This window comes from Sediminicola sp. 1XM1-17 (genome assembly GCF_037203765.1).
Lineage (GTDB): Bacteria > Bacteroidota > Bacteroidia > Flavobacteriales > Flavobacteriaceae > Sediminicola.
In genome coordinates, this window is the sequence record NZ_JBBCAS010000002.1 from 230,687 (window position 1) to 288,357 (window position 57,671).

A 57,671-nucleotide genomic window follows, 5' to 3' on the forward strand; every position below is an offset into this window, starting at 1 on the left:
AGATCGTTCTAAATTTTTTGGTAAATTTTTCCTGTGTCATGTCTAATATAATTTTATCGGTTAATTTTTTTTGATGTTCCAGTTGATCACTCATTTCGGACCATACTGACTGTATTTCTTCTAAGTCCATATTTTTATTTTTTTAAAATTTGTGATTTCAGTTTTTGTTTGATACGTGAAATTCTGGTAGCGACATTGGTCGGTGTCAAACCGGTGATCACTGAAATTTCATCGTATTGCTTGCCTTCCAATAGCAAGAGCATTATTCCTTTTTCCAAAACATTCAAATTTTGGATCTGTGTATATAACAATTTTAAGCGCTCCTCAAATACAGGATCATAGTGTTCCGTTTGTTGAAGGATCACTTGGTCTATACCCACTTCATATGGCTTTCTTTTTCTTTTATTTAATCTGGTGATAGCCGTATTCAGTGCAATACGATACATCCAGGTACTTATTTTAGCCTCGTTCCTAAACGAATCGAAGGATTTCCATAACTGGTATACAATGTCTTGGTACAGATCCTTTTGGTCATCACGGTGTTCCGTATAGAAGGTTGTTATCTTAAAAATGACCCCTTCATTTTCTTTGATCAACGTGGTAAATAGTTGTTCCTTGTCCATTTTTGACGGTGTACTTTATTTATTAGTAGCTGTAGTAGATGAATTATCACATAATTCTCAAAAAAAAAATCAAAAGCACTGCTATTTTCATCCTTCGTGAAAATTAACCAATATTTATAAGCAAATGTAATTGGTGGTCAAAGGGATACGGGGGCGGGTGTCCTCCTGTAAGTTTTTAGCGATCCAAATGGGAATAAAATGGAATATAAAAAAGGTGAACTGAAAAGCTGCCTGTTTTATAGGGTAAAGTTCTTAACAAAGGTTGTTTGTATAATGGGTGTGGACAAATAATTATTGGGTTCCAATACATCCAACTGGTGCATGTATCCCAATTGAATATTGGTCTTTGCGTTGAACTTATAACCTACCCCGGCATAGAACCAGTTTCTGGAAACGCTTTTGGGCATTAGGCTCTTGGTCTGTGGCACCCAGAGCTCATCAAAAACCTGCATAAAAATGCAATGGCTGTTCTCAAATGTTTTTATCGGAAAAACAGCAGTGATCCTATATCTGAATCTGTTGGAAAAATCGGTTCCATCCTTTATATACATAGCTGATGGGTCAAGAATAACCTTGTCTGTCCACCGATGTTCTTGTCTAAACCTATGGACCAGTTCTACCTTGCCTATGTGATCTTTTATCAATACCTGTTCCCATAAGTTATTTTCCGTTACCCCGATGGCCGGATCAGGATTGGGCCGGTTGGGCCTGTTGTCAATATAGGAATAGCCCATTACCAATTCAACATGTTTGTTTAGGTGGTAGTCCAAAGAAGGGCGTATCAGAAAGGTTGCCTGTTCGTTTAAAAACGCTCCAAATCTTTCATGGATCTCATTGGAGAGACTCCAATTTTCATTAAGATCTATTCTGTTCAGGACAGTAAACCAAGTGCTTCCTTGATCCTTGAGCACAATTTCCTGGGCATTGGTTGGCGTGACAAGAGATAGGAATAAAAAGCTAAGGGCTATGGATGCTTTTATCATGGTACTGATTGGATATTATTTTTATCTGATTTTCAAAAAACCAAGTGTCAAAATTCGCCAAAATTATGATCTTTTGTATCGATATTAAAAATTAGTCCATAGGAAATAAACTGGCATCGAGACCAGGAATAAGTCGCAACGCATTTTTGAAATATACTTTTTTGAGCACTTCATCAGGAAGACCTATCCCGTACATGGCCCAAAAGGCATGGTATTTTTTATAATAAGGGAAGTATTCATCATTGGTTTCCAACACCCTAAAATAGGTAGGGAATTCTTCAGGTTTCCAACTGTCCTTTCCAAAAAGGATCCTATCCTGATAGGTTACAAAAAACGTATGCGCATTTTGGGGCTGTCTGCCAAGTTCAGCGATAACAGCGGATATGCCCACATGCATATTGGGCATTTGATCCATTAGTTCACTTAACTTCTGTAGATCATTGGCATACCAGCCCATATGAGCTGCTATAAAGTTGGTGCTCGGGTGTTTTTTAAAGATGTGGTGCTGTTCATCAATTATTTGCTGCCAAGGCGCCGGGTCAGTATCAGACCGCTTCCTTCGGGGGTGTGTCTTTAACTCCAACCAACGTTCATTGTCACCATCAAAATCGTCCCAAAAAGGTTTGGGATCAGCGGCATGGATCAGCACGGGAATACCTAATTCCCCACATTTGGCCCAAATGGGATCTAAGCGCACATCGTCTATAGCCAAACGGTTCCCTTGGGCATCTTTATTTCTCAACCCCAGACTTTTATAAACCTTTAAACCCCTGGCCCCATTTTTTACATCCTTTTCCAATTGGGCCACCGCTCTTTTGGTCCATGCCGCATCACTGGCACCTTCAAAATCAATATTGGCAAAGACGACAAACCTGTTGGGATAGTTTTTCTCAATATTGGCAATAGCACCGATGAGTTTCTCCCCAGATCCCCCACTCAGATTTACCATAATACCTTCATTGAGGGTATCCATGGCCCTAATCAACTCTGATAAATCTTGTTCGGGCATCCGATATTGGTGGCTATGAACATCTATAAAAGGAAATTTGGCCCTTTTAACTTCATTTCCAGGGGTCACCAGCGTAGATTTAGGGTTATAGGCCTCAAAATCCATCTGTTGTGCCTGCAGGGGCAATAAAAGTAAACTTGCCAAACCAAGTGTGGCCATTATTGTTATTTTATTCATCTTCAATGATTATCGTTTGTTATTCTCCTTCGAATCTCGTTGTAACAAGGCTAGGTAATCTTCCTGGGTATCTATATCCAATGCCTTGCCATCGGGATGGATCCCAAGGTTAGAATGCATGTGTTTTTTAATTAGCTCTTTGGCCCCAAAGTCTTTGTTGAGCGCTAATAAATCGGTAAAAAATCGTTGATCAAATATGGCAGGCACCCCTTCCCTATTACCATATTTTGTGGTTATCATCCCATGGGAACCTTGTAAAAAGGCATCTATCAATTTGTTGATGTATGCCGTATCTACCAAAGGTTGGTCCGCCAGGAGGATCATGACCCCCTTGGCCCTAATTTGATTTCTTAGGATATGGTCTATCCCACAACTGATGGAAGTACCCAATCCGGACTCCCAGTCTTTATTTTCAATAAAAAGAACGTCCCTTTCATTGATTTTGGACCTTATCTCACTGGCATGGGCCCCCAAAACCACCATAATATCTGTTGCATTGGACATATTCGCCTGCTTGATGGCGTTTTCCAAAAGGGTTGCGCCTTTCCACGGCAATAGCTGCTTAATACCACCCATTCGTGAACTTTTGCCGCCAGCGAGTATCAAAATAACAATCTTTGGTGCTGTTTCCTCCATTAAGTATGAATTCCTCCTCTTTTGTCTTTAAGCATTATAGGTTCCTTGTTTCGGGTCACTGCAAGGATTTCCGCCATAATGGCTATGGCTATTTCCTGAGGGGTTTCCGCTCCAATATGTAGTCCGGCTGGCCCGTGTATCTTATCAAAAAAACTGTGGGCCACTTCAGGACAGTGTTCCAAGAGATCATTTAACAATCTCTCCCTCCGTTTGGAAGGACCCAAAAGACCTAGGTAAATGGGGTTGGTGTCCTTCAATTTTAGAAGGTAGCTTAGATCTTTGGCATAACTATGTGTCATGACCACCACAGCGGTTTGTACGTCAATGCTATCCGGGTCCAAATCCTCCGGTGAAGCATTTATAAATGCATAAGCACTGGGGAAATCAAAAATGTTCTTTTCTTCCAAAGGTGTGGCAATGACGGTAACTTCCCAACCAGCTAAGGATGCCATGGAACATAATTGAACGGCATCGTGTTCGGTCCCTATGATCATGAGTTGAAAGCAAGGCTTCATTTCTTGTTTCAAAACCTGTAACTCCCCTTTTTGCATCGGGGTAGCATCAAAGTTGTGTTGTACAGGAAATTGCTTTCCGTTACCAAAATCGATAATGGTTCCCAATCCTGTAAACTCCCCTTCACGTTTCTTATAATATGAATAAAGTGAAAAAGGGTTCCTTTTCGTGAGACAATTTGCAAAGGTTTCCAAAAATGGATCATTGGGATAAAAAGGTTCCAGAAGAATATAAAGTATCCCCTCGCATCCTAAGCGATAACGCCCGTCATAGGTGATCATTTTGGGGACATTGGTTTTAAAAACACTTTTTGCCTGTAAGACTACCTCCTTTTCCACGCAGCCACCACTTACGGCCCCTACCCTTTTATCATTTTCCAAGAGCAGCATGCTTACCCCTGGTCTTCGATAGGAAGATCCATCCAAATCAACTACTGTGGCCAAAACAGCCTTGATGCCCCCTTCTTTTGCATGTTGATATTCGTGAATGATTTTTTTAAACTCGTGTGTCATATTTAGAGCAATCTTCTTGTGGGTGTAAAGGGTACTATTTCTCCCAATTTATAGGGAACATCCTTGGGATCCAATCTAATAAATCCATCGCATTGGGCCAAACTGGTCAAATCCCCAGATCCATTTTCTGTGATCAGTCGTGCAATCAGCTGTCCATGTTCCATGATGACCTTCACCCTTAAAAACAAAGACAAATTACCCCCAACGGTTATCGGTTCATCTAAAAGTACATCAAATTTTGAATTCGGAAGGGATAAGGATCTATTTAACCAATCTTTAAAATAGACATGGTAATTCGCAAAGGTGGAGGCAGGGTTCCCGGGGAAGGAAAAAATGATGGTACCGGTCTTTTTTTGGAATCCGAACCAGAAAGGTTTGCCTGGACGCTGCAAGACCCTATGGAATATTTTTTCTACTCCCAATTCTTCCAATACCTCAGGGATATAATCAAATTTGCCTTTAGAGACCCCACCACTCAAAAGCAGTACATCGTGCTCCAGTAATGCAGCTTCAACTTCCTTTTTTATGACCTCCCTTTCATCATCCAAGTGCAATTGGGTAGGTGTTATGTGTGCTTCAATGAGGGACGCAAATAAAGAGTGAATATTTGATTTTCTTATTTGGTGCGGTAAGGGACTTACATGGACGTCCACCAGTTCATTACCGGTACTGATAATTGCTATCGTCGGGAGTTTTTTTACCAGGACAGTGACCTTCCCAACGGCAGCCAATACACCTATTTCCCCTGCTTCGATCAACCTATCCTGCTGTAGTACCACGGAGCCCTTTTTTTCATCACTTCCCTGTAGATGGATATCCTGACCTTTGACTGGTCTCTTGTGTAAAATGGCATATCCATTTTCAATGGTCAGGTGTTCATACATAACCACCGTATCCGCATTCTCTGGCATGACGGCTCCCGTCATGATTTCAACACAATGATGCTCATGGCCAAGAACCGATTTGTTAGATCCTGCAGCGACTATGGCCTCTATCTTCAATTTATGGATACCATGTTCAATGGCTTGGTAGTTTAAGGCAATACCATCTTTGGTCACCCTATCAAAAGGAGGAAAATCCCGATCTGCCTTTATATTTTCTGCCAATACCCTGCCTATTGCCCGCTGCAAGGGTACTTCTTCCGTACCATAATCCTGTTTATGGGCCAATACTTTATTGTAAGCTTCCTGAAATGTGATCATTATTACATAGTAATTTGTAGTCCATTGACGATCAAAACCCGCACCCCAACCATAAAGACCAAAGTGGCGGTGGTTAATTTAATGCCCTTTCCCGTTAGTTTGTTCAAGCTTATACGAATCCCCAATTGTCCTCCAATAAGAACGGATGCCAAAAGGGCGATACCTTCCCATAGCGGAATTTGGAACGTACCATTGGAAATAAGCCCTGCAATTCCAGAAATGGAATTCACTAAAATAAAAAAACTGGCCAAAGCCGCAATTTTTATAGATTTTTCCCAGCGCATATGGTTCAGTATGGGGGCCAAAAAAATGCCACCCCCAATGCCCACCAAGCCAGATAGCAATCCTATGGCCCCTCCCAAGATATAGGTGAGATAAGGAGGGTATTTATGCTTGATCTCTTCTTGGGTAGGAAGTTTTATGGTCTGTATGACCAGGGCCAAGGCCGATATGATCAAGGCGGCCCCTAAAATGATAAAGAATATATTTTCTTGCAATCGGAAAGAGGCTCCCAAAAATGCCAATGGAATACTGGTGACCACAAAAGGGACAAATTTTTTAAAATCCAGATACCCTCTTTGGTAATATAGCCAGCAACTACCACTGACTACAATGAGATTGCAAAGTAGTGCCGTGGTCCTGATATCAAAGAAGCTGGTAAAAACCAGGGTCAGAATGGCCAAATAACTTGAGCCGCCTCCAAAGCCAACGGAAGAATATAAAAGGGCAATCGTAAAAAAACCTAAGCAGAGCACTATGAGCTCATTGGGGTTTAAGAGCATACGGCAACATACGTGTTTATGCCCCCATGTACTGAGTATAGGGCTATTTCAGAAAATTCATTCTTTAATTGTTCCAGGGCAAGAGCACTTCGTTTACCGGATTGACAAATCAAATATATCGGTTTCTTTAGATCGATATCATCATAGCGGTCCTTTAATTCATGTAAAGGAATATGTATTGAATTCGGAATTTTATAGGCTTCAAACTCTTCTTGGGTCCTTACATCTATAATTTGAACCGTGCCCTGTGAGTTAATGAGATCTTTTAATTGGTCTACCGTAATTTCTGAAAATGGAGATGCGGACACGATACCGTAGGTATTCTTTAGTCCTATGATGTTTAAACTTTCCTCCTGAAGGGAAAAACTCATTTTCTTGATGGTTTGGTCCAAGGCATTATAAAGTAACAATTTTCCTTTCAACACCTCTCCTATTCCCGTTATCATCTTAATCGTTTCCAAGGCCTGAAAATTGCCAATGATACCCGGAAGAATTCCTAGGACTCCGTTGATATTGCAATTGGGTATTTCATCTATCGTTGGCATATTTGGAAAGAGGCATCTATAGGTAGGCCCCCCTTGGTAGTTGAATACGCTCACCTGCCCTTCAAAACCTTGTAACCCGCCATAAACAAACGGCTTGTTCAGCATTACACAGGCGTCGTTTATCAGATATCGGGTTGGAAAATTATCAGAGGCATCAATAACAATGTCGTAATCCTTTATTATATCCAACGCATTGGAAGCCATTAAAAAGGTATCATAGCCCCTTAATCTTGTGTTGGTGTTTTGGGCCTTTAATTTTTTAAAGGCCATCTCCAGTTTAGGTTTTCCTATGTCCCTTTCGGTATATAACACCTGACGGTGCAGATTGGATATAGATACAACATCTTGTTCTACCACCCCTAAGGTACCTACTCCCATAGCGTTCAAATATTGAAGCACCGGCACGCCCAAACCACCGGCACCAACAATCAGTACGCGCGCTTTCATAAGTTTCTTTTGGGCCTTGGGCCCAAACTCCTTTAGAGCGGTTTGCCTTATGTATCTATTGGGATCCAAAATTATGTCAGTTTTAATATAGCCTCTTCATATTCCTCTTTGGAATTCGCGTTCAATAAAATCTGTTCCTCTGCTGGAAATACCAAATGCACGTCCGAATTGATGAGGAATTTCCTTGGACATGTACTTGTACCGTTTATCAGATGTGTTATGGATTGTTTTAATCCTTCAATTTCCCAAATAGCGCATAAGGGCTCGGGCAATCTATTTTCTTTTCCTGCAAAGGCCGTAGCAACCTTTTTGGGGTTTCTTTCGGCAATCAATTGTTTGACTCCCTTTAAATCCATCAACGGCAGGTCACACGCCAATACCAACCAAGCAACATTGGGATACTTCTTATGGGCACTTAAAATTCCATTATAAGGGCCTCTGTGTTCGTTGTTGTCCAAGATATAATGGATACCCTTTGGCATCTCGTTCACCTGTTCGGACCGGATGCTGAGAAAGGTTTTATCACAAACTTCCTCCAACATATGGTACAGATGTTCCCTTTGGGGAAGCTCGTGATAAACGATGGCACCTTTGTCGGTACCCATTCTCATGCTTTTCCCTCCGGAGAGAACCAATCCATATATTATTTCCTTGGACATACAAGTTTTGTCTTTTGTTTATTTCTTAAAGGAAAAAATCCCTTTTGTTCAATGTTGTGCAATTATCCTCCTATTGAAGTCATGGAACTATCAAAGACAGAGGAATTATTTTTTTGGGCCTCAAATCCTGTTTTGGCCCTACTGCCTATCGCTTTTAAAATGTGCAGTTTAATGTTTTCTTCTGCATTTTCTTTTCGCAGCACCTCCCGTAGGTTCATACTGGGCTTCCCATAGAGGCAGGTGATCACGTCTCCGGTGGCGGAAATGCGCAGTCTATTGCAGGTGCCACAAAAGGTTCTGCTAAAGGACGGGATGAGACCAAAAGTCCCCTTATGTCCCCTAATCTTATAGTTGATCGAGGTTGATGTCCTGGGCGATTCCAACGCTTCAATATGGGGATAGGCCGTGGCTATATGCTTGTAAATGTTCTTATAGTCCCACTTGATGGTATTGAAAGATTTGGTACCACCATTAAAGGGCATTTCCTCTAGAAATCGGACCGCGACATCATAATGTTTCATTACATCCAGGATGGGTAGAATATCTTGGGTGTTCTGGCCATCAAGAACAATAAAATTGATCCTTACATTAAAGCCTTCGGAAATGAGTCGAATCAAATTTCCGTAAACTGTATCATATTCATTCCGCCGGGTTATGGTATCAAAGGTTTCTTTATGGATGGCATCCATACTGACATTGATATTGGTAATGCCCAACTCCTTGAGCTCATTGATATATGGGCCTATCAAGGTAGCGTTTGTGGTAATGGAAATATCTTTCAATCCTTCCAATGCGGCCATTTGTCGTAAAAGTACCATCAGATCCTTGCGAACAAAAGGCTCTCCACCTGTGATCCTTATTTTATCGATACCTTGTTTCACCATGATCTTACTAAGGGTAAATAGTTCCTCAATGGTGAAAAGTTTATCGTTCTTTGCAAAATTGATGCCTTCTGCCGGCATGCAGTAATTGCAGCGAAGATTACACCGGTCCGTGACCGCCAATCGCAGGTAGTTTATTTTTCTATTATGGTTGTCAATCAACATCTAACTACATTTATACATTCTAAACATCAGGGTTACTACAAAGATAGGCTATCCACCACTAACCGGAGGGATCAAAGCTATCTCATCGTTGGCGGTAACAGCAGTTTCGTTTTCCGCAAAGGAGCTGTTCACTGCTATGGCCAAAGAGGATAGGGAATTTAGCTTTGGATATTTCCCTCCCAAATAATCCTTCAACTCTCCTACCGTTTGGATGTTCAATGCCTTTTCCTCAGTGGAATCCAATTTGATGGAAGAACTGCCAATGATATCTTTGGTGATCCCAAATAACAATATGGTCATACTTATCCTATTATTTCTTTTTCCGGTACTCTCAGCATGTCCGGATTTTTTACAAATGGCTGCTGTGTCAATCTATTGCCGGTCGCTGCTTTAAATGCGTTGGCAATGGCTGCCCCTGCAGGCGGTAGAGCTGGTTCACCCAATCCCGTAGGCGACAAATCATTTTGAATGAAATGGGTTTCAATGGCCGGTACTTCCCTCATTCTGATAAGCCGGTATCTATCAAAGTTATTGGCAATGGGCTTCCCTTCTTCAAACCCGAAATCGCCATACATGGCATGTCCAATACCATCTATAATTCCCCCTTCGATTTGGTTCAATGCCCCCAAAGGATTTACCACAATTCCACAGTCGACCACACAGCTCACTTTTTTAACCACAGGAACCCCATCCTCTACTTGCACATCTGCAACTTCGGCCACATGGGTATTATGGCAATAATAGGCCGCAAATCCTTGGTATATTCCGGTTTCTTTTTTGCCCCAGCCCGATTTCTCAACTGCAACTTTTATGACTTCCTCCATGCGCTCCGGGGAGTACTGGATACGGTCGTCCGTAGTACCTTTTACTTTTTGCAGTAGATCAAGTCTCATTTGTACGCGATCCACCTCCATGGTTTCTGCAAGCTCATCAAAGAAACTTTGCTCTGCAAAGGCCAGGAAATTGGTGTAAGGGGCCCTCCAGGCACCTGTTGTAATATTACTTTGGTAATTGGCAACATCAACTTGATAGTTTTCAATGGCACCAGCAGGGAAAAAGTTGGGGATCAGGCCATACATGTTGGTATTGATGGCGGCTTCTTTAAGGTGGTAGGCTGTAATTTGACCGTCTTTGATAGCGGCCTTGATTCTATATTTAATGGCCGGCCTATAAATCCCGTCCATCATATCATCCTCTCTGGAAAATACCAGTTTCACAGGTTTCTTGGCCAAGTGTGAGATCTCAGCGGCTTCCAAGACAAAATCCCCGTACAATCTGCGTCCAAATCCGCCACCCATGCGGGTCATTTCCAAGTGAATCTGATCTACATCCCTATCCAATAATTCGGCAACATTCTGTGCGGTACGCTCCGGAGTCTGTATAGGACCCACCAAATGTATCTTTTCTTCGGTAACATCGGCGAAGAAATTCATAGGTTCCATGCAGTTGTGGGGAAGAAATGGGGAGTGATAGGTACGCTCCACAATTTTATCCGCTGCGGCAAAGGCCATTTTGATATCACCGTCCTTTCTTAGGGTCTCCACCTTGTTGCCATTCAATAGATCCGTCAATATTTTGTCGTGATCGGCCGTACTCTCCAATTTGGTGTCTTCGGTCCAGACCGCCTTTAGGGCATTCTTTCCTTTCATGGCTGACCAGGTGTCGGTTGCCAACACAGCTATTTTATTGCCAAATTTGATGACATCCAAAACCCCTGCCATATTTCTGGTCTCCGCATCATCGAAAGATTCCAATTTTTGTCCGAAAGCAGGGGGCCTTAAAGAAGCGGCATAAACCATCCCTTCTTTTTTGTAATCCATCCCAAAAAGTGATTGGCCCGATATTATTTTATCGATATCAACATTCTTGACATCCGTATTGATTATTTTAAAATCTTCTGGATTCTTTAAAACCACATTTTCCGGCACCTCCATCTGGGCGGCTTCTTTGACAACGTCTCCATACCCAAGCTTCTTTCCTGCTGCATTGGTTATAACCCCTTCATGGGTAGTACATTCGGACGGATCAACACCCCATTTTTTTGCTGCCGCATTTACCAACATCTGCCGGGCTGTTGCCCCAGTTTGGCGCAATGGTTCCCATCCAAATCGGATAGACTGACTTCCTCCGGCCACTTGTCTAGTATAATTTTTGGTGTCCAAAATACCTTGCTGTACATATACATTGTTCCAGGCAACATCCAATTCCTCGGCAATCAACATGGGCATTGAGGTCTTCACCCCTTGTCCAATTTCAGGATTGGGCGAGAAAATGGTTACGGCACCATTGTCCGCGATTTTTATAAAGGCATTGAAGTCGTTGAAATCCAGTTGGGATATATCTACAGGTGGCTTCGCTTTGGGAGAACAGGCAGTAAACAGGTTAAAACCTATCAGGAGTCCGCCGCTCGCCAAGGATGACGTTCTTATAAATCCTCTTCTACTAAAGGTTAATTTTGATGATGTCGACATTTTTTTGAATTTTAACTCTGGTTGGCTGTAACCGGAATAAGAGTTTTGTAAATAAAACAGGTCAAGGACCTTGATGATCTTCTATCCCATATTGTTGGCAGCGGTCTCCACTGCTTTATGGATACGGGTGTAGGCGGCACATCTGCATATGTTTCCGTGCATGGCGCTTTTAATTTCTTCTGAGGTTGGATTGGCGTTTTTTTCCAGAAAAGCCGAGGCTGTCATAATTTGTCCGGCTTGGCAGTACCCACATTGTGGAACATCTACCTCTTTCCATGCTTTTTGTACGGGATGGGAAGCATCGGCCGACAATCCTTCTATGGTGGTTATGGATTTTCCCTCTACTTGGGCAACAGTTAGGGAACAGCTCCTAACGGCATTGCCGTCCAAATGAATGGTACAAGCTCCGCATTGCCCAATACCACATCCAAATTTGGTACCTACCAAATCCATATGGTCCCTTAATATCCAAAGGATGGGGGTATCCTCGCCAACTTCTACGGTTTGGGTTTCCCCGTTCACTTTTAATTGATAGGAAGGCATAATATAGGTTTTAAATTAAATTGGTTTCCTTTTAATTATCAAGTTAAAAAAAATATAAAGGAGACACTTGTTTTTAACACTTTGTTAAAGGTAATTTAATATTTTTCTGGCCTAAAAATTCCAATCCTGTTTATTAACATAATTTTTTCACAACGCATATACTTAAAATTATATTTGTGCGTTCTGCTTGGTGAACCTATATAAATTAGAAAATGAAAATATCAATAAAGATAATCGCCTTTTTTTGTGTCCTAGCCCTAGCTGTTTCCTGCGGAAATGCAGAGGATGACGTAAATTTTAACGTAAACCAAAATGGTGAGTTGGGAGAAGGGAAGCCGGTGGATGACTGTTTAAATCTAGGGGAGAACGAGCTTATCCTATCCATTCAGGACCAATACACCACCCTACCAGGAAAAATCTCCATATTTTTTAAGGTCTCTGACAAGGATGGTGCCCCGGTCTCTGGATTAACTGCGGATAAGTTTACCATCTATGAGCAAGGAAGGAACGATGCTTGTTTCAATACGATTTCTACCTCTGAATCCTTTGCCCGAATTTCACCGAATACCCAAATATTCAAGAACAATACTTTGTTGGTATTGGATTTGAGTAACAGTGTTTTGAGCAGCAGTTTAACCGAATTGAAATCGGCCTCCGCCAGTTTTGTGAACAATGTTATGCCAGATCCGTCCATAGAATCTGTAAAAATGGCTATTTATTGGTTTGATGGGGAGAACAAATTGCACCTATTGAATCCTTTGACGGCTTCCAAATCAGAATTATTGAATTCCATAGACGGTATTACCGACGATATCAGTAATGACCCTTCCACGGATTTATATGGAGCTGTCATCAAAGCTACGGATATAGCCACCGATCTATTGAACAAGAGCACACAGAACAATAATATTGGCGCAGCATCCGTAGTTGTATTTACGGATGGAACAGACCAAGCTTCCAGATATACCGAGGCTGCAGCATTGAAGAAGGTTAGGGAAGCCAATGCCAACATTACCTTCTATTCCATAGGATTGGGTGCTGAAATTGATACAGAGGTCCTTAAAAAGATCGGTAAGACCTTTAGTGTATTTGCAGGAAACAAAGCAGAGTTGGAAAATACCTTTAATGCCATTTCAGAAAGGGTATCCGAAAGGGCCAACAGTTTCTATTTGTTTGAATATTGTACGCCTAAAAGAGACGGCAGTGGTGAAAATAATCTAGCCATACAAGTAAGATCAGGTAACAAACAAGGCGCTGTACAAACAAAATTCAACGCCAAAGGTTTTACCGGAGGTTGTAAATAGAAACACCAACTTCATCATATACAAAAAGGGAACATCTTAATTTGATGTTCCCTTTTTTTATTCTCCCAATTCGGCAGTATGGGTAGGGTTTTTGGATTTATAGTTGTTCTACTTATACAACAACTATAAAGAACTACCGACATCCTAAACTTAATTATAAGAACCAAAAACAATTTCATTATGGATGTGATCAACGAAATTATTCAGGAAAGCCCAATTGGGACATGGTCCTTAGGTTATAAAAGTGCCATACTGCTATTGTTTTCCAGTATTGTAATTACCTTGTTTTGTATGTTGGTCCTACTACTGAAATACGGTCCCCAAATGACCATAGTATACGGCTATTAAACTACTTCCTTAGAATCAGGGCATTTTTAAAATTGCTCTTGTCCCCGTTCAATCGGATAAGGAATCCATTGATGATGGCATAGTCAATCTTATTGTCCTTCTCCAAGACAAATGTAGGGTTCATTCCTGCTCTCAGGTTCAGGGAGGGAGCTTTAAAGTCCTTGCCTACTATTTGAATGGGCAGATGGGTATCCTTCTTACCTGTTGGCAAACTTTCCAATCGCACATAGGTGTAGCCTTGTTTCAAAAACTTGAGTACTTCAGCTTCCTTTAGTGATTCCAGCGACTTAAATATTTCGGGGTGCACTTTCCCTCCCTTGACGGTGTAGCCGCTGGCATCCAAGGTTTCATAACCATAAAATGTAGAAAGGTCCCCTTGATCGGCCACTGTACTGCTGTAATAAAATGATGAGTGACTGGCATTGTCCACTTCGGAGCGATGTATTCCCACATCCAGAGTATAATTGTGGCCCAATAAATTATAGGTAAGTCCTTTTATTTTTAGGTCGAACAACATCCGGTCGTTTTCTGGGATTTTCTCGTAATCCTCCAATGGGATATTCTTATAGTTCTCTTTGGCGATCGTATAAATAGCCGATAGTATGGAAACGTAGTTCAGTTTTCGGATTTCCTGTTTTTCTGGATCACCGGGATAACCACCAGACTCAATAAGGATAGCACTGGTACCCCATTTTTGAATATTGTCTCCAAAAGCCCTCGGTTCAAAATCGTCATTGTAACGGCCAACTTGGCCAGGGGCGTATTTCTGGATGATACGGTTCATAAAAACAATCACTTTCATGGCATTTCCCCTAACATCATTGATATCCTTTTCATAGTTATAGGCTGGTGCCAGATAAGAAATGGTGGCCGGTTTTTCTGTACGTTCCGCATTATAGTATGTACTCTGGTCATGGAGGTTGAATCCAAAATCAGCATCCAAGGAGTCCCGGACTTTTTTGAGGGTCCTTCCCTCAGGGGATTGTAACATGAGCGCATCCCTATTGATATCTATCCCCAATCTATTTCTTCTCGTGTAGGCTTCAGCTCCATCAGGATTCAACATGGGCAGGAAGTGCAAGGTAATATTGCTCAGGATCGCATTCTTCTCTTCCGAAAAGGTATCCCCATTTAAAAAATTGATAATATCAAAAATAGCCTGGGTGGCCGTTGGTTCATCACCATGCATTTGGGACCATAAAAAAACACTGGTCGGACCCGTACCTATGCTGATCAAAGATAAATTTCTTCCCTCAATGGATTTTCCGACCACTTTTACGGTGTATTTTGGATCCGCTTTTAATCGATTTATCAGGGGCTGTAGTTCCTTGTGTTTTATTCTTCTTTTGGTCAGGGATGGCTCCTTAAACTGTTCGTAAGTATCATATAATGCCGTTGTAATATCATTTTCTTGGGCCGAAGAATCGGCGGCGATAAAAAATAGGCAGCACATTATTATCAATTTCATTTTCATGCTAGTTTGTTTTTTGAGGTGTGGGTTTAAAATTTAAATCTATGGTAGCCTTTTTTACTCTTCTTAAAAAGCGGCGGCCTGGATCCGTTTTTTCAGTTCTATAGGCATCGTCCTTTTCCAACCAATAGGGATGATCCACAAAGTTGGTATATTCATAATGTCCAATGAGATACTCAATATCGTATTTGCTTTTTAAATACTCCACCAACCAAATATTGGAACGCCGTTGGGCCCTGGTAAGCCTTTTTCCTTTAAGTCCGCCCACATTTTCAATCCCTAGGGCAACATGGTTCAGACCAATGACGTGTCTGGCCATTAAGGTTTCAGGCATCAATCTATAAATGGTCCCGTCCCGATCCACCAAGAAATGGGAGGAAACATTTAGGTTACTGGCAGTTTGTATTTGATCTCTCCAACTTGGAAGCTTTACGTTGTAAAACACGTCATAGGATCCTTGAAAAGTAGGAATCGCGGTCCAATGTAAAACGATCATTTTAGGAGTGATCCGAGCAGAATCTGGTTCCATGCCATAACGGTCAGCCATATAATCATTCGTGAGGGAAATGCGCTCTTCATTGAAAATAACAGGTTTGTCCACAATAACACGGGATACTGAGCAGGAAACGAAGGTTAGCAAGATTATGATAAGAATTGCTTGTTTCAAATTTAAAAGATGTTTTAATCTGCCCTAAAAGTACAACTTAGGGAGTTTTGTCGACAACAAGAATGCTATCTTTTTTAACCACATAGTAGATCATTACCTTTCTTCTGCCCCAATCCAGGGCCTTGGGTCTATCTACCCCCATATAGATATCTATTCTATTGCGCCAACGTGTAGGCATCTTATCCTTTACCAAATAAATTTGGGAAGAGGTATCTATACGAACCATGGTGTTGTGTTTGAGTCCCTTGTTAATCAAATCCCGAGATACTGCAATACACTTCATACCTGGTTTCAAGGTATCACCCCAGGCTGTAATATTGGAGTGTTTGGCTGTGGTTTGGGAGGGCAAGGAATTGTATGCGGTTGCGGTAACCCTAACAGAATCCCATACCAAGACCTCTGTGTACACCATTTTTTTTGGGGTACACGAAATCACATGCATTGTGGCTATAAGGAGGACTGCGACTATGACAGCCAAAGAGATTTTGGAAGTGGTTTTCTTCATACAATTAAATCATCCGTTCATTATTTAAAGTTACTAAATATCACTTTCCATTCATGACCTGACTTTTACCATTCCAAGCTTTGTTGCCGCTCATAAAACTAATATAAACGTCTTCTACGGTTAAAAAACCAAGAAAATCCCTGTGAAATGATCCAGTCCATTATTGTACACTGACAAATGTATTTGACTTAAATTATTTAAAGTTACAACAAATCCCATGTAGAGTATTATTTTTAAAAATCATTAATCCTTTTTGTTATGAAAATTTTTAAAAGAATCGTCCTAGTGGTTATTGTCCTTTTGGTCGTTGCAATATCTTTCAATTATCCCAAACTCAATATAATTTCCGGATATGCTGCCAAAAATATGGCCTCAAGTGTTTTTATTGCCCACAGGAGTCCAAACTCCGTCAATGAAAACGACAACAATGTCCCTTTGATCAAGTTGGCGAAAACGGAAGTGGATAGTGGACATAAAACGGCATCTTCCGCTGTTTTTGGTTTTATGGAAAGGAAAGCAGTTTACAGAGAAGGATTGGGAAGTGTGCTGATCAATGATACCTATGACCACAATAATATACCATTGCGTCCAAATCGTGAAATGGTAAAAAACCAGCTTCCATTCCCCTATGGTAACCACGGTAAAAAGGATACTATCTTTTCCAATGTGGATTATCAACAATTGGCCAAAGCGGTAAATAATGCTTTTTTGGAACCTGACATCAAAAAAACCAGATCTGTTTTGGTATCCTATAAAAATGAGATCATAGCGGAGCAATACGCAGAAGGCTTTGGCCCAAACACCCCTATTCTGGGCTGGTCCATGACCAAAAGTGTTTTGGCAACCCTATATGGGATTTTAGAGTACCAAGGAAAATTAGCCGTTGATGATCGTGTGCCAATAGCTGCTTGGAAAAAGGATGGGAGAAAGAATATTGCCATAAACCATTTGTTGAGGATGCAGAGTGGATTGGAATGGGAAGAGGATTATACCAGAATTTCTGATGTGACCAAGATGTTCTTCATGGAATCTGATATGACGCAGTCACAAGTATCAAAAAAGGCTATAGGGAAACCTGAGGAAATCTGGAACTATTCTTCTGGCACTTCAAATCTACTATCCGGACTTCTACAAAACTATTTGGAGGATAAACAGGCCTATTTGAACTTCCCTTATCAGTCATTGATAGATAAAATAGGAATGCACTCCATGATTATAGAAACCGATATGGCCAATAATTTTGTGGGATCTTCCTATGCCTGGGCCAATACAAGGGATTGGGCAAAATTTGGGATATTGTATCTCAATAAAGGTCATTGGAACGGACAACAACTATTCTCGGAAGATTGGGTCCAATATATTACTACCCCCACCTCCGGTTCAGAGGGTATCTATGGCGCCCATTTTTGGTTGAATGCCGGGGGTATCTATCCGGACGTGCCACGGGATTTATTCTCGGCGAACGGTTATGAGGGGCAATACGTTTTTGTAATCCCTTCCAAGAATCTGGTGGTGGTCCGTACAGGGTTGGCGGAGGATCCAATTTTTAATGTCAATGAATTTTTGTCGGAGATCATCGGGGCGATTAGATGAATCACGGTACATCAAGGGAGCTAATGATGATAACAAGGGGAGTTTGGTATTATACCATCCAACCCATAATTTGTTTTCGGACATTGATCCAAAAAAGATAAGAGGCTGGGGAGGTTTTATCCACAGTTTCGGATAACTGGAACAAATTCTGCTCAAAAGCAAGCACATCTTCCTCCTTTATGGCCCCTTCGCCCAAATCATGATAGGCCATGGACCAATCAGTGAAGTTTCTATGTGGAATATGCCCTTCCCATAACAATTTTACATGATGATGCCTTTCATCTCTTTCTATATTCGCGTAGAGATTGTCAATATCTTTGGAATCACCTTCTATTATTTGAACGAAAATATCATTGTGGAAGACCAAGCAGCCCGTTATTCCAAATTTCTGGTTGTTGGTGCGAGATGTTTTCAAAATTTCAAATATTTTGATGCTATCCGTATCCTGGTTTGCTTTTGAGCAATAGACTAGTTCGAACATCGCTATTCATTTGGAGATAAGACTTTTTTCAATAGGCAACAATTATCTGATAATTAGTGGCTTACTATATAAATATACGAAATTTGTCCGTATTTGAGAATTCGATCTCATTTAAAATGAAGAAGTATTTGGTTGTTCTAAGCCATCCAGCCCATAACCTGTTTTCTTACATTTAACCAAAACAGGTAGGATGCAGAGGTAGTTCTATCCACCACTTGGGACAGCATAAAAAGGTTTTGTTCAAAAAGGTGGGTGTCTCCGGGGGTCGATTCTTGCTCATTCAGATTATGGAAGGCCATGGACCAAGAATCAAAACTTCTCTTGTTGATCTCACCTTCATATAATGTAACCACGTCCCAATGCCGACTATCTTTTGAAATCTTGGAGTAAAGCTCTAAAACGTCCTTTTTTTTACCTTCCAAAATCTGAACAAAGGTAGATTTATGGTAAACCAAACACCCTGTAACATTAAGGGAATTGTTGGTCCTTTCAGCAGTTTCCAAAATATCCAAGATGGCATTTTGGTCCGTACTTTTTTTTGCTTTGGAAGAATATACTAATTCGTACATAAATGATGGAAGTAAAAGTCAAAATTACGATTAAATATTCGACTTAATGGTACTCCTTAAGATTAAACAAAAAATATTTAAGGAGAAAGGCTAAAACCACTATGGATACGGCTTTAGGCATATATATAATCCATCTTTCAATGCTAACGGCTTTATTTTAAAATACTTATTAGGAAATTTGTAGTTTTCATAAAATCATAGATATCCTCTTGTAGTATTCCCAATTTTTTGCAATTCTATTAAGTAGGGACTTTCCTTTAGATTTTGTTTAATCGTATTCTTGATTTTCAACCAGCGGACAAGACCTCAAAAAACCACATTTTCTTTCCCTTTTCAACCTCAGGAAAAGGAGCTGATCACCTTTTTTATCCTTTTGAAAAATACGTTTTCATGGGCTGAAAATAATGTTCATCCCAACCTTTGATGTAATGTTCCCCGCTTTCGGGAACTTTGGAATGAACCAATGTCAGTTCCGTGGTTCCGTTATCTCCAGCCAGTAATACTTCAATTTGGGAATCTTCCTCATGAGGCTCAAACTGTGAGGTCCTCCACGACTGGACAATTCTTTTGTTCTCCTCTAGAATTAGGTTTTTTCCTGTAATGTATCCGTCCCATGCGGTAAAAGATTCACCAACTTTATTGGAAGCGGTGGCCTTTCCCCCTGTCATTGCGGTATGTCCAGTACTACTTAGCCAGGTGTCATAAATGGCTTGGGGAGTAGTGTTTAAGGTAGTTTTTAAGGTGAATTCCATCCAGAAAAAAAATTATTCCAGTTCTTCCTTTAGGTTTTTCAGTCCTTCATCAAAATCATCACCGATCATTTTTTCCATATCCATGAATACCATCATTAAATTCATGGGATAGTCCATGCTACCACTGAAGCCCCAGGATACCTTGGTGTTATTCGCATCAATTTCTTCTGTGGTCATGTATGCCAAGGCAGTGGATTCAAAGGGTTCAAAAAACCTAAGCTCATAATCTACCCGATTGCCCTCTGCTATTTTCAATATTTCCTGCGCTCCTTTGCCAACATCATCATTATCACTTTCCCAGGCTGCAACAAACCCTACCGTTCCATCCGTACCTTCATAGGTTTTTTTCATATCCGGGTCCATTAAGGCCCATTTGCTAAAATTGTCTTGGTTTTTTAAATGCTTGATATAATCAAAAACTACTTCCTTGGGCTTGTTAATTAATATCTCACGCTCAACGGAATAGTCTTTCTTGACAAAAATGGCAGCTATCAAAGGGATTGCAATTACAACGGCCAGGCCGATCAGGATTTTCTTTAACATGTGGTCTATTTTAGTTGGTTATTATGGTTCTTTCCAAAATGAATCCAAACAATTACGGATTACAATTGTTTGGAGGCATTTGGATCGGATATGGTAAAGATAACCAAATATTGCCTTGGTGTTGGACAGGAATTATTAAAACCAAAATTGGATTACAACCAAAAAAATAGTCCCTACCACAAGTAGGGACCACTTCACAACATTATTTTTCCAAACCTTTGGAAGTAATTTACTTTAGCCGTGTAGAGTAAAAAAAAACTTCATTTTCAATAGTGTTCTCGTAAAAAGGGCTTCGTCTTCATTGGCGGAGCCTTTTTTCATGATCTTGGGGCCGCTTTAAAAAAGAAAATGATCAACCCTCCAAAAAGCTTTCAATGATAGGGTTGGCCCTAATCTTATCCGACTCTAAAATATATAACCTTACACCTGAGTAAGATCCTCCACCGAAGCCAGACACTCGTGCGGATTCCTGTTCGTTCTTGACCAATGCGCCTATGCCCTGATCCTCCAATAACCCCTTCAGAAGTATAACGTCTACTTCACTTCCAGTAAAGACACTTACGTATTTGTTCTTTGATTCCATATCACCTGTTTTATTCCGCGGAAATGGTCTCCGCATTATACATAAAGGAGTCCTGCATTTTCTCCATTCGATTGTCAAACTTGGTGCCAAACATAATGTATTGGCATTTTTCTATACTTTCTGGAATACGGATCACACTGGAATAATCACCAGCATTAACCAAAAATTCGGTATCCTCTACCATGAACAATTTTAATTGCCCCAGATGTATCCCGTTGAGATAAAAGATACGACTTAATCTCTTAGGTGTTGCAATAACAATATCTGTTCCCAGATATATTTCCTCCCGCTGCAATTCTATGTTGTGTTCCTCATAGGCACAATACACCCTTAAATCCGTACCATAGATAAATTCCTTGAACTTTTCTGCCAAGTCCAAGGCCGATTGCTTGTCCTTTACATAGATCAATGCCCGTGGTGAATCTTCAAATGCCGCTGCCCCCAGTTTCTGAACGGTGGCGATGATCATGGCCGTAGTTTTTCCAGCTCCTTTTGGGGCTATTGCAAAAAGGCTACTCCCCCCTTTTATTTTGGAAATCACTTCTTTTTGAAATGGTGTTGGGACATCAATCCCAATACGAGCTATATTTTCTTTTAGGACAGGATGTATTTTTTTAAATGACATAGGTAAAATCAGCTATTTAATTATAATTCTTACAGGATTTGGCATGGAACAATACTGTAAATGACAAAAAATGGTTTTTCCACCACACATTTTCCATGGTACACAACATTAATTTCATGACCCTCTACATTGTAGCTACTTTAGTGGTGTACAAAATAGACATAAGAATTTTTCATTTTCATATAGTGTTCTCTTAAAAGGACTTTATCTTCTCGGATAAGGTCCTTTTTTAATTTTATAAGTGTTGACAGATAGATGCTGTTATGGAATCCATTTGTTTTTGCCGAAATCTGGTTTTCTCTTTTCAAGAAAAGCATTTCTGCCTTCTTTCGCCTCTTCGGTCATGTAGGCCAATCGGGTAGCCTCCCCAGCGAATACTTGTTGTCCCACCATACCATCATCTGTAAGGTTCATGGCAAATTTCAGCATTTTTATAGATGTTGGAGACTTCGCCAAAATTTCTTGTGCCCATTCAAAAGCGGTGTCCTCCAATTCCTCGTGCGGGATAACGGCGTTCACCATGCCCATTTCATAGGCTGCTTGTGCAGTATAATTCCTACCAAGAAAAAATATTTCCCTAGCCTTTTTCTGTCCTACCATTTTTGCCAGATATGCAGACCCATATCCCCCGTCAAAGCTGGTGACATCGGCGTCTGTCTGCTTAAAAATGGCATGCTCCTTACTGGCAAGGGTAAGGTCACAGACCACATGAAGGCTGTGTCCCCCTCCCACGGCCCAACCTGGGACCACTGCAATAACGGCTTTGGGCATAAAACGGATCAACCGTTGGACCTCTAGAATATTTAAACGGTGCATACCGTCTTCCCCTACATATCCCTGGTGTCCCCTTGCCTTTTGATCACCACCGCTACAAAAGGAATACACCCCATCTTTGGTAGAGGGGCCTTCTGCAGAGAGCAATACTACGCCAATGGAGGTATCCTCCTGTGCGTCGTAAAAGGCTTCGTACAATTCTTTAGTGGTCTTTGGCCTAAAGGCGTTGCGCACATCGGGGCGGTTAAATGCGATACGGGCTACCCCATCACATTTTTTATAGGTTATATCTTCAAATTCCTTGACTACTTTCCAGTTGATCTTACTCATGATTTGTGATTATAAACATTTTCAAAATACAAAAATAACGCTTCTAGACGCGATAGAAGCCAATAGGGCTACTGATTTTTGGCTTCAATCCATTTGGCCAAATATTTGGTGCTGGCCATGGAATGGTGCAGCAACATGGAACCAATGAAATTGCCGGTTCTATGCGCTGGAAGCCTATCGAACACTGAATTGATCCGCTCCAACAGACGCTCCTCCAACAGACTCTTGTTATATACTTGATCGATGATAGCCACTCCGTTTTCTTGACATTTTTTCCATCTATGCTTATAGGTATAAAGTGCTACGGCATGATCTGCAATGCCTTTTGCATCATTGGAGATCATACCACTCCACGGAAGGTTGTCATTCATACCTTCTGCACCTATATCCGTTGAAACACTGGGCGTACCACAGAGCATGGCGTCTACCAATTTCCCCTTAATCCCTGCCCCAAATCGGAGGGGGGCCAAACTTACCCTGGCCTTCCCTACTACCTCCTTGGCATCCTCTGCCCTACCCATGACCAAAAATCCCTCTTTCGGTTGGTTTAACTGCAGCACTCGCTCCGGTAGGTAGGCTCCATAGATCCTTAGGTTTACAGTGGGTAATTGTTGTCTTATTTGTGGCCAAATTTCATCCTTCAGCCATCGGATGGCATCTATGTTGGGAGCATGTTTTCCGTTACCGATGCAAATAAAATCTTTTCTGTCCCCAAAGGGCAGCCATTTTGATTGAACCTCTTTATGTATGGTGTCCAACATAAAAGGCAAATGCATTAGCAGGTCCTGGGCTACGTTTATTTCATTGACCAACAGTTCCATCTCGTAGCTGGAAATAATAAGGCTCAGATCACTTCTGTAGATACTGGCCATTTCCCTTTTGGTAATTTCTGCTTGCTTCCAAGTATCGATGGAAGGTAAAACTTTGTTCTTTTTGGCCTCTAAACGAACAGATCTCAAGGAGTGTAAATCCTCTGTGTCCAATACCCTCAGGGCATTGGGGCATTGTTTGGCCACTCGCCACCCAAACTGTTCCTCCGTTAGAAACCTATCGAATAGAACCAGGTCCGGGTCTATTTTACGGATGAATTGGTCAAAACCGGAATCGTTCAAAAGAATTTGCTCGGGCATTATCCCCATGGATTTCAAGTCCAAGGAAAAGTCCGATTCCTGTGCGGTACTGGCAAAGGTGATCTTGCAGTTGTTGCGTTTGAAAAAAAGCAACAATTGGTGCATTCTGGATCCGGCAGCGGTTGAATTGGGTTCTGGCCAGACAAAGCCTATGATCAGTATTTTTTTTGGTTTCAAAATAGCTGTCATGACCTACATTTTCGAAGCAAATTTTTTAGAAATCCTAGATCGGAGTTTCCTTTCGTAATCTTCCTCCAACCATTCTTTATAATTTTTGGTGTTGTTCATGATGCAATAGGAATACAGCCGTACCCTATAGGCAATCTCTTCTTTTAACTGTTTTGCAAGGATACGGGCATCAAAAATATCCTCGCTATTTTCCACACAAATTTGAGCGTGTTGCTCTATGCTCCGTTCCAATACGGTCTTGGATTTTAAACCTTCTGCGAATACTTTCTTATATTCCTCGTTGATATCAAATTCCAAAGTACTGGATTTGGAAAACTTATCCTTGAGCTCTTGTGGCATTTCGTAAACAAAATCGCGCTCAATTTCTTCGTCATTTCTAATGTTTTCCAAGAAAAAATCAGGGAAGTGAAATATTTCCTTCCAATCCATAGGGGCATCCCACATACCAAATCGCGCTACATTGTTGCCAAGATCAATAACGGTAAACTCTTCTTTATCTGGCAGTACTCTGGAACCCCTTCCTATCATCTGAAAATAAAGGGTAAGGGATTTGGTGGCCCTGTTCAAGATAATGGTCTCCACCGATGGCTCGTCAAATCCCGTGGTCAAAATACTGACCGAAGTCAAAATGGCATCGGGAGTATTGGAAAACCATTTCAATATTTCCTTCCGCTCTGAAGCCGTATTCTTATTGTCCAGGTGTTTAATCTTGTAACCGGCCTTTTTGAAGGTCTCGCACACATATTTTGATGTGTTGATACCATTGTTGAATATGAGGGTTTTGGTACCCTTTGCAATCTCCTCATAAGACTCCAGAAGTTTGCTCTGCATGCTTAGGTTACCGTAGAGCTCATCGGAAGATTTAACGGTATAATCTCCATGGATCCCCAATTTTAGGGTTTTGAGACTTACATCCCTGTTGTACATGTTGGCACGGGCCAAAAACCTTTTTTCGATCAGATTACTGATAGATTCCCCCATGATCAATTTTTGGTAATTGTCCTTCATGGGAAGTTTTATATTGGAACTCAGGGGGGTTGCGGTAACTCCCAGAATGGTTGAGTTCTTAAAATATTTAAATAGTTTTCTGAAAGAATTGTAATGTGCCTCATCAATAATAACAAGGCCAATGTTCTTAATCTCCACCTTGTCCTCCTGTAACCGGTTGTTCAGGGTCTCTACCATGGCCACAAAGCACATAAACTCATCTTGGTCCACCAATTCCTTGACATCGCTGTTGATGATTTTGTTCTTTACCCCAAATCCCTTTAGCATTTTGGACGTTTGCGAACTAAGCTCAATACGGTGGGTCAAAACCACTACTTTTTTTTGAGTTTCCCTTATGTATCTTTTGGCTATTTCAGAAAAAACCACTGTTTTTCCTCCTCCCGTGGGTAATTGGTACAACAAATTGGAACCTTCGGGAGATTCTTCCAAATGTTTGAAAATGGTATTCAGATCCTCTAATTGATAATCGTAAAGGGTCTTTTCTACTTGTTCTTTTTTAATCTCCAATAGGTTGAAGGTTTTTTAGGGTTCTAACATTTTGGTGTTGAGGGAACCTTTCAAAATTAGCAGTTTTTTCCCTCTAATGAAATTTTAATCCCTGAAATATGAAAATTTTAATATCCTTTGGAGGCCGATACCACATTGATTAATGCCGTGTTGTTCATCAATCTGTGATAATTTTCCAAGAGCTGTGGCACAATGGAGCTAGGGGAAGATACACTTGCAATGTGGGGTGTAATATGGATATTGGGATGGTTCCAAAAGGGGTGTTCTTCCGGTAGGGGTTCTTGGGAAAATACGTCAAGGCTTGCACCGGACAAATGTCCATTGTTGATCAGCTCGAGAAGATCCGATTCCACCAAATGGCCTCCCCTGGCTACATTGATTACATAGGCCTCCTTGGGCAATTGAGACAACAGAGCCTTGTTCAGTATTCCTTTGGTGTCCTCGGTCAATGGTAGTAAACATACCAAAATGGAGGTGGTAGTTAAGAATGCTGTGAGTTCCTGCTCCCCCTTAAAGGTAGGTATCCCCTCCTTTTTGGAGTTGGCCCATCCCTGTACTTTGAATCCCATTTGTTGAAGATCCCTGGCAAGGGTACTGCCCAACTCCCCCAATCCCATGATTCCGACGGTAACGTCCTGCTTCCGCAAATACGCTCTCCTTGTCCAACTTTTTTTCGATTCTTGTTGACCATAGAAATGTAAATTCTTTAAATGGGCAAAGACACAGGCAATTACGAACTCGGACATGTCACTGGCCAGCATAGGGTCTACAACCCTAGTAACCGTCATATTGCCGGAAACATCCGGATCTGCCATAATAAAATCTACTCCAGCGCCCATGGACGCCACACATTTTAGGTCAGGATAGTTTTTTAGTGAACCCTTGGGATGTTGCCACACCAAAGCCATATTGATCCCCTCCATGGGATGTTCTTCTCCAAATTCGTAAATAGGGATCTCATTGGCTTCTTTTTGAAGCATTTCTTTCCACTGGGAAGCCTTTCCGTCCTGTCTGATGATTACTATGGCCATAAATTAGTCTATTATATCCAAGGCCCTCGAAAATTCATCTTCATTGGGCCACTTTTGATTTTGGGTAGCTTGAAATACCTTGACTATACGTTCTTTAAAATCGGGCAAAAGGGCATTTATGGCCACATACTGGACGGCCTCTGTGAATGAATTGAGCATACTCTTGTAAAAAGCTTCCGGGACATTTTTATCAGCTGAGAATGCTTGTGCGATCTCTACGTTGTACAACATGACATCTGCAATCAGTTGCGGCTCCACCCCTAATTTCAAAAAATGTTTGATGAATTTTTGGGCTACGGATCTTCTGGCCTTGGGCCTTTTTCGTTTCACAGGAAAATATTCGTTCGCTATTTTCACTTTTGCTTCCTGTACCATTTTATCCTCTTTGGGATTGAAAACAAAATCATAGTATTCCTTAACTACCGGGAAACGTTCATATAGGTCCAAAAGCTGGTCTGACAACTCCTCTTGCTTCAGATCTGCAAGATATTTTTTTAAGGCCCTTTTGCTCATATACGGTTATCAGGATATTGTTTGTCCAAAAATAGTATATGATTGAATATTTCAATCATTTTTTAGTGTATTTCCACTTAAAACTTAAATTTTTCTTAAAAAAACAGTCAAAATCATAGACTTTTTTGGATTATCCATAAAAATAATGTATCATATAGACTTGTAAACTATCTAAATCAAAAATTCATATATGAGGCAACTAAAGATCATCAAGCAAGTAACAAACAGGGAATCAAAATCATTGGACAAGTACTTGCAAGATATCAGTAAAATAGACATGATAACCGCAAATGAAGAGGTGGAGCTGGCGCAGAGGATAAGAGCGGGGGATCAAGTGGCCTTGAACAAATTAACTACAGCTAATTTAAGATTTGTTGTATCCGTAGCCAAACAGTACCAGAATCAGGGACTAAAATTACCTGACTTGATCAATGAGGGGAATGTTGGTCTGGTAAAAGCCGCAAAACGCTTTGATGAAACCAGAGGTTTTAAATTCATATCCTATGCAGTGTGGTGGATCAGGCAATCCATCCTACAAGCATTGGCAGAACAATCGCGGATTGTTAGGTTGCCCTTGAACAAGATCGGATCCATCAACAAGATCAAAAAGGCCTTTTCCTATTTGGAACAATCCCATGAGCGCCCGCCATCCGCGGAAGAAATAGCCAAAGAGCTTGAACTTTCCGTGAGTGAGGTAAAGCAGTCCATGAAAAACTCAGGTAGGCATGTAAGTATGGATGCTCCCTTGATAGAAGGAGAAAACTCCAATCTTTATGACGTGCTACGTTCCGGAGAGTCACCAAATCCAGATAAGAAATTATTACTGCAGTCCCTGAATACAGAAATAAACAGGGCTTTGGATACCCTATCGCAAAGGGAAGCCGATGTGGTTAAATTATATTACGGAATTGGGGACCAACACTCCATGACGCTAGCGGAAATAGGTCAGACTTTTGACCTTACAAGGGAAAGGGTACGACAAATAAGGGAAAAAGCCATTAGAAAGCTAAGACATAATTCCAGGAGCAAAATACTGAAGACGTATCTGGGATAAGAGTTGGTCAACATATATGGAATAAAAAAAGGAGCACCTGTTTGGATGCTCCTTTTTTAGTGGTCCTTTTGGTCACTATGAATAATTCAACTTGTTGATGTTGAAGTTGACCAAGATTTCGTTTAAATCTTGCATAAAGCTTAAATAAGCTGCGTTGTCTTGATTTTGGTTTGCCATAATTTGGGGTTTTAGTAATGATGTTATTAGGCTATAAATAGTCTAGCTCCACCAATTCGTTTAAACTCAAAATTTCATTTAAATCTTTAAGGAAAATTAAGTATTCCTCTCCGTAGGTGTCGTATAACATAATTAAGTTCGGGTTTTAGTTAATTTAAACTTGGGACTTTAAACTATGCAGTAAACTTATCCAAATGCCGCAAATGAAAAAATTTTTTGTGGTGAAGATGCTTTTTTTTGTTGTCAAAAGTAGTTCCCTATTGGGCAACCAAAGTTGATCAGAACATAAATCTATAGTTAATGCCCGCCGAAACCGACCAAACAAAACGTTCGGGATCAAAGATTAGTTCCTGTCTCAATACTCCAGCCTGCAGTTTCCAAAGGTTCTGCAAATTTTTGGACGGGAATTGATAGATCAAATTCAAGCGCTGTGATTCCAAGTATAGGACCGTTTCTGAAATCAATTGGTTGTTGATGTTCAATTGGGTCAGCTCTGGAAGAAACCCATAACTGACAACTGCTCCTATGTAGTTCTTTGCGGTCTTACCGTATTTCCTGACATCCAGAGCTCCAGAAAAACTGGGCGATGCATTGGGAACAGGAGTCACGTAAGGGCGAAATGAAAAATAGTAATTTCCACGGTACATCCCCAAGGAGCCGGTTAAAACGGTAGCGGTAGAATTCTCAAAATCGTAATATCTACCTCCCAAAGAAGCTTCCAACGCATTGGGCAAGGTAAGGTAGATCTCACCTCCTATCAAGTTCTGTGGAAAAATCTCAGCCTGGGAATAGGAATAGGTTAAATGGGCATTTACATTATTCGTGATTTTAGGGTATAGTTCAAGACCATATTGGATCCCTTCCATTCCAAATCGGTAACCATAGTTGATATGGGCCGCAATGCTCCCAAAGGGGGTCATCCTTTTATAGTCAATTTTAAGTGCTGCCATGGGATCATAAACGATATCAAAAACTTCCGCGGATGCAGACACTCCCAAGCTGTTCACATTAACCTGTTCTTTAAGTTCCCTGTACAATGCTTTGGCAACAGTATCCTGCCCAAACGTTTTGAGATGACCGGACAATAGGTCAATGGCCAAGGGAACCTCGCCTATGGAGCTGGTAGCCTTTGCCTTTAATAATGATAGGTCCCGGTCTTGTTTGATATAGAGTAGTGATTTATTGGATAGCCCAAGCGCCAAATAAAAATTATTGGCATATAGCTCATTGTTGATAGCCCCAATCCATGCATCTTTTGCCATTTTGTCCTGAGAAAGAACCTTGTTGAATTCATTTCTAGCGTTTATATAGTCGGCATCCCAACTATATGTTTTAGCCAGTAATATCCGGGCATCGTGATAGTTTGGGCTTTTATGTAATATATCCATCAGTAAGTCCCGGGCATCGTCCCGTTTGTCATTGAATGCCAGCTGTTGTGCCTCTGAAAAGCTTTCCTCAGGAGTTTTTCCGGTCATGCTTTCTTGGGAATGCACCCAAACGGATATCACCATGAACAGGAATAGGATATGGAACTTTATAGGATTCATTGTAGGGAGGCCTGATCTAAATATGCGTTAATTTTTGTGTGGTCAAAATACACCGAATTTGGATTTTCAAGTGCATACAATTCCATTTTTTCCTTGGCCCTGGACATTTTTTTTATGATCTCAGGGGATTTAATGTTATGTTTTTTCAATGGGTCTATCAATAATAAGGCCTCTTCGTTTTTATCTGACCAGAAATATACATCCAGTAAAGCAGCGTACCCATCAATGTAGTTGGGGTATTTTCGGATAACCTCTTTGAGAATGGATATACTCTCTCCATACTCGCCGTTCCAGGCATTTACCCTGCCCAAAAGAATTTCTGTGTCTGCATGCCCTGGAATTTTTGTTAGGATGTACCTACTCAGTAGTATGGCCCTTTCCCGTTCATTGTTCAACGCAAGCTCTCTTGCAGTGGTATAGGCGTTATCAAAATCGGCACCACTAAAAACACTGTTCACCCATATCTGTTCCTGTTTGGTAAACTCATTATTGGGTTTTTTGAATAGTGCTAGGGATGTGGGAATAATCTTGTTATTACTGTTCAAATAGGAATTTACGGCCTTGGAGAGGCTAAATCCATCTTTGACCTTCTCTATAATTGCGCCATTCTCTTCCGCGGCAAGTTCCAAATTGTGACCGAGCTTATACACTGATCTTCTGGAAATAAAATGACCACCCTTAATATACTCCCTTATGTTATTTTTTTCCCTGAGGAAAAGGATTTCTTTTCCTTCATCAAAAATTTCCTTGTTTATAAGGCTGGTGCCGAGCCAAGCCGTTTCTGTGGGAAGCTGTATTTGATACTTTTGGGCGAGTAGAGACATGATGCTAGGGGCCAAATCTGCATGGGAGGATAAAGAATTGAATTGTTTTGGGTTTTTAAGGAGGGGACTGTAGATTAGTAAAGGAACCCTATACCTGTCCAGTTTGTTTTCTTGTGGTAGATCGGATAGGTTATGTGTACCCGTAATGATAAAGATGGTGTTCTTAAAAGCTCTTTTTTTATTGTAATTGTTCATAAAGAACTTGATGCTTTGGTCCGTATAGTAAAGCCCGGCAAAAACTTCCTTATTTTTCTCCACAATTTTCATTGGTTTTGAGCCGAGGTCCAATTTATGTACGATCCTTTCTACTTTGTCCTCGTAATAGGCGAGGTTTGGTATGAGGGTAGGGTTTTTGGTGCTCAAGGTTTGGATTACATCAAATCTGGCATAGGGATATTCTATAAAATCCAGGGCGTATTTTTTGTATAGTTCTTTATCGGGGTAACCCAACGAAAAACCTGCGGCATCTTCCTTTTGTAGTTCATAGGAATTGTCAAAATTCTTTCTGTCCAATATATAATCTACCCTTTCTTCGTAAAGAAACTTGTCAAGAAAATTTATACTGCTATTGCCCCCATAATTAAAAGAGGTATAATATCCATTGGTTTTTAGGAGTCCATATAGGGTATTGCGTTCCACTGGCGTCTCCGAGTTGGTAAAACCGGTCTTACCAAAAGGCAGGGAACCAATGATGCTGGGAAGTGCTTCAGAGCTTTGCCCCACATTGCTTACATAATTGTTCCAAAATAGCGATCTGTCCTTTAAAGATTCGAGATATGGGGTAAACCCTTTGTAAATGGGATCTTTTCCAAGGAAGTCGGACCCCAGACCTTCAACGATCAGGATTACAATATTTGGTTTTTCCTTGCCGAGATTGAAATAGGCCCCTAAATCGTCCTTGATAATCGATGGTTTAAGGAGTGGGTACTCTACTTTACCATCATATTTGTTTAGATCTAGCCAAGCCTCTGCCAAACTCACGGTAAGGTGTTGAGTTTTATTCTCATTGATAGGCTTTTTTTCCGAGGCAAGTGCCGCCAGGAAGATACTAAAGAAGACAATGGTCAAGGGGTACATTCTATTCATAAGACGATGCACCTTTGAAGTTATCCTATAAAAAAGATAAAGGAGAATGCATATTCCTATAATGGCGATCAAAAATATGGTGCTGATCTTCCAGATATTTACACCGTTCCAAGAAAGGCCAAGAATGTTCACTTCTAGGATCTCATAATTGGCGAGATAGTATTCCGTAAGCAATACCTCGGTCAATAAGCCAGCAACCAAGAGAATGATGGTACTTACAAATCCTAGATTAGGCTTCCGTGCTTCTAGAAAATTGAAACTAAAAACCAGCAATAGTCCAATTAGGGAGGCATATCCGAGATGGTGAAATAGTAACAGCAAAAGGCTCTTGCCCACAAAACTGTCCAATACCCCGCTCAGGTATAGCCGAATAAATTGATAGAAAGAGATAATGACCAAACAGCCAAAAAAGGCAATGACCAAACGGGTATATTCCCGTAAGGTTTTCCTTGTCCCCTGTTTTTTAATCTTTTCCTCTACCTGCATGTATCTTAGGCTTTACTAAATCCTTTACGTGTTATTACTCCCCAACCAGATTTGATGTTGAACAACTTCTTATAGTTACCTCTTACTGCCGAATATACCACGATAGGGTGAAAAATTACAGGTTCCAAAATGGCAAATAGCATTAGTGTCAATATATCCTTGGTTTTGGTGTATTGGTTGTAAGAATACACATCCCACAAAATGGCATAAAATGAATACATTATCGTATATGCATAAATGGACAAGGTAATTGCCACAAAAAAGTTCCAGTTTAGGATCCCTAGGTAATAGAAAAGTATAATGGAGAAAAAACCAAAGAATTCCAATATGGGAGCCAGCCATTCATAAAAAAACCAATAGGGATAACTTATCATTCCCAGCTTGCCATATTTGGGATTGAAGAACATATCCTTGTGTTTTTGCAAGGTCTCCAAATTACCTCTGGACCAACGATCCCTTTGGTTTACCAAAATTTTCAAACTTTCGGGCACCTCGGTCCAGCATAAGGGATCAGGGATATACTCAATGGTATAAGGCTCCTCGCGATCATGCATATACCTGCGCATTTTGAAGACAATTTCCATATCCTCCCCTACTGTTTTGGTATCATAGCCCCCAACGGCCAAAGCAATTTCCCGATCAAAGAAGCCAAAGGCCCCTGAAATGATCAAGAGACTGTCAATTCTCCCCCAGGCCATTCTTCCCAATAAAAAGGAACGGGTATACTCCAAAAGCTGAAATTTGGCCAACCAATTTTTTGGCAAACGGATTTCCTCCAACATGCCACCGGCAATTTTACAGGAATTTGCTACCCTAATGACACCACCTACCGCTATCACCCTTTTTTGGGAGCGCTGGTAGAACGATTTGACCACATGTAACAGGGATTCTGGTAGCAATAGGCAATCCACGTCAATACATCCAACATATTTATTTTCAGATAAATGCATTCCCGTATTCAGGGCGTCGGATTTACCCCCGTTTTCTTTATCTATTACGGTTAGCTTGGAAAAGGACCTTTGTTTTGACTTGTAAATGCCACGGATGGGCTTGGATTGCCAGTTGGGATCTATTTTTTTGTCTATTTTGACAAGGTCATAGGCCGCAATCATCTTCTCCAAGGTATCGTCCTTGCTGCCATCATTCACAACCATGACCTCATAATTCACGTACTGCAGTGAAAGTAGCGAACGTATGTTTTCCACAATGGTAAGTCCCTCATTATAGGCAGGGGCAATAATGGTGATACTGGGGGCCATGGGTGAAGCCATTATTTTGGACAGATCCCCAAAACTGTTTTTGTTTTTGTAATGAAGGGAGTTTCTGGTAGAAAGATACCCCATAAAGGTGAACATGATGAACAACACCACGGTAAACACCAGAAAAACGATGTTTATGTAATCCAGGATGATATTGAATAGTCCACTATCCATTAAAAATGTCCTTTATTTTAGCAGGTAAGGAAAGAATTTGATCCAAGATGGACAGGGAGGACGATGGCTCATTTTTCGGCTGTTCTCCTTGCTTCATATTCGTATGCTGGTCCTTTACAGGATCAAGTTCAAAATCAACTTCCAAAAGATCTGAAGGTGATGGCCTAATGCTAAGGTCGTCCAATAAAAAGCAAAAATCCAAAGGCATTTTACCTTTGGTGTTTTGAAAATTTTCTACAGAATAGGGCTTGTCGGTTTTTTCGATGGGGATTTCCTCATCCAACATGAGAATTCCTGACGCTGGTAAGGGATCATCGGACTCCTTGGCCTTTGGGCATATTCCTCCTCCATATTGCTGCCGGGATGATTCATTCCCTTCCTCTGAATCAGCCTCGACAGGAACCAGCTGCAAGCGTTCTTCCAATAGTATTAAGGTCTGTTCAATTTTTTTCTTAAGGATCTGGTTCTCAGTTTCCAAGAGGGCATTTAGGAACTTTATCTCCTTGGTGTCCCCTATGGCTCCTATTTGATCCAATAACATTAATTTGGTCTCCAGATCTGCCGTTTCAAAAAGAGGTTTAAAAATACAGCGATCCCTTATTTTTTCAATTTCCAGGACTGCTCCCTCTTCTTCCGAATACCAATGGTTTTGTTCAGAAATACCATTTAGTATTTTCAAAGCCTTATCTCTTATACCAACATTTTCCTCATTGACTATGATTTGTTTTAAAATAGGTATCTCCCGTTCGTCACCAACGTCATAAATGGTATCCAGAAGTATATTTTTGTCACAATCATCTTTCTTTGAAAAAATATCCTCATAGAAATTGTCATTGGATGCGGTCCGGTCCTTATCCAGACGAAGCCCGTTAAAATCTGGCTTGAACTTGATCAGGGGTTCTTCGGTGTCCTTGGCAATGAAATCATCCAAATCTGGAATTTCGTTTAAAAACTTGTCAAAGGATTCGTAATCCATGGCATAAAGAATTTCATCAGATATCACTTCTAAATTCTTTAAATCCTCCATACTCAAAATGAAGGTTTCTTTTGCTGATTTTTCTTTTTTCTCTTCCTTCATGGGTTGCTCATTGATATGGTTCTTTCTTTGTTCTTCCAAGGCATGGATTTCAGGATCTTCATAGGCCTCTGTAGGACTCTCTATAATATCCTTTGGAAAATCCTCGGCCAAAATCTCCTCTTCTAGCGTGATTTCCTCAGGAGGTGTTATTTCAGAAATATCTTTTTCTTCTTCCTTGGTTACTGTTTCTGTGGCCGGAATTTCTGTGGCTATTGCTATATCTTCCTCTACCTCTTCTTGGGTAGACTGAATTTCGGGAGCCATAAAATTTTGGTCTCCATCAATGTCCTCCAGGTCTTCGGCAGACATAGCTGTATCGGGAGACAATAGATGGATAGTACTTAAAGCTTTACTTTTTACAATAAAGTTAAAAGACTTATTTTCAACATTTTGCAGAAACTCTATATCGTTGATACTTCCCAATTCAGATATGGTATCCAAAATCAAGACTTTACCGTTAACGTTGCTGTTCCAAAAGACTGCTTTAAGAGTGTCCAAAGCTTCCACGACACCAAATTTTTGGATACAACTGATAGCTTCCTCCTTGATCTGCTTGTTTTTGTGGCGAACCAATTGTATTAGCATGTTATTGGCGTCATTTTGGTCATAAAACTTTAACAAACGAAGGGCAAAAAGGACTACGCCTTTATTATTGGAGGTCAACCATCGCTTGAATCGTGGGGGGGTAAAGTCTTCCCTGTTCCTTAGGATATCCATTAACTTAAGCTGTTGCCATTCCGATATTTGGTACCGAGTGGTATCTAAAAAGTGGGATATACCTCTTTCTTCCAAGGAAACTGTGGCCAATTCGGCTTGTTTCCGGACTGTTCCCCTCTTGTCGTTGATGAATTTTGTAATAAAACCATAAGATTCTGTGACACTCATATGGGTAAGCTCCATAATCCCTTGGGAAACCACCTGCCATCGGTAACTTCTTAGTTTATCAAATGCGTTGTTGTGAAGCCCCAAGTCCTTAAAAAGCTTGTAGAGGCGCTCCAAGGTTTCTCCAGATACATCTTTCTGAAGATCAATCAGGATGTCCGATAAGATCTGATGATTGAACTCGTCCTTGATCAGATCCCTGATCTCAATCTTAAGATGGATATAATTTTTGTACTCTTCCTCACTTGAATTATTGGCATCGAAAAACAAAAACTCACTGATCATAGGAGAAAGTTGTTTTTTTCTCTCGGAGATCATCTTGGTCTTTGACGTGAATTTATTTCTAAAGAAAAAGATCACTCCAAAATACACCAAGGCCAATACAGAAAACAATAGCGTTAGATCCCATAAAAGATCCGTGTGGATCTTGGGAATATCTAACAGCGCATAGCTATATATTGTTAGTTGGTTCATGAAAGTATTATACTTTTCTTAGTTCACGGGCAACCCTTACCAATAGTTCGGTTGGACTTACAGGTTTAGAGATAAAATCATTGGCACCTAGCTCAAAAGCACTCAGAACATTTTCCTCGTTGCCTGCAGACGAAATGATAATGATAGGGATGGATAGGGCCATTTTGTTTCTCACAAAGTCAATGAGTTCCAATCCGGACAAATAAGGCATCATGATATCACTGACAATGATATCGGGGATATTTTCGGTGAGTTTTTCTTTAACCTGCTTGCCGTCATTGGCTCGTATGACGTCGTAGCCGGCCTTTTGTAGCCGAAAGGTCAACAGGGAAGCCAGTAATTCGTCATCTTCGGCCAGTAAAAGTTTTTTCTTGTCCATTTGGGGGGAATGGTTAGGTTATTATTTCATTTTTTCCATCTCTAATTCTATGGCATGTACCACTACGGGGTACTCGTCCAGAAAACAGTCGTACAGGAATTCCAAGTACTTCATGTCGCGGTCGGTCATACAGGTTTTGTGCATTTGCACAACGATGGAATGCAAGCTGAACGTTTGCATCATGGCCAGCCCAGATTTCATTTTATGAGCTGCAAATTGTATACTTTCGAAGTCTTCAAGTTTAAGATGGTGTTTTACATTGCCGATGAATTCAAGGGCATTTTGTTTGTATAGGGATACCAACTCTTCCAAAAGATCCATTTCGCCCATACACTCTTCCAAAATGCTTTTTAAATCTATTTTGGGTGACTTTTCATCAAATGTTGCTTCTGATGGGTTTGCCATGTTGGTGTCTGCTTTGGACATGATCTCCATTTGGGCCCTGTTGGAAGTTAATTTCAACAAGAGTTCATCTGGACTGTATGGCTTTAATATATAATCGTTGATACCATTATCTTGGCACTGTTCCTTGTCCTTGATAGAAAAGTCGGCAGTTAATGCTATTACCGGTATTTGGCTTATATAGGTATTTTTGCTGCTTCTAATTCTGCGGGTAACCTCGAAGCCATCCATTACAGGCATTCGAAGGTCCATAAAAACTAAATCTATCTTATTATTTTCCAAAATATTGAGCCCATAACGGGCATTATCTGTTATATGAACAATACAGCCCCAACTTTTTAATCTTGTTTCAATGAGTTTTTGGTTGAGCAAGTTGTCCTCAAAAACCAAGATCTGCATGCCTTTGACAAGTTCCTTTCTACTGTTAATGTTGGCCTTATGCTGCTGGTCATTTTCTTTTGCGACATTGGTCCCAATGATAAACGGAAGCTCAAATTTAAATGTGGTACCAACTCCCAAAGTACTGGTAACGTTTATTTTACCGTTTAAGTTTTCAATAATTTGTTTAACAATACTAAGCCCTAGGCCAGATCCACCATATTTTTTGAAGGTATCGTGTTCGGCTTGTCTAAACGTATCAAAAATATGCTCGATCTGTTCTTCTGAGATTCCAATGCCCGTGTCTATAATATTAAAATCCAGTACGATCTCTTCGCTGTTCTGTTTTATGGAGTTTATCTTCAGGTGAATATCTCCCTTGTTCACAAATTTGATGGCATTGCCAATGAGGTTCAGAAGAATTTGTGACAGTTTTGATGGATCTCCTACCAACATTTCTGGTATTTTGGTGTCCATATCCACTTCTAAACGCACCTCTTTTTCCATGATGAGCGTGTTGCAGAGATACATCACGTCTCTTACCAGACTGTAAAAGTTGAAATTGACGGACTCAAAATGTTCAAGGCCAGCAGAAAGTTTGGAATACTCCAAAAGTTCGTTGATAATATCCATTAGATTGTAGGAAGCGGATTGTATGGCGTTTACGTGCTGTTCCTGGTCAACTGAAAGGTTGCTTTCTTTTAGAAGGTCCGTAAAACCTATGATCCCATTGAGCGGTGTTCTGATTTCATGGCTAACCTTGGCTACCAACAACTCGCCTGTGCTGTTGAGATTGCCTTTGGAGGTTTTTGTGGAATTGATTTTTTTTGTATCCTCAACGCCTTCCGGTTCTACATCGCTATAGTTTTGGGAAGCGTTGGAAGTAACGGCGCCAACCAACTTCTCTTCAAGGCTGCTTTTTAACGAATTGAATGATTTTTTAAGATTTGTTGCTTCCTCAGCAGTCAATTTTTCGAAAGAAAGATTGCTCAGCTTTGACTCCAAGTCGGTTAAGTGGTACGTTAGGTCTTTAGATTTCAAAGAGTATCGGATTTGGGTTTCTTGGCTTTATGAATCGAATTCAAAAATCATCCGCCAATTGTTATTTATGGTTTTTCGTTGTTTAAATCTCACCATTCTATCCTGTTTGGGCAATTAAATGTTACCTACCCTTCCTTTTGTGTTGTCAAATTGCTTTATTTGTAGGTATAAAAACCTGTACCATGAAGCACTTTGCCGTATTAATTTGCATTTTAACCTTGGCGTCCTGCCAGGAGCAGAAAAAAGAAAATGCCGAAAGCATAATGGATAAGGCCCTTAGAATTCACGAAAAGGTTATTACCATAGACACCCATAACGATATTAATGTCAATAACTTTACAGATAGTATCAATTATACCCAGAATCTGGATACGCAAGTCAATTTGCCAAAAATGAAGGATGGCGGATTGGACGTCTCTTGGTTGATTGTTTATACGGGACAGGATTCGCTCAATGCCCAGGGATATGACAAGGCGGCTGAAAATGCCATGGCCAAATTTGAGGCCATCCATAGACTTTGTGAGGTAATTGCTCCTGATAAGATTGAATTGGCACTGAACTCCCATGATGTGCGCCGCATATCCAAAACCGGAAAAAAAGTGGCTATGATCGGGGTGGAAAATGCATACCCAATTGGGGAAGATCTTTCAAATTTTGAAAAATACCACAACCTCGGGGCCAGATATATCTCACTTTCCCATAATGGGCATAGTCAATTTTGCGATTCCAACACAGGAGAAAAGGACCGCATATGGTTGCATAATGGTTTAAGTGAATTAGGTAAAAAGGCTGTAGTTGAGATGAATAGACTTGGTATAATGATAGATATTTCACATCCATCAAAATCTTCTATGGAACAAATGCTGGCCATTTCCAAAGCGCCAGTGATTGCCTCACATTCTTCGGCAAGGGCCTTGTGCAACCACAGCCGAAATTTGGATGATGACCAATTATTGTTGTTGAAAAAGAATGGTGGGGTGGTACAGACCGTTGCCTTCAGCTCTTACTTAAACACTCAAAAGCATGAGACTAGAGCGGCTTATATGAAAGAGCTCTATGCAAAGATTGCAGATTCTCTGGAAATTGATTGGTATGAAAGATCGCAATTGGCCAATTTGTCAGATGTCCAAAGAGCAGCATTCATGAAGAATTACCCGAAAGTATTGAAATTGGCCAAGGTTCAGGCGTCAGTGGACAAAAATGCTCCTGCAGCTGTGAACGTATCCGATTTTGTGGACCATATAGATTATATGGTAAAACTTATTGGAATAGACCATGTGGGAATAAGCTCCGATTTTGACGGTGGTGGCGGTATAGAAGGCTGGGATGATGCCTCTGAAACGTTTAATGTAACCCACGAATTGGTAAAAAGGGGATATTCCGAAGAAGAAATTGAAAAACTCTGGGGAGGAAATCTGTTGAGGGTTCTGGATGAAGTACAGGCAATTTCCAAGAACTGGGCCGAAAACTAATTATCGGCCGCCAGTCTGTCCCTTACATATTCTACCTTTGTTTTTCCATGGGATGCCGGTTTGCCGTCTGTTCCTAGGTTGACCATGATAATATTATCTACCGTAACAATGGTTTCACGGGTCATCTTGTTCCGCACCTCACAATTAAGGGTAAGGGAGGTTCTTCCGAATTTGACCACCTCAATACCAATTTCAACAATATCGCCTTTTACGGCCGTACTCATGAAATTGATTTCCGACATGTATTTTGTAACTACTTTTTTGCTCTCCAACTGAATGATACTGTACAATGCGGCCTCCTCATCAATCCATGCCAAAAGCCTCCCTCCGAACAAGGTCTCATTGGCATTTAAATCTTCTGGCTTTACCCATTTTCTGGTGTGAAATCTCATAATTGCTAAATTTATACCCCAATTTAGTCGACTTTCCCTTTTAAAAATAACAACAAATTAGAATTCAGGATAGATTTATCAATTTGGAAATTAAGGGGGCCCTAAATCCATATATCAATAAAAAACCATCCCCAAAATTATAATAACTACTTCATATACACGGTTTTCCTATTGACAAATTCCATGATTCCATGGGAAGAAAGCTCACGTCCATACCCAGAGTTCTTTGTGCCCCCGAATGGTAAACGCGGATCGCTCTTTACCAGTTCGTTCACAAATACGGCCCCGTCATCGAATTGTGGAACCAATCGTTTTGCCTTATCCATATCCTTGGTAAATATGGACACACCAAGGCCAAAAGCAGAAGCATTGACCAAGTCTACGGCCTCTTCTTCCGTATCAAAGGTGGTAATACCAATCGCCGGACCAAAGGTTTCATCCTTGAATACAGGCATTTCTTTTGTTACCTGATTCAAAATAGTTGGTTCAAAATAAGCCCCCTTTCTTTTGCCGCCCAGCAGGAGGTTTGCACCCATGGTTATGGATTTATTTACCTGTTCCTCCAGTTCTTTCGCCAAATCCTCCCTTGCCATTACCCCAATAAAGGTGTCTTTCTCCATAGGATCTCCAGATTTCAATTCAGCGACCTTGGATTTGAACTTATTGGTAAACTCTTCCGCTATGTTCGTATGAAGCAGCAATCTCTTTCCGGCAATACAGCTCTGACCTGTATTCTGGAATCTTGCATTAACGCAGATATCCACTGCCCTATCCATATCCGAATCATCAAATACCACCAAAGCATTGCTGCCTCCCAGTTCCAGAACTGATTTTTTTATGTGCTTTCCGGCAATGGACGCCACAGAGGATCCTGCAGGTTTGCTACCGGTAAGTGTCACCGCTTTGATATGGTCATTCTTTATGATTTCCGCTATCTCATCGCTGCCAATGATCAAATGTTGGAAACAACCACTGGGAAATCCTGCCCTCTGGAATACCTGTTGGATCAGTTCTCCAGATTTCATGGTATTCGATGCGTGTTTTAAAATCCCAATATTTCCGGCCATAAGGGCTGGTGCAGCAAACCGAAAGACCTGCCAAAAGGGATAGTTCCATGGCATTACGGCCAGAACAACCCCTATAGGCTCAAAGCTCACATAACTGTAGTCGGCATCGGTACGGACCACTTCATCCTTTAGCTGAGATTCGGCATGTTCAGCGTAGTACTCGCACACCCAGGCACACTTTTCTATTTCTGACAAGGACTGGCTAATAGGCTTGCCCATTTCTTGGGTGATGACCTTGGCGTATTCTTCCTTATTCTTTTTCAACTCGGCCGCCGCTTTTAGCATTAAAGCTGCTCTTTTGTCAAAGCCGGTTTTTCGCCATGGAACAAATGTGTCCGCAGCTAAATTCAGTTTTGCGACTATTTCAGCTTTATCGAGTTCCTCGAATTGAAATACTTCTTGCTGGTTATATGGGTTGATCGATTTTTTCATATGGTTACATTTTTTATAAAGTTAGAATGTAGTGGGCCAAGGCTGGATTCTTTTAACGATTTTAACGGATAACACCGGACCCTGTTAAAAAAATTAAGAATTTATGTTGGATATGTGTAACATTATGCAGATTTAGATACTAATAATCGTAGAATCATTATAAATCAACTGGAAATGAAAACATTAAAAATTAGTTTGGCTGCTCTATTATGTTCTTTTTTGATGCCCTTACAGGCTCAAACGGCCGACGATATTCTTGCCAATTATTATGAAAATATTGGTGGATTGGAAAAAATGAAAAGTCTTAAAGGCGTTAAAATGAAGGCAAAGGTAAGTCAAGGTGGTATGGAAATCCCTCTTGAAATCTTTCAATTGAGTGATGGCCGACAGATGACGGTCATCAATTTTCAAGGAAAGGAAATAAAGCAAGGGGTATTTGATGGGAATACTTTATGGAGCCATAATTTCATGACCTTGAAGGCAGAAAAAAGTGACGCAGAGGCAACCGCGAACTTTAAGCTCAACACCAATGACTTTCCAGATTCCTTTATTGATTACAAGAAAAAGGGATATACCGTTGAATTAATGGGAAAGGAAACCATAGACGGCGCCGAAACCTATAAAATAAAATTGGTAAAAGAACCAATTATGGTTGACGGCAAGCAAGAAGAAGATATTGCTTTTTATTTTTTTGACACGGAAAATTTTGTTCCGATCGCTGTGCAATCAGAGGTTAAATCTGGGCCTGGCAAGGGTATGACCTCAGAGGTGACCATGAGTGATTATCAAGAGGTAGATGGCATTTATTTTCCATTTTCCATGACGCAAGGTGTCAAAGGGCAACCAGGAAGCCCTCTTACCGTGGAAAGCATCACACTAAACCCTACCGTTGAGGATGGGGCATTTGTATTTCCCGATGAAATCGTAAAAGATAAATAATCCAATCTAACGCAAAAGACTCTTTTCAGAAGGGTCTTTTTTTATTTAAAACTGATTCGAAATGAAAAAATCGATAATTCTATTTTTATTTGTGGCTGTGCTCATCCCTTCCCACGGAACTTCCCAAGAGACCAAAACCAATAATGGTAAAGAAATTTTTGGTGATATCACGGCCCGACATATTGGACCAGCCCTAATGAGCGGACGTATCAATGATTTGGAAGTGCACCCAACCAATAGCCGAATCCTATATGCAGGTACAGCGGGTGGCGGTGTTTGGAAATCAAATGATGCAGGCACCACTTTCAATCCCATTTTTGATGAATATTGCCAATCCATAGGAACCGTTACCCTAGATCCGAATGATCCGGACAATACTATTTATGTAGGGACTGGAGAAACTTGGACCCGAAACAGTGTATCCATTGGAGATGGACTCTATAAGTCGGTTGACGGAGGTGCCAATTGGGACAAAATTGGTTTCGAAGCTTCAGAACGTATTTCCGGAATTATTGTAAATCCAAAAAATTCCAATGAAATCTATGTAGGTGTATTGGGAGCTTTATGGGGTGATAGTGAAGAGCGAGGTGTCTATAAATCAACTGATGCTGGGGCAACTTGGAACAAATTACTTTATGTGAACCCCAAAACCGGTTGTGCAGATCTATCCATGGACCCTGAAAACCCCAATGTGCTTTATGCCTCCATGTGGGAGTTCAGGCGTACGGGTTGGTCTTTTGAATCGGGTGGCAGCAACAGCGCGCTTTACAAATCTACAGACGGAGGAACTACCTGGAAAAAGATCCATAATGGTTTTCCGGATGGTAATTTGGGCCGATTGGGAATTGCCGTTGCTCCTTCCAAACCAAACATCCTTTATACGGTTATAGAAGCCGAAAAAAACGAAAAGAAAGGATTGTACAGAAGTGATGATTATGGAGAATCATGGAAACAATTGAACAATGATTTCGGAATTACCGTAAGGCCTTTTTATTTTTCCAGAATTGTGGTAGACCCGCAAGATGAAAATGTAGTGGTCAAAGGCGGTCTCAGTGGATCCATATCCAGGGATGGAGGAAAAACCTTCAAGAATCTTGGAAATATGCATAGTGATATCCATGATTTTGCCTTTGGAATCAAAGATTCCGATGTGCTTTATGTGGGTACCGATGGTGGTGTCTATAGATCTTGGAATGGAGGAAACACTATGGAAATTGTAGAAAACCTACCGCTCTCACAATTTTATCATATTAGTGTTGACAATGAGGAGCCATACAATGTATATGGTGGGTTGCAGGACAATGGTTCCTGGTACGGCCCATCCAGTTCTCTAGGGGGTATTGAGGCTAGGGATTGGAATTCTGTTGGGTACGGTGATGGTTTTAGAGTTTTAAAACATCCTTCCAAAAATATAATTTATTCCGAAATGCAGGGCGCAGAGAATGTGTGGCGTTATGATGTGGACAGAAAACTGACCAAGACCATACAGCCATTGCCAACTACAGCTACGCCCAAATTACGGTTTAATTGGAATGCTCCCATGGCCATCAGTGAGCATCAACCGGATCGTTTTTATATGGGTAGTCAGTATCTGCACAAATCTGAGGATATGGGAGACACTTGGCAGATAATATCTCCTGATCTGACCACCAATGACCCGGCCAAGCAAAATCAAGAAAGTTCCGGCGGACTCTCCATGGATAATTCAGGGGCAGAAAATCACACCACCATTTTTACCATTGCCGAATCGCCTTTGGATGAAAATGTCATTTGGGTGGGTACGGATGATGGAAACGTTCAGGTTACCAAGGATGGTGGAAAAACGTGGACCAACACCGTAGGCTCCATCAATGGCTTGCCAAAGAACACATGGTGCTACCATATTGAAGCCAGTTCCTTTGACAAAGGGACTGCCTACGCCGTTTTTGAAGGTCATACCAATAACGACATGAAACCTTATGCCTATAAGACCACGGATTATGGAAAAACATGGTCCAATATCATTACCCCGGATGTAGTTGGATTTGCCCGAAATATACAGGAAGACTACGTGAATCCCGATCTTTTATTTTTAGGAACGGAGTTTGGTCTCTATATTACTATGGATGGGGGATCCAATTGGTACAAGTTCACCAACAATATGCCCGCTGTGGCAGTTCATTTTATTGACCTACAGAAAAAAACGAACGACCTTGTTATGGGAACCCATGGAAGAGGGGTTATCATTATAGACGACATTTCTCCTTTGAGGGACCTAACGGCCGAGGTCATGGAAAAGGACGTCCATTTTTTCGCCAACAGCCCTACTGTCATTGACGAACAGGGAGGTTTTTCCGGAAGCTTTGGAAATGAGACCCAATTTGTGGGCCAGAGCAAAAGCAAGAACGCCCAAATCAAATATTATTTGAATAAGCGACATACCTTCGGAAAAATGACGATGGAAGTACAGGATATGGAAGGAAATAAAATAATGGAACTTGGACCCGGTAAATCCAAAGGGATCAATATTGTAAATTGGGCCTATACCAGGAAAGCACCAAAAGTTGCCACCGGCAAGACGTTCACCTTTGGCGGTTTTACGGCACCAAAAGTTCCCGCAGGAATGTATAAGGTGGTCATGAACAAGGGTAAGGATACCTATGAGCATACTTTTGAATTGGTCTATGACGATAACTCTCCCCTATCGGATGCGGACCGAAAGATTAAGAATGAAACCATTATGAAACTTTATGACATGACGCAAGAGTTGGCTTATTTGGTGTATGAAGTAGATACCCTATTGGATCAGTCCAAGTCGACTGGAAATAAAAAACTTAATTCTAAATTGAACGCCTTGAAAGAAACCTTGGTCGTTACTACAGGGGATAATTATGTGGGTTCAGCCGAACCACAATTAAGGGAGAAGATGGCAGACCTTTACAGCAAGTTGGCCAGTAACTATGACAAACCGACAAAATCGGAATTGGATAACTTAAAAGTAATCTCCGACCGATTTACCAAAGCAAAAAACGAGTTTGAACAATTGAAGAATAAATTTAAGGACTATGAAAGTCTGCAATTAAAATCTTTTCAGGAATTCCTGGAGAGCAAATAAGAAGCAATACTACAAAGTATGAGCCATCGACCTCAAGGCCGATGGCTTTTTTTGTTCATAACCCGGTTAAAAACTAATTGGTATATATAATTTATGACCATGCTTAATGGCTACCTTTATAAAAACTCCGCGAGATGAACAGTAGATCAAACAATCTCTTGAGCCTTCGTCCAGAGATTCCTTCCGCCAGAATTACAAGTGATATGAGCAGCGATGAACGTTTTCAAAACCAAACGCTTCGTCCGATCATCAAACTCCAAAACTTCTTGATTATTTCGGTTTTTAAAAATTACATCGGAAAACACAAGAACAGGTTCTATGAGCTCACATTACAGAAACGCATGGAATATATTGAGAATGCGGTTCAAAAGGACATTAAGTTCAGGAATTCCTTAAAAGGTCTGATCATAGGCCAATTTACCGTTGAGGAATACGAAACTTATATCCAAAACTCATCGGCCTTGAACAAAAGAATGATGAATATGGTAATAGAGCGCCTAAAGGATCAAATTCAGCTACTTGAGTTGGCTGCTATGGTCCAATAGGGATTCCCCGTTCAAATTGGTGGTAAGTATGTCGCTCATAAGATCAAAATAAGGCCTTATCGCCCTAAAGGCATCATTGACGATATTTTTAAAATCAGGAGAAAATACCTCTTGGTCCGAAAAATTTTTCACAAAGATGAACTGCTTTTTTCTAATGAGGTCTATATTGGGATCTTCTTTATCAAAACCTTTGGGTGCTGTTTTAAGCTCATCCCCCTGGAGACTTCCCCATATTTTTTTTAATGCGGGGCTATTTAGGACCTCCCTTATTTCAGAAGAGTCCCTTTCAAACTCTTTTCTGATCCTAAATAGGTCCTCTTTGTTGGGTTCCCAGAATCCGGCAGCCACAAAGCTTTCGCCCGGTTTTAACCTAAGGTAATAGCCACCGCGGAGTGCTGCACCCCTCCTAGAAAAGGAGCCGGCAAAATGTACCTTATAGGGCGTTTTATCCTTAGAAAATCGCACATCCCTGTAAATGCGGAACATTTTTAATTTTTCTATATCATCGTGGTCCCCCATCATGTGCAAGATATTGTTGTAAAACTCCTTAACCTTCGATTCCATGGTTTTGAACTGTGGCTTATGTTCTGTAAACCACTCCTTGTTGTTATTTTTTTCCAATTCTTTTAAAAATTCGAATATATCTTCCGTAATCAATGTCTGTTGCATCCGACTTAAAGGCTTTAAATTTCATATTAAAGTTAAGCAATTTCAATGCTTTCGTTTGAAATATTGGTTAATTTTGATTCAATTAGCTAGAGATATGGATAAACAGTCAATTATAAAAAAGATAATTCAGCATAAGAAGCAACCCAATCTAAGATACCGGTTGAAACAAAATGTGGAGGATTTTACCGATAGGCTATTTTTTATGCTTTTCGATATAGAGACACCGGTTGAGGAAAATTTGGAAAAATTGGAAATTCAGTTCGACGAGTTGGTCCGTTTGGCTTGTTGGGAGGTAGATACGCCCTGTAAAAAAGTCTGGAACAATTATATGGCCAAAATCCCCAATATCCTTGAAAAACTCAATTTAGACGCTGAGGCCATTGTTAACTGCGACCCGGCATCTTTATCCATTGAAGAAGTGTATATGGCCTATCCCGGTTTTTATGCCATAGCCATTTATCGCTTGGCCCACGAACTATACGAAGAAGGCTTTCCCATGGTGCCGCGCCTGATGACGGAATATGCCCATAGGCAGACAGGTGTTGATATAAACCCTGGTGCCAAAATTGGGGATTCTTTTTTTATAGACCACGCCACAGGTGTTGTCATTGGTGAAACGGCCATTATAAAGAACAATGTAAAAATATATCAAGGTGTTACTTTGGGAGGGTTATATGTTGCCAAAAATCTTCAGAATACAAAAAGACACCCCACTATAGAAAACAATGTGACCATATATGCAAACGCTACCATTCTAGGTGGCAAAACAGTCATCGGTGAAAACAGTATTATAGGAGGTAATGCTTGGATCACATCGTCTATACCAGCTAATTCAACAGTGTATCACACCCCTGAGATTAAAATAAAAACTATTTCCAATGGCGCATAAGTTGATTGATCTGATTGGGAATACACCATTGGTGGAATCTAGGGTCTTAAACCAAAATCCCAATGTGCGTTTGTTCTTCAAAATGGAAGGGCACAATCCGGGAGGCAGCGTAAAAGATAGGGCTGCTCTCAATATGATTCAAAGTGGATTGGAACGGGGCGCAATTGACAAAAACTCCAAACTGATTGAAGCAACTAGTGGAAATACTGGTATTGCCTTGGCAATGATTGCCGGTATTTATGACCTAAAAATAGAATTGGTCATGCCCGAGAATTCTACCAAAGAAAGGGTGCAGACCATGAGGGCCTATGGAGCCAAAGTGACCCTTACCCCTGCTGATATTGGTATTGAAGGTGCGCGCGATTATGCTGAGGACAAGGTGGCCAACCATGGTTACGTAATGCTTAACCAGTTTGGGAATGATGACAATTGGAAAGCTCACTACAAAAGTACAGGGCCAGAAATTTGGCGGGATACCGAAGGATTGGTCACCCATTTTGTTTCCTCTATGGGCACCACAGGTACCATAATGGGAACTTCTACCTTTTTAAAGGAACAAAATCCCCATATTCAAATTGTAGGGGTGCAGCCCACGGACGAATCTAAGATTCCCGGAATACGGAAATGGCCAGAGGAGTATCTGCCTAAAATCTTTGATAGAAAAAAAGTAGATCGGATCATTGAGGTATCGGAAGAATCTGCTGTAATCATGGCCAAAAGATTGGCCATGGAGGAAGGTATATTTTCAGGGATGAGCAGTGGTGGTGCAACAGTGGCCGCATTGGAATTGGCAAGGACTTTGGATAAAGGTGTGATCGTTTCCATAATCTGTGATCGGGGCGACAGGTATCTGTCATCGGACTTGTTTGATTAAAAAAAAAAGAGCGCTTAACGGCGCTCTTTTTTATTTTCTCAATAGCCCGCTAAAAAGTGACAGTAGGAAGACTAACATGATGACAAAGAATAGAATCTTTGCTATTCCTTCTCCGGCTCCCGCAAATCCTCCAAATCCAAGGATTGCGGTTATGATGGCCATTGATAAGAAGATGAGCGTCCATCGCCACATAGTTAAAGCTTTTGTTTAAGTTTGTAATATTGAAATGTTCTATTTCATGGACTTGTATTCTTCTACAAATAGATCAATTTCGTTCCCTTTCTTATCGGTGATGACGTAGGCTTCTTTGTTATTTTTAAGATCGTTCTTATAAATACTTTCACTCTTTACGATCTCCAACTTATCGCCATTATCTACAGCGACCATAATTTCATCGTCATTGGTCACCAAGAAAAAATCGGTCTTTTCATCTGCCCTGTAACGGAATTTTATGATCTCATCGTAGGTGTTATCTGCGTCGTTATCAATTTTTACCGTTTTCATAACGTTCATTTTTTGAAAAACACGATCTTGGTTTAACTCGCCCTTATCTTCTTCTTCCATTAGAACATCCCTGGATACCATGGTATTGATCTTTACTGAGTTTTTGATCAACTTCCCGTTGGCGTATACCTCATAGGTCTTTTCTGTTGTTTCGGATGTCATTTCGCTATTTTCTTGGGCCAGTGTAGTGGCTGCGGAAAATAATAATAAGGTGCTAAATAATATTTTTATAGATTTCATATAATTTGATTTTATAGTTACTAGTTCTTTTTTCTTAAAGTATGCAAACGATACAGTTTCCAGTACCTCTTATGTTCTTTTTTGTGACATATAGTCAGCGACTAACTTATAGCACTTTTAAGTTTATCTGACTTGTCCTTGTTCCAGGCATCCAGCATCCAGCTTGTTTTCTCCATGTTTCTGATATAGGCCCCAATTAGATCTATGGTTCCTTCATCACCAATGGAGTCGGCCTTGTCCACTACCTTGGACATCTGCTTCAACAATAGGCTGTGTGCCTTAAGTATTTCCTGTACCATTTCTTTGTCCGTTAAGGATATTGTACTTTCTTCAATGGCGGAGGTTTTTAAATATTCACTGTAGTTGCTCATCGGGTGGTAGCGCAGCGTTAAGATTCTCTCGGCGATCTCATCTACTTTTACCCTAGCATCTGTGTACAGTTCCTCGAACTTTTCATGAAGATCGAAAAAGTTGTTTCCCAAGATGTTCCAGTGAAAATTTCTCAATTTTTGGTAGTACATATGATAGTCTGCCAATAGTGTGTTCAGTTCTACAACGACCGGCAATAATTTTTCTTCATTGATATTTAAATAGTTCATATTCTGACTTATGTTTTAAGAATTAAATAATGTGATTTTTTGTTGGTCGGATAACGTAACCTGAGCTAATGGGATTTAGCTCCTGGGCGAATGCCCATTAGAAAGTGTTTGTAATTATCTTCAACACTTTCAATATATAAGGAATAAAGTCCCCTGCCAAGGCGTTTAACTGCCTTTAACGGAATTTGGGAAGTATTAACAAAATGAATTGTTAAAGCCAGCGCTTCCTTTTGAAGAAAATTAACATTCCGATGAAGAGTGTTAACATCACTGCCCAGACGGCAAAGTAGCCGTATTTCCATTGCAGTTCGGGCATGTAAGAAAAGTTCATACCGTAAATTCCCGCTATAAAAGTCAACGGAATAAATATGGAGGCCATTATGGTAAGTACCTTCATGACCTCATTCATTTTGTTGCTCACATTGCTCATATACATCTCCAACAAACTCATGGACATTTCCCTATAGATCTGAAGGCTCTCATTGATTTCCAAGCAATGATCCATAAGATCCTTTAAAAACAACTTGGTATCCTTGGTTATCAATGGGTTGTCTGACTCTATAAGTCTATTGATCAATTCCTTTACGGGAGAAATCCATCTACGAACTTTTAGAACTTCTTTTTTGAGGTCTTGGATCTTACGGGCGGTTTCCGGAGTGGGATTGTCGTACACTTCCTCTTCCAATTCTTCAATCTGGCCACTTATGTTTTCCAGGACAACAAAATAATTGTCTATGATGGCATCCAACAGCGCGAAAAGAAGATAGTCTGCTCCCCTACTTCTTATACGTCCAGACTTGGTGTGTATACGGTCCCGTAACCCGTTGAAAACGTCTTCTTTAAGCTCTTGGAATACAACCACAGCTTTATCCATAAGCACCAAAGCTACATGTTCCCCTACCAGCTCATTCTTGGCATCCAGATAAATCATTTTAAGGACACAGAAAATATAGTCTTCATATTCATCAATCTTTGGTCGTTGGTTGGTATTTACAGCGTCTTCGACACTCAATGGATTTATCTCAAGGGCCTTTCCGAGGTTTTCTATATAAATTTCATCACTTAATCCAACTACATTGATCCAGGAAGTGGCACTGGAATTTTTGAATTCAAGAATTTGTTCAATTAGTTCTGTATGGTATATCTGAAAGGAACTTTCGTCAAACTCTATGATGCCCACATTACTTTTCTCGCCCTCCCTTAATCCCAAATAGGTGACCGTTCCTGGGGCCTTACCCACTTTTTTATGTGCTCGGGATGGTTTTTTTGGACTGATCTTATGATTGGACTTGTGTTTCTTTTTGGACATGCTGGCAAATTTGGTTTTAAAGATAATGATATGTGAGATGATATTATTTAAAATCCAATCGATTCAATAATAGCCCTGACCCTGGGGCCACGTAGGACAAAAGGAACTCACATTCCGGTTTCAGGGTATTTTCAATATCATGGAGGCTAAGTTCTCCTTTTCCCAACAAGATCAAAGCACCCATGATCATTCTTACCTGATAGCGCATAAAACCTTCGGAAACAATATGCAGGGCATAACTTGTTTCAGGGAAAAAATTAGCCTTTAATATGCTGTTTTCTTTTATGGTACAGCTCTTTATGTACCTAAGTGTATTGGTGCTTTCCTGGTGTCTTGTGGTATAATTTCCAAAATTGTGCTCCCCCACGTAGAGTCCGGCAGCTTTGATCATCAACTCTATATTGAGGTCTTCAAGAATATTCGCTATAAAAGGGGCGCAAAAGGGGTGGTTTTTTTCTCCGAAAGAAAATAAATAGATGTATTCCTTTTCCTTACTATGTTGAATGATATTAAATTCCTTATCAGTAGGAGAAACGGATAAAATTCTAATATCTGGGGGTAAATTCTTATTGAACTGTGCAGTGAATCCTTCAAGATCTTCCAGGGGACTTTCTTCCAAAAACAGTTCAAAGGCTCCATGTAAAGCAGAAACTTTGGCATCAGTCCGACCCGCGCCCAAAATTTTATAGTTTCTTTCTGGCAGCACAAATTTCAAGGTTTTCAAAAGCATGCTTTCAATGGTCTTCTGTCCCGGCTGTTTCTGCCAGCCACTATATCGAAAGCCTAGATATTGAACTTGGATCAAGTAATAGAAGCGTTGCTTTTGCATCTGTAATCATCAAAAATGAAATGGAGCTCTATATCAAAAAATGTCACTGCCAAAAAAAGGACTATTGACTGTCCATGCTTTAGAAGCCATCATTCAATATTTCCAATTGTTCCAAATCACCATATTTTTTGGCAATTTCCTTAATTTCTTCGCCTTTTCCAATTAAAACGAATTGAAGATTGTCCTTTGGAAAATAAGTGTCAATCAAAGCACTGATATTCTCCAAATTCAGGGCATCAATTTTCTGTGTAAACGTGTTTATAAAGGACTCGTCAAAATTGTACAGAAACATATCTGTCAATAAAATGGCAAGTTGTCCATTGGTTTCATACTCTGGAGGAAATTGTCCTTTTAAATAATTTTTAGCTGAATTCAAGGTTTTTTGATCAACACCTTTGGTGTGCAGCCTTTTATATGTTTCCAGAGCAAGGTCAATGGCCTGTTCCGTTGTTGCAGTCGCCGTGAAGGTGCTGATTTGAAAAACACCACCATTCTTGAAGCTGTTGAACCTACTGCCAGCACCATAGGTCAGTCCGGAATTTACTCTTAGTTCATCATTGAGCCAAGAAGTAAAACGACCTCCCAATATGGTATTTATTACTTGAACTGCCACATAATCGGGATTATTCCTCGAAATACCTTTTCCTCCAATTAAAAACGTAGTCTCATTGGCATCTTCCTTATTGACCAGTAACACTCTAGGGGTTTCAGACAAGGAAAAATCGGGCAATTTTAGAAGCGGTTCGGAAGATTGTTTCCAATCTCCAAATAACCGTTCGATCTCCTTTTTCATTAATTTGGAATCAAAATCCCCAACAATGGCAATAGCAGCCTTGGATGGTTGATATTGATTTTTATAAAAATCGGCCAATTCTTTAGAAGTGATATTTTCAATTCCGGTTTTGTTGCCCACAACCGAATTTCCGTACGGATGCCCACCGAATACAAAATGGTCAAAGTAGTTCCTTATTGAAGCGCGAGGGCTCTCCTTCATTTGATCTATTTCAACAAGTTTTCTTTCCTGCAACTTTTTCCACTCCGCATCGGGAAATATCGGATGAAGCAGTACATCTTTTACAATTTCCAAGATCTTCTTCTGGTCCCTTTTCATAAAAGATGAAGAAAGGTAACCGGCCTCTTTGTCGGCCCAAGTGTAGAGCGAAGCACCAACATAATCTACCTGTTCTTCAATTTTTGATTTGGAATAATTTTCTGTTCCCAGCACCATTGCTGCTGCTGTGGCGTTTGCCAAACCTGATTTTTCTTTTGGATCGTAAATGGCGCCCGCAGGAAATACAGCAGACAACTGTATTAGTGGCACTTCATGTTGTTCCATGAAATAGATCGTGAGTCCATTGCTCATGGTGAATTTGCTATACTGCGGCAATTGGAATTTTTCCTGTGCAGCCAATGATTCAATAGTTCCAAAAACTATTAAAAAAATGAAAAGACTATTGAATAAAATAGTTCCCATGGTATTCTTTAAATGCGCCATATCAAAATGCTTCATGAAATCTTTTAATTGGAGGTTACAATTTCGGTTTTGGTATTGTCTTTTAGTATTCCTACGGTCCTATTTTCTTCGGTAAAATACACCTTGGCCACCCGCTGTATGTCTCCCATGGTTACTTTTTCATATTCCGAAGGAGCAGAATACATTTTTTTATAATCCCCAAAGTACATCTCGTAGGTGCCCAGATTATTGCTTTTACCGTCAATGGTTTCTAAAGTTCTATAGAATGAAATTAGTTTTTGATTCTTAACCTTTTGAAGCTCTTGTTCACTAATCCCGTTAGTGGTAATACGATCAAGAACTGCAATAATACCTTCTTCCAATGCTTCTGCCTTCACATCTTTGTTGGCCACACCATAGATATAAAAAAGATTGGGGTCTATACTTTCTGGCATATATGAAAATATACTTGTAGCCAATTGTTGTTCATCTACCAAACTACTGTATAGCCTGCTGCTATTGCCACTACTTAGAATAGCGCTTAACAAATCCAAGGCATAATAATCTTTATGCTTGGTTTCGGGAACATGATACGCCAGTAATAAGTTTGGTGTGCTTACTTTTTTATGGACTACCACCCTTTTTTCTCCTCTTTGAGGGGGTTCAATGGTATGAATTTTTCTAGGTTCCGGTTGTGGCTGGATAGGCTCAAAATATTTTTGTGCAAGCTGTTTGACCTGGCTAACCTTTACATCACCTGTTATGACAACTACGGCATTGTTTGGCGCATAATACGTGTCAAAATATGTTTGTAGATCGGTTAATGTCCAATTTTTAATATCGGACTCATAACCTAAGACAGACCAACGATAAGGATGGGCAGAAAATGCAGAAGCCTTTACTTCTTCCATAATATTTCTAAAATTGCTGTTCTCCAACCCCGTACTCCGTTCACTGAGCACCACCCCTCTTTCACTCTCCACCATAGTGCTGTCCAAGGCCAAGTTTGCTATCCTGTCTGCTTCCAGTTCAAAAATAGTGGCCATGGAAGAAGTTGGGAACCAATCAGTGTAAACAGTCAAGTTTTCTGTTGTATAAGCATTATTGCTTCCCCCTGCCGCTTCCATCGTCCTATCAAACATTTTTGGACCATATTTTTTGGACCCGTTGAACATCATATGTTCAAAAAAATGGGAGAGTCCCGTGATGCCTGTATATTCATTTCTTGAACCTACCTTCCAAAAAAGGTACATATTGGCATTTGGAATGCTATGGTCTTCCAAAACCAATATTTTCATTCCATTATCAAGGGTAAAACTGTTGACATCCTCAACTTTATTTTGTCCGTTGACCAGCGTGATAAACAAAAGGGTGAACATGGGTAAAAAACTGCGCTTCATGGGTATTTGATTTAAAGGAACTAAAGATAAGAAATTGAGAAATTAATCTGAGAATTTAAATGGACATAAAATTGAATATGAATCGTAATGCCCAGCTCGTTTTATCCGTATTCACATTTTAAAACCAATACTTAAAAGAAGGTTTAAAGTTTGTAATTTTCACCACACCTTTGGATTATATTAAAAAAACTGAATCTTCTTACAAAGCTTGTGAACCGTTCAGGTAACTTTTATTTTGAGAAAGCCTATACTGCAGTTACAATTTTGCCTTTCGCTCTATTGTCCTCCATGTAGTGATGGGCTTTTACATTATCATCCAAAGGACAATTGCTGTCTATGTTTAAGGTAATGCCTCCTTTTGCAGCATCATCCATAAATACTGTAATAATTCTTTAGTGGATTCCTTGATTCACCCACATAAACGGTCAAATGTCCTACTGATGAAATGTCTCCCATGTCTATTAAATAGCCCTGATCTATTTAGGCCAACGCTTTCACCCTTAAAAGGACCCAGCCTGCCTTCAACTGTAGGATGGGTTTTTTCTTGAATTTCAAATGCTTCAGGATTGTTACAGCTGCTTTCATTTTTTGCGTTACCACTGTCCTATATCCCAACTCTAGGAATGTATACTTTTTTGTAGTAATCCTTACACCACACTTTTTGCGGTTTTCCCAACAACATTTGTACTTCACCAAAAAGCCTGAAGACCGTTTCACCACACGATATCGTAAGTTGCCAACATTGCCTGCACTTCATCGAAAAATTTGAAATAATTGAAATTGGACAGCGTTTTTATTTTGAAACATGGGGTTCCCCAAGCGCTCCAAAAACCTACTTAAATGAATATACTACTACGCATTTTTCCATGGAAAATGATACAACTTTTATCCATTGTGATATTGTTCACACTCATAGTTCTCAATTTTTATGGCCTGTATACCAATAAGTTCTACTTTTTTAAGTTTGATAACTACATATTTCCCATATTGACCATAATACACTTTGTATATCTATATGCCATGTGGTTCAAGGTAAAGGAAAATGAATATCCCGATCCTCAAATGAGGAACTTGGAGTACATTTTGTACATCCTGCTATTTATATATGTATTTCAAATATTTGATACGCTCTACATCTTATCCAGTTATACGGATTATGATGCGTCAATTATACCGAAAACCTTTCTACCTATAGGATCACTGATTGTTACCTTGTACACTCTTTTGATATTGATGACCTTGGTTTCCTTTAAACACCGCAAAGTACTGGTGGGGGAATATAAATTTATGGATATGAACGATAATATCGATTCATGGTCCTAAGCTTTACTAATAGTACAAAAAAAAGCCCTTTCATCAAAAAAGGGCTTTTTAAATATATTAAAGTCCGCTAATAAAACTTCCGTAGAGATCCTTAAACTGGTATCCTTCGGTAAACCTGTGTTTGCTCAACTTTTTATTAGCTACCAAGCCCCAGAGCAATAGCTCCTTTAAAAAGTAGCTATCCTCCTTTGATGCATCAGGTTGATATTCCTTAATCAATTGATTTAATGGCGAAACACTATCCAATTCTTTTTTGTACTCTATGTCCGTGGCATCGTCCAGTATTTCAAAACCATCTCCATCAAAAAACCAAGAAATCAGTTCATCATAGGGACCAACGGCATCTTTTCGTTCCAGTTTGTCTATTTTGGGGAAATATAATGGGAACAAAGTTTTAATGGCATCCTCTACCAAGATGGAGGCAACGCTCCCTGCTCCTTCTTGTTCGCCCTCATATACCAATTCTATTTTTCCGGTGATGGATGGAATGATACCCATAAAATCGTTTAACCGAATACTGGTAGTGTTCTCTCCATTTCTGAGCGCGCGACGTTCGGCGGTGCTCAAAAGATTTTCAAAAGCAGTAATGCTCATTCTGGCACTGACTCCACTTTTGGCATCGACGTATTCACTTTCCCTGGCTTCAAAACTTATTTGTTCCAAGAGATCTTTTGCCATATCAGGGACAAAGACAGCACTGGTCTGTCTTTCATCCAATCTGGCCTCTTGTTCGGTGATTTTACGGGCTGTTTTTATATCCTCCGGGTAATGGGTCAATATTTGTGATCCGATCCTATCTTTCAATGGGGTCACAATACTTCCTCTATTGGTATAATCTTCTGGATTGGCCGTAAAAACAAATTGGAGGTCCAAAGGTAGGCGCAGTTTAAAACCTCTGATCTGTATATCCCCTTCCTGTAGAATGTTAAAAAGGGATACCTGTATCCTCGCTTGCAAATCTGGTAATTCATTGATTACAAAAATACAACGGTTCGCCCTTGGGATCATTCCAAAGTGGATAACTCGGTCATCTGCATAGGACAATTTAAGGTTGGCGGCCTTTATAGGATCCACATCACCTATCAAATCGGCCACGGTCACATCGGGAGTTGCCAATTTCTCGTAAAAACGTTCCTCCCTTGGCAACCAAGATATCGGGGTCTTATCGCCTTTTTCCTTAATGAGCTCCATGGCGTATCTGGACATCGGCTTTAAAGGGTCATCGTTGATTTCGGATCCTTCCACAACAGGAATATATGCATCCAATAAATTCACCATCAATCTGGCCAAACGTGTCTTGGCCTGTCCCCTTAGTCCCAATAAATTAAT

Annotated in this window: 57 protein-coding genes (2 of these 57 running past the window's edge); 11 read left to right on the plus strand and 46 right to left on the minus strand. The window is 40.4% G+C overall.

All coding sequences use genetic code 11. The features are described from left to right. From WAA86_RS04000 to WAA86_RS04065, 14 genes are all read right to left on the minus strand, one after another. Nucleotides 1-130, minus strand: partial view of a hypothetical protein gene (locus WAA86_RS04000; protein WP_337299691.1) — the 5' portion only. It extends 467 nt beyond the left edge of the window; 130 of the gene's 597 nt are visible here — the first part of the coding sequence; it begins with the start codon at nt 128-130; its stop codon lies off the left edge, out of view. 4 nt (nt 131-134) lie between these two features. Continuing rightward, complete coding sequence (locus tag WAA86_RS04005) at nt 135-623, minus strand: RNA polymerase sigma factor (RefSeq protein ID WP_337299692.1); 489 nt, start codon at nt 621-623, stop codon at nt 135-137. Nucleotides 624-859: 236 nt separating this feature from the next. Further along, on the minus strand, nt 860-1,606 hold the full coding sequence (locus WAA86_RS04010; protein WP_337299693.1) for a DUF2490 domain-containing protein: 747 nt from the start codon (nt 1,604-1,606) through the stop codon (nt 860-862). Nucleotides 1,607-1,697: 91 nt separating this feature from the next. Further along, nucleotides 1,698-2,792, minus strand: coding sequence for an amidohydrolase family protein (locus WAA86_RS04015; protein ID WP_337299694.1), 1,095 nt, complete (start codon nt 2,790-2,792; stop codon nt 1,698-1,700). Between the two features lie 9 nt (nt 2,793-2,801). Beyond that, a complete protein-coding gene (locus WAA86_RS04020) occupies nt 2,802-3,428 on the minus strand; it encodes a nucleotidyltransferase family protein (RefSeq protein ID WP_337299695.1) in 627 nt (208 codons plus the stop codon). Next, nucleotides 3,428-4,453, minus strand: coding sequence for an XdhC family protein (locus tag WAA86_RS04025; protein WP_337299696.1), 1,026 nt, complete (start codon nt 4,451-4,453; stop codon nt 3,428-3,430). The genes WAA86_RS04020 and WAA86_RS04025 overlap by 1 nt, the downstream gene beginning before the upstream one ends. Before the next feature lie 2 nt (nt 4,454-4,455). Next, nucleotides 4,456-5,655 carry a molybdopterin molybdotransferase MoeA gene (locus WAA86_RS04030; RefSeq protein WP_337299697.1) on the minus strand — a complete coding sequence of 400 codons (1,200 nt, stop codon included), beginning with the start codon at nt 5,653-5,655 and terminating at the stop codon, nt 4,456-4,458. A gap of 2 nt (nt 5,656-5,657) precedes the next feature. Next, a complete protein-coding gene (locus WAA86_RS04035; RefSeq protein WP_337299698.1) occupies nt 5,658-6,437 on the minus strand; it encodes a sulfite exporter TauE/SafE family protein in 780 nt (259 codons plus the stop codon). Beyond that, nucleotides 6,428-7,498, minus strand: a complete 1,071-nt coding sequence (locus WAA86_RS04040; protein ID WP_337299699.1) for a HesA/MoeB/ThiF family protein — start codon at nt 7,496-7,498, stop codon at nt 6,428-6,430. The genes WAA86_RS04035 and WAA86_RS04040 overlap by 10 nt, the downstream gene beginning before the upstream one ends. A gap of 2 nt (nt 7,499-7,500) precedes the next feature. Further along, the gene (locus WAA86_RS04045; protein WP_337299700.1) at nt 7,501-8,088 is read right to left on the minus strand and encodes an NTP transferase domain-containing protein; all 588 of its coding nucleotides are present in this window, start codon (nt 8,086-8,088) and stop codon (nt 7,501-7,503) included. A 62-nt stretch (nt 8,089-8,150) separates the two neighbouring features. After that, entirely contained in the window at nt 8,151-9,134 is a 984-nt protein-coding gene (gene moaA / locus WAA86_RS04050) for a GTP 3',8-cyclase MoaA (RefSeq protein WP_337299701.1), read from the minus strand. A 48-nt stretch (nt 9,135-9,182) separates the two neighbouring features. Further along, nucleotides 9,183-9,434 carry a MoaD/ThiS family protein gene (locus WAA86_RS04055; RefSeq protein WP_337299702.1) on the minus strand — a complete coding sequence of 84 codons (252 nt, stop codon included), beginning with the start codon at nt 9,432-9,434 and terminating at the stop codon, nt 9,183-9,185. A gap of 2 nt (nt 9,435-9,436) precedes the next feature. Beyond that, complete coding sequence (locus WAA86_RS04060) at nt 9,437-11,605, minus strand: xanthine dehydrogenase family protein molybdopterin-binding subunit (protein ID WP_337299703.1); 2,169 nt, start codon at nt 11,603-11,605, stop codon at nt 9,437-9,439. An 81-nt stretch (nt 11,606-11,686) separates the two neighbouring features. Continuing rightward, the gene (locus tag WAA86_RS04065) at nt 11,687-12,148 is read right to left on the minus strand and encodes a (2Fe-2S)-binding protein (protein WP_337299704.1); all 462 of its coding nucleotides are present in this window, start codon (nt 12,146-12,148) and stop codon (nt 11,687-11,689) included. Between the two features lie 212 nt (nt 12,149-12,360). On the opposite strand from WAA86_RS04065, the gene WAA86_RS04070 reads away from it, so the two are divergent. Together WAA86_RS04070 and WAA86_RS04075 are read left to right on the plus strand one after the other, a co-directional pair. Further along, nucleotides 12,361-13,452 (plus strand): vWA domain-containing protein, encoded by a 1,092-nt coding sequence (locus WAA86_RS04070; RefSeq protein ID WP_337299705.1) that lies wholly within the window; start codon nt 12,361-12,363, stop codon nt 13,450-13,452. Between the two features lie 180 nt (nt 13,453-13,632). Next, entirely contained in the window at nt 13,633-13,800 is a 168-nt protein-coding gene (locus tag WAA86_RS04075) for a hypothetical protein (protein ID WP_337299706.1), read from the plus strand. 1 nt (nt 13,801) lies between these two features. On the opposite strand, the gene WAA86_RS04080 is transcribed toward WAA86_RS04075, so the two are convergent. Genes WAA86_RS04080 through WAA86_RS04090 form a run of 3 tightly spaced genes read right to left on the minus strand, consistent with a single transcriptional unit; the run spans nt 13,802 to nt 16,443 of the window. After that, nucleotides 13,802-15,274, minus strand: coding sequence for a M14 family metallopeptidase (locus tag WAA86_RS04080; RefSeq protein ID WP_443217564.1), 1,473 nt, complete (start codon nt 15,272-15,274; stop codon nt 13,802-13,804). A 1-nt stretch (nt 15,275) separates the two neighbouring features. Beyond that, nucleotides 15,276-15,938: a peptidoglycan recognition protein family protein gene (locus WAA86_RS04085; protein ID WP_337299708.1), complete on the minus strand. Its 663-nt coding sequence runs from the start codon at nt 15,936-15,938 to the stop codon at nt 15,276-15,278. 37 nt (nt 15,939-15,975) lie between these two features. Then, a complete protein-coding gene (locus WAA86_RS04090; protein WP_337299709.1) occupies nt 15,976-16,443 on the minus strand; it encodes a 3D domain-containing protein in 468 nt (155 codons plus the stop codon). Between the two features lie 258 nt (nt 16,444-16,701). Here WAA86_RS04090 and WAA86_RS04095 point away from each other — a divergent pair, with 258 nt between their 5' ends. Continuing rightward, a complete protein-coding gene (locus WAA86_RS04095; protein WP_337299710.1) occupies nt 16,702-18,036 on the plus strand; it encodes a serine hydrolase domain-containing protein in 1,335 nt (444 codons plus the stop codon). A gap of 49 nt (nt 18,037-18,085) precedes the next feature. Here the strand turns inward: WAA86_RS04095 and WAA86_RS04100 are convergent, their stop codons facing one another. From WAA86_RS04100 to WAA86_RS04150, 11 genes are all read right to left on the minus strand, one after another. Next, nucleotides 18,086-18,517, minus strand: coding sequence for a BLUF domain-containing protein (locus tag WAA86_RS04100; protein WP_337299711.1), 432 nt, complete (start codon nt 18,515-18,517; stop codon nt 18,086-18,088). Nucleotides 18,518-18,654: 137 nt separating this feature from the next. Then, the gene (locus WAA86_RS04105) at nt 18,655-19,086 is read right to left on the minus strand and encodes a BLUF domain-containing protein (protein WP_337299712.1); all 432 of its coding nucleotides are present in this window, start codon (nt 19,084-19,086) and stop codon (nt 18,655-18,657) included. Nucleotides 19,087-19,451: 365 nt separating this feature from the next. After that, nucleotides 19,452-19,838: an SRPBCC domain-containing protein gene (locus tag WAA86_RS04110; RefSeq protein ID WP_337299713.1), complete on the minus strand. Its 387-nt coding sequence runs from the start codon at nt 19,836-19,838 to the stop codon at nt 19,452-19,454. Nucleotides 19,839-19,850: 12 nt separating this feature from the next. Next, the gene (locus tag WAA86_RS04115; RefSeq protein WP_337299714.1) at nt 19,851-20,381 is read right to left on the minus strand and encodes an SRPBCC family protein; all 531 of its coding nucleotides are present in this window, start codon (nt 20,379-20,381) and stop codon (nt 19,851-19,853) included. Between the two features lie 352 nt (nt 20,382-20,733). Then, entirely contained in the window at nt 20,734-20,964 is a 231-nt protein-coding gene (locus tag WAA86_RS04120; RefSeq protein WP_337299715.1) for a putative signal transducing protein, read from the minus strand. A 10-nt stretch (nt 20,965-20,974) separates the two neighbouring features. After that, the gene (locus WAA86_RS04125; protein ID WP_337299716.1) at nt 20,975-21,589 is read right to left on the minus strand and encodes a DEAD/DEAH box helicase; all 615 of its coding nucleotides are present in this window, start codon (nt 21,587-21,589) and stop codon (nt 20,975-20,977) included. Between the two features lie 261 nt (nt 21,590-21,850). Then, nucleotides 21,851-22,693, minus strand: coding sequence for a 1,4-dihydroxy-2-naphthoyl-CoA synthase (locus tag WAA86_RS04130; RefSeq protein ID WP_337299717.1), 843 nt, complete (start codon nt 22,691-22,693; stop codon nt 21,851-21,853). A gap of 68 nt (nt 22,694-22,761) precedes the next feature. Next, on the minus strand, nt 22,762-24,012 hold the full coding sequence (locus tag WAA86_RS04135) for a glycosyltransferase (protein WP_337299718.1): 1,251 nt from the start codon (nt 24,010-24,012) through the stop codon (nt 22,762-22,764). Nucleotides 24,013-24,015: 3 nt separating this feature from the next. Further along, nucleotides 24,016-25,527 carry a DEAD/DEAH box helicase gene (locus WAA86_RS04140; RefSeq protein ID WP_337299719.1) on the minus strand — a complete coding sequence of 504 codons (1,512 nt, stop codon included), beginning with the start codon at nt 25,525-25,527 and terminating at the stop codon, nt 24,016-24,018. Nucleotides 25,528-25,634: 107 nt separating this feature from the next. After that, on the minus strand, nt 25,635-26,558 hold the full coding sequence (locus tag WAA86_RS04145; RefSeq protein ID WP_337299720.1) for a 2-hydroxyacid dehydrogenase: 924 nt from the start codon (nt 26,556-26,558) through the stop codon (nt 25,635-25,637). A gap of 3 nt (nt 26,559-26,561) precedes the next feature. Further along, a complete protein-coding gene (locus WAA86_RS04150; protein WP_337299721.1) occupies nt 26,562-27,071 on the minus strand; it encodes a DUF6155 family protein in 510 nt (169 codons plus the stop codon). A 190-nt stretch (nt 27,072-27,261) separates the two neighbouring features. Here WAA86_RS04150 and WAA86_RS04155 point away from each other — a divergent pair, with 190 nt between their 5' ends. Beyond that, nucleotides 27,262-28,125, plus strand: coding sequence for a sigma-70 family RNA polymerase sigma factor (locus tag WAA86_RS04155; protein ID WP_337299722.1), 864 nt, complete (start codon nt 27,262-27,264; stop codon nt 28,123-28,125). Between the two features lie 455 nt (nt 28,126-28,580). On the opposite strand, the gene WAA86_RS04160 is transcribed toward WAA86_RS04155, so the two are convergent. Genes WAA86_RS04160 through WAA86_RS04185 form a run of 6 tightly spaced genes read right to left on the minus strand, consistent with a single transcriptional unit; the run spans nt 28,581 to nt 38,312 of the window. Next, nucleotides 28,581-29,849 carry a YaiO family outer membrane beta-barrel protein gene (locus WAA86_RS04160; protein WP_337299723.1) on the minus strand — a complete coding sequence of 423 codons (1,269 nt, stop codon included), beginning with the start codon at nt 29,847-29,849 and terminating at the stop codon, nt 28,581-28,583. Beyond that, complete coding sequence (locus WAA86_RS04165; protein ID WP_337299724.1) at nt 29,846-32,245, minus strand: sulfatase-like hydrolase/transferase; 2,400 nt, start codon at nt 32,243-32,245, stop codon at nt 29,846-29,848. The genes WAA86_RS04160 and WAA86_RS04165 overlap by 4 nt, the downstream gene beginning before the upstream one ends. Before the next feature lie 5 nt (nt 32,246-32,250). Next, nucleotides 32,251-33,678, minus strand: a complete 1,428-nt coding sequence (locus WAA86_RS04170; protein ID WP_337299725.1) for a glycosyltransferase family 2 protein — start codon at nt 33,676-33,678, stop codon at nt 32,251-32,253. Beyond that, complete coding sequence (locus WAA86_RS04175) at nt 33,671-36,112, minus strand: hypothetical protein (RefSeq protein WP_337299726.1); 2,442 nt, start codon at nt 36,110-36,112, stop codon at nt 33,671-33,673. Before WAA86_RS04175 ends, WAA86_RS04170 begins: the two co-directional genes overlap by 8 nt. A 7-nt stretch (nt 36,113-36,119) precedes the next feature. Then, complete coding sequence (locus WAA86_RS04180) at nt 36,120-36,491, minus strand: response regulator transcription factor (RefSeq protein ID WP_337299727.1); 372 nt, start codon at nt 36,489-36,491, stop codon at nt 36,120-36,122. Between the two features lie 21 nt (nt 36,492-36,512). Then, complete coding sequence (locus tag WAA86_RS04185; RefSeq protein WP_337299728.1) at nt 36,513-38,312, minus strand: ATP-binding protein; 1,800 nt, start codon at nt 38,310-38,312, stop codon at nt 36,513-36,515. A gap of 182 nt (nt 38,313-38,494) precedes the next feature. On the opposite strand from WAA86_RS04185, the gene WAA86_RS04190 reads away from it, so the two are divergent. Continuing rightward, nucleotides 38,495-39,784 (plus strand): dipeptidase, encoded by a 1,290-nt coding sequence (locus WAA86_RS04190; RefSeq protein WP_337299729.1) that lies wholly within the window; start codon nt 38,495-38,497, stop codon nt 39,782-39,784. On the opposite strand, the gene WAA86_RS04195 is transcribed toward WAA86_RS04190, so the two are convergent. Beyond that, nucleotides 39,781-40,176, minus strand: coding sequence for an acyl-CoA thioesterase (locus WAA86_RS04195; protein ID WP_337299730.1), 396 nt, complete (start codon nt 40,174-40,176; stop codon nt 39,781-39,783). The two genes, WAA86_RS04190 and WAA86_RS04195, sit on opposite strands and share 4 nt — an antisense overlap. Before the next feature lie 146 nt (nt 40,177-40,322). Further along, nucleotides 40,323-41,675, minus strand: coding sequence for an NAD-dependent succinate-semialdehyde dehydrogenase (locus WAA86_RS04200; RefSeq protein WP_337299731.1), 1,353 nt, complete (start codon nt 41,673-41,675; stop codon nt 40,323-40,325). 174 nt (nt 41,676-41,849) lie between these two features. On the opposite strand from WAA86_RS04200, the gene WAA86_RS04205 reads away from it, so the two are divergent. From WAA86_RS04205 to WAA86_RS04215, 3 genes are all read left to right on the plus strand, one after another. Beyond that, nucleotides 41,850-42,614 carry an outer membrane lipoprotein-sorting protein gene (locus WAA86_RS04205; RefSeq protein WP_337299732.1) on the plus strand — a complete coding sequence of 255 codons (765 nt, stop codon included), beginning with the start codon at nt 41,850-41,852 and terminating at the stop codon, nt 42,612-42,614. Between the two features lie 61 nt (nt 42,615-42,675). Continuing rightward, nucleotides 42,676-45,708: a WD40/YVTN/BNR-like repeat-containing protein gene (locus WAA86_RS04210; RefSeq protein ID WP_337299733.1), complete on the plus strand. Its 3,033-nt coding sequence runs from the start codon at nt 42,676-42,678 to the stop codon at nt 45,706-45,708. A 134-nt stretch (nt 45,709-45,842) separates the two neighbouring features. Next, nucleotides 45,843-46,253 carry a glyoxalase gene (locus tag WAA86_RS04215; protein WP_337299734.1) on the plus strand — a complete coding sequence of 137 codons (411 nt, stop codon included), beginning with the start codon at nt 45,843-45,845 and terminating at the stop codon, nt 46,251-46,253. Here the strand turns inward: WAA86_RS04215 and WAA86_RS04220 are convergent. Then, nucleotides 46,224-46,922 carry a DUF2461 domain-containing protein gene (locus WAA86_RS04220; RefSeq protein WP_337299735.1) on the minus strand — a complete coding sequence of 233 codons (699 nt, stop codon included), beginning with the start codon at nt 46,920-46,922 and terminating at the stop codon, nt 46,224-46,226. The genes WAA86_RS04215 and WAA86_RS04220 overlap by 30 nt on opposite strands. A 94-nt stretch (nt 46,923-47,016) precedes the next feature. Here WAA86_RS04220 and epsC point away from each other — a divergent pair, with 94 nt between their 5' ends. Further along, on the plus strand, nt 47,017-47,811 hold the full coding sequence (gene epsC, locus WAA86_RS04225) for a serine O-acetyltransferase EpsC (RefSeq protein ID WP_337299736.1): 795 nt from the start codon (nt 47,017-47,019) through the stop codon (nt 47,809-47,811). Further along, on the plus strand, nt 47,801-48,685 hold the full coding sequence (gene cysM / locus WAA86_RS04230; RefSeq protein WP_337299737.1) for a cysteine synthase CysM: 885 nt from the start codon (nt 47,801-47,803) through the stop codon (nt 48,683-48,685). The genes epsC and cysM overlap by 11 nt, the downstream gene beginning before the upstream one ends. A 30-nt stretch (nt 48,686-48,715) precedes the next feature. On the opposite strand, the gene WAA86_RS04235 is transcribed toward cysM, so the two are convergent. The 8 genes from WAA86_RS04235 to WAA86_RS04270 all read right to left on the minus strand — a co-directional run bounded on the left by WAA86_RS04235 (nt 48,716) and on the right by WAA86_RS04270 (nt 55,393). Further along, nucleotides 48,716-48,877, minus strand: coding sequence for a DUF1328 family protein (locus WAA86_RS04235; RefSeq protein ID WP_337299738.1), 162 nt, complete (start codon nt 48,875-48,877; stop codon nt 48,716-48,718). 39 nt (nt 48,878-48,916) lie between these two features. After that, nucleotides 48,917-49,429: a hypothetical protein gene (locus WAA86_RS04240; protein WP_337299739.1), complete on the minus strand. Its 513-nt coding sequence runs from the start codon at nt 49,427-49,429 to the stop codon at nt 48,917-48,919. Between the two features lie 101 nt (nt 49,430-49,530). Continuing rightward, nucleotides 49,531-50,028 (minus strand): Dps family protein, encoded by a 498-nt coding sequence (locus WAA86_RS04245; protein WP_337299740.1) that lies wholly within the window; start codon nt 50,026-50,028, stop codon nt 49,531-49,533. A 211-nt stretch (nt 50,029-50,239) separates the two neighbouring features. Next, the gene (gene corA, locus WAA86_RS04250; protein ID WP_337299741.1) at nt 50,240-51,337 is read right to left on the minus strand and encodes a magnesium/cobalt transporter CorA; all 1,098 of its coding nucleotides are present in this window, start codon (nt 51,335-51,337) and stop codon (nt 50,240-50,242) included. A gap of 43 nt (nt 51,338-51,380) precedes the next feature. Then, complete coding sequence (gene truA, locus WAA86_RS04255) at nt 51,381-52,142, minus strand: tRNA pseudouridine(38-40) synthase TruA (protein ID WP_337299742.1); 762 nt, start codon at nt 52,140-52,142, stop codon at nt 51,381-51,383. 103 nt (nt 52,143-52,245) lie between these two features. Continuing rightward, nucleotides 52,246-53,676 carry a M16 family metallopeptidase gene (locus WAA86_RS04260; RefSeq protein WP_337299743.1) on the minus strand — a complete coding sequence of 477 codons (1,431 nt, stop codon included), beginning with the start codon at nt 53,674-53,676 and terminating at the stop codon, nt 52,246-52,248. Nucleotides 53,677-53,684: 8 nt separating this feature from the next. Next, on the minus strand, nt 53,685-55,019 hold the full coding sequence (locus WAA86_RS04265) for a M16 family metallopeptidase (RefSeq protein WP_337299744.1): 1,335 nt from the start codon (nt 55,017-55,019) through the stop codon (nt 53,685-53,687). Between the two features lie 245 nt (nt 55,020-55,264). Continuing rightward, the gene (locus tag WAA86_RS04270; protein ID WP_337299745.1) at nt 55,265-55,393 is read right to left on the minus strand and encodes a zinc-binding dehydrogenase; all 129 of its coding nucleotides are present in this window, start codon (nt 55,391-55,393) and stop codon (nt 55,265-55,267) included. A gap of 466 nt (nt 55,394-55,859) precedes the next feature. Here WAA86_RS04270 and WAA86_RS04275 point away from each other — a divergent pair, with 466 nt between their 5' ends. Next, a complete protein-coding gene (locus WAA86_RS04275) occupies nt 55,860-56,342 on the plus strand; it encodes a hypothetical protein (RefSeq protein ID WP_337299746.1) in 483 nt (160 codons plus the stop codon). A gap of 57 nt (nt 56,343-56,399) precedes the next feature. Here the strand turns inward: WAA86_RS04275 and WAA86_RS04280 are convergent, their stop codons facing one another. Next, nucleotides 56,400-57,671: the 3' portion of a magnesium chelatase gene (locus WAA86_RS04280; protein ID WP_337299747.1), read on the minus strand. 198 nt of this gene lie beyond the right edge of the window; only the last 1,272 of its 1,470 coding nucleotides appear in the window; the start codon falls outside the window, past its right edge; its stop codon occupies nt 56,400-56,402.

Excerpts from the sequence above, each read along its gene's own strand:
- WAA86_RS04005 (WP_337299692.1), bottom strand. The coding sequence starts at position 623 with ATGGACAAGGAACAACTATTTACCACGTTGATCAAAGAAAATGAAGGG.
- WAA86_RS04010 (WP_337299693.1), bottom strand. The coding sequence starts at position 1,606 with ATGATAAAAGCATCCATAGCCCTTAGCTTTTTATTCCTATCTCTTGTC.
- WAA86_RS04015 (WP_337299694.1), bottom strand. The coding sequence starts at position 2,792 with ATGAATAAAATAACAATAATGGCCACACTTGGTTTGGCAAGTTTACTT.
- WAA86_RS04020 (WP_337299695.1), bottom strand. The coding sequence starts at position 3,428 with ATGGAGGAAACAGCACCAAAGATTGTTATTTTGATACTCGCTGGCGGC.
- WAA86_RS04025 (WP_337299696.1), bottom strand. The coding sequence starts at position 4,453 with ATGACACACGAGTTTAAAAAAATCATTCACGAATATCAACATGCAAAA.
- WAA86_RS04030 (WP_337299697.1), bottom strand. The coding sequence starts at position 5,655 with ATGATCACATTTCAGGAAGCTTACAATAAAGTATTGGCCCATAAACAG.
- WAA86_RS04035 (WP_337299698.1), bottom strand. The coding sequence starts at position 6,437 with ATGCTCTTAAACCCCAATGAGCTCATAGTGCTCTGCTTAGGTTTTTTT.
- WAA86_RS04045 (WP_337299700.1), bottom strand. The coding sequence starts at position 8,088 with ATGTCCAAGGAAATAATATATGGATTGGTTCTCTCCGGAGGGAAAAGC.
- moaA (WP_337299701.1), bottom strand. The coding sequence starts at position 9,134 with ATGTTGATTGACAACCATAATAGAAAAATAAACTACCTGCGATTGGCG.
- WAA86_RS04055 (WP_337299702.1), bottom strand. The coding sequence starts at position 9,434 with ATGACCATATTGTTATTTGGGATCACCAAAGATATCATTGGCAGTTCT.
- WAA86_RS04060 (WP_337299703.1), bottom strand. The coding sequence starts at position 11,605 with ATGTCGACATCATCAAAATTAACCTTTAGTAGAAGAGGATTTATAAGA.
- WAA86_RS04065 (WP_337299704.1), bottom strand. The coding sequence starts at position 12,148 with ATGCCTTCCTATCAATTAAAAGTGAACGGGGAAACCCAAACCGTAGAA.
- WAA86_RS04070 (WP_337299705.1), top strand. The coding sequence starts at position 12,361 with ATGAAAATATCAATAAAGATAATCGCCTTTTTTTGTGTCCTAGCCCTA.
- WAA86_RS04075 (WP_337299706.1), top strand. The coding sequence starts at position 13,633 with ATGGATGTGATCAACGAAATTATTCAGGAAAGCCCAATTGGGACATGG.
- WAA86_RS04080 (WP_443217564.1), bottom strand. The coding sequence starts at position 15,274 with ATGAAAATGAAATTGATAATAATGTGCTGCCTATTTTTTATCGCCGCC.
- WAA86_RS04090 (WP_337299709.1), bottom strand. The coding sequence starts at position 16,443 with ATGAAGAAAACCACTTCCAAAATCTCTTTGGCTGTCATAGTCGCAGTC.
- WAA86_RS04095 (WP_337299710.1), top strand. The coding sequence starts at position 16,702 with ATGAAAATTTTTAAAAGAATCGTCCTAGTGGTTATTGTCCTTTTGGTC.
- WAA86_RS04100 (WP_337299711.1), bottom strand. The coding sequence starts at position 18,517 with ATGTTCGAACTAGTCTATTGCTCAAAAGCAAACCAGGATACGGATAGC.
- WAA86_RS04105 (WP_337299712.1), bottom strand. The coding sequence starts at position 19,086 with ATGTACGAATTAGTATATTCTTCCAAAGCAAAAAAAAGTACGGACCAA.
- WAA86_RS04110 (WP_337299713.1), bottom strand. The coding sequence starts at position 19,838 with ATGGAATTCACCTTAAAAACTACCTTAAACACTACTCCCCAAGCCATT.
- WAA86_RS04115 (WP_337299714.1), bottom strand. The coding sequence starts at position 20,381 with ATGTTAAAGAAAATCCTGATCGGCCTGGCCGTTGTAATTGCAATCCCT.
- WAA86_RS04120 (WP_337299715.1), bottom strand. The coding sequence starts at position 20,964 with ATGGAATCAAAGAACAAATACGTAAGTGTCTTTACTGGAAGTGAAGTA.
- WAA86_RS04125 (WP_337299716.1), bottom strand. The coding sequence starts at position 21,589 with ATGTCATTTAAAAAAATACATCCTGTCCTAAAAGAAAATATAGCTCGT.
- WAA86_RS04130 (WP_337299717.1), bottom strand. The coding sequence starts at position 22,693 with ATGAGTAAGATCAACTGGAAAGTAGTCAAGGAATTTGAAGATATAACC.
- WAA86_RS04135 (WP_337299718.1), bottom strand. The coding sequence starts at position 24,012 with ATGACAGCTATTTTGAAACCAAAAAAAATACTGATCATAGGCTTTGTC.
- WAA86_RS04145 (WP_337299720.1), bottom strand. The coding sequence starts at position 26,558 with ATGGCCATAGTAATCATCAGACAGGACGGAAAGGCTTCCCAGTGGAAA.
- WAA86_RS04150 (WP_337299721.1), bottom strand. The coding sequence starts at position 27,071 with ATGAGCAAAAGGGCCTTAAAAAAATATCTTGCAGATCTGAAGCAAGAG.
- WAA86_RS04155 (WP_337299722.1), top strand. The coding sequence starts at position 27,262 with ATGAGGCAACTAAAGATCATCAAGCAAGTAACAAACAGGGAATCAAAA.
- WAA86_RS04160 (WP_337299723.1), bottom strand. The coding sequence starts at position 29,849 with ATGAATCCTATAAAGTTCCATATCCTATTCCTGTTCATGGTGATATCC.
- WAA86_RS04165 (WP_337299724.1), bottom strand. The coding sequence starts at position 32,245 with ATGCAGGTAGAGGAAAAGATTAAAAAACAGGGGACAAGGAAAACCTTA.
- WAA86_RS04170 (WP_337299725.1), bottom strand. The coding sequence starts at position 33,678 with ATGGATAGTGGACTATTCAATATCATCCTGGATTACATAAACATCGTT.
- WAA86_RS04175 (WP_337299726.1), bottom strand. The coding sequence starts at position 36,112 with ATGAACCAACTAACAATATATAGCTATGCGCTGTTAGATATTCCCAAG.
- WAA86_RS04180 (WP_337299727.1), bottom strand. The coding sequence starts at position 36,491 with ATGGACAAGAAAAAACTTTTACTGGCCGAAGATGACGAATTACTGGCT.
- WAA86_RS04190 (WP_337299729.1), top strand. The coding sequence starts at position 38,495 with ATGAAGCACTTTGCCGTATTAATTTGCATTTTAACCTTGGCGTCCTGC.
- WAA86_RS04195 (WP_337299730.1), bottom strand. The coding sequence starts at position 40,176 with ATGAGATTTCACACCAGAAAATGGGTAAAGCCAGAAGATTTAAATGCC.
- WAA86_RS04200 (WP_337299731.1), bottom strand. The coding sequence starts at position 41,675 with ATGAAAAAATCGATCAACCCATATAACCAGCAAGAAGTATTTCAATTC.
- WAA86_RS04205 (WP_337299732.1), top strand. The coding sequence starts at position 41,850 with ATGAAAACATTAAAAATTAGTTTGGCTGCTCTATTATGTTCTTTTTTG.
- WAA86_RS04210 (WP_337299733.1), top strand. The coding sequence starts at position 42,676 with ATGAAAAAATCGATAATTCTATTTTTATTTGTGGCTGTGCTCATCCCT.
- WAA86_RS04215 (WP_337299734.1), top strand. The coding sequence starts at position 45,843 with ATGAACAGTAGATCAAACAATCTCTTGAGCCTTCGTCCAGAGATTCCT.
- WAA86_RS04220 (WP_337299735.1), bottom strand. The coding sequence starts at position 46,922 with ATGCAACAGACATTGATTACGGAAGATATATTCGAATTTTTAAAAGAA.
- epsC (WP_337299736.1), top strand. The coding sequence starts at position 47,017 with ATGGATAAACAGTCAATTATAAAAAAGATAATTCAGCATAAGAAGCAA.
- cysM (WP_337299737.1), top strand. The coding sequence starts at position 47,801 with ATGGCGCATAAGTTGATTGATCTGATTGGGAATACACCATTGGTGGAA.
- WAA86_RS04235 (WP_337299738.1), bottom strand. The coding sequence starts at position 48,877 with ATGTGGCGATGGACGCTCATCTTCTTATCAATGGCCATCATAACCGCA.
- WAA86_RS04240 (WP_337299739.1), bottom strand. The coding sequence starts at position 49,429 with ATGAAATCTATAAAAATATTATTTAGCACCTTATTATTATTTTCCGCA.
- WAA86_RS04245 (WP_337299740.1), bottom strand. The coding sequence starts at position 50,028 with ATGAACTATTTAAATATCAATGAAGAAAAATTATTGCCGGTCGTTGTA.
- corA (WP_337299741.1), bottom strand. The coding sequence starts at position 51,337 with ATGTCCAAAAAGAAACACAAGTCCAATCATAAGATCAGTCCAAAAAAA.
- WAA86_RS04260 (WP_337299743.1), bottom strand. The coding sequence starts at position 53,676 with ATGAAGCATTTTGATATGGCGCATTTAAAGAATACCATGGGAACTATT.
- WAA86_RS04265 (WP_337299744.1), bottom strand. The coding sequence starts at position 55,019 with ATGAAGCGCAGTTTTTTACCCATGTTCACCCTTTTGTTTATCACGCTG.
- WAA86_RS04270 (WP_337299745.1), bottom strand. The coding sequence starts at position 55,393 with ATGGATGATGCTGCAAAAGGAGGCATTACCTTAAACATAGACAGCAAT.
- WAA86_RS04275 (WP_337299746.1), top strand. The coding sequence starts at position 55,860 with ATGAATATACTACTACGCATTTTTCCATGGAAAATGATACAACTTTTA.